This window comes from Haladaptatus litoreus, assembly GCF_900156425.1.
In the GTDB taxonomy this organism is placed as follows: domain Archaea; phylum Halobacteriota; class Halobacteria; order Halobacteriales; family Haladaptataceae; genus Haladaptatus; species Haladaptatus litoreus.
This window is the reverse complement of record NZ_FTNO01000001.1, coordinates 1837024-1891228: the sequence shown is the minus strand read 5'-3', so window position 1 is coordinate 1891228 and position 54205 is coordinate 1837024. Positions and strand designations below refer to the sequence as shown.

64 protein-coding genes and 1 tRNA gene (2 of these 65 running past the window's edge) are annotated in these 54205 nt (G+C 59.0%); 29 read left to right on the top strand and 36 right to left on the bottom strand.

The genetic code is table 11. The features are described 5' to 3' along the window. The 5 genes from BW974_RS09970 to BW974_RS09950 all read left to right on the top strand — a co-directional run. A protein-coding gene (locus BW974_RS09970) for an RNA-guided pseudouridylation complex pseudouridine synthase subunit Cbf5 (protein ID WP_076429977.1) crosses the window boundary here: on the top strand, nucleotides 1-734 show its 3' portion. It extends 139 nt beyond the left edge of the window; 734 of the gene's 873 nt are visible here — the last part of the coding sequence; the start codon falls outside the window, past its left edge; its stop codon occupies nucleotides 732-734. 168 nt (nucleotides 735-902) lie between these two features. Further along, the gene (locus BW974_RS09965) at nucleotides 903-1463 is read left to right on the top strand and encodes a hypothetical protein (RefSeq protein ID WP_076429976.1); all 561 of its coding nucleotides are present in this window, start codon (nucleotides 903-905) and stop codon (nucleotides 1461-1463) included. A 124-nt stretch (nucleotides 1464-1587) separates the two neighbouring features. After that, nucleotides 1588-2646 (top strand): succinylglutamate desuccinylase/aspartoacylase family protein, encoded by a 1059-nt coding sequence (locus BW974_RS09960; RefSeq protein WP_076429975.1) that lies wholly within the window; start codon nucleotides 1588-1590, stop codon nucleotides 2644-2646. A 44-nt stretch (nucleotides 2647-2690) separates the two neighbouring features. After that, nucleotides 2691-2761: transfer RNA gene (locus BW974_RS09955), tRNA-Pro, on the top strand. A gap of 292 nt (nucleotides 2762-3053) precedes the next feature. After that, nucleotides 3054-4118 carry a 3-keto-5-aminohexanoate cleavage protein gene (locus BW974_RS09950; protein WP_076429974.1) on the top strand — a complete coding sequence of 355 codons (1065 nt, stop codon included), beginning with the start codon at nucleotides 3054-3056 and terminating at the stop codon, nucleotides 4116-4118. A gap of 43 nt (nucleotides 4119-4161) precedes the next feature. Here BW974_RS09950 and BW974_RS09945 read toward each other — a convergent pair whose 3' ends face one another. From BW974_RS09945 to BW974_RS09930, 4 genes are all read right to left on the bottom strand, one after another. Next, complete coding sequence (locus tag BW974_RS09945) at nucleotides 4162-4998, bottom strand: RAD55 family ATPase (protein WP_076429973.1); 837 nt, start codon at nucleotides 4996-4998, stop codon at nucleotides 4162-4164. Between the two features lie 17 nt (nucleotides 4999-5015). Beyond that, nucleotides 5016-5987: a beta-ribofuranosylaminobenzene 5'-phosphate synthase family protein gene (locus BW974_RS09940; RefSeq protein ID WP_076429972.1), complete on the bottom strand. Its 972-nt coding sequence runs from the start codon at nucleotides 5985-5987 to the stop codon at nucleotides 5016-5018. 47 nt (nucleotides 5988-6034) lie between these two features. Beyond that, a complete protein-coding gene (locus BW974_RS09935) occupies nucleotides 6035-7015 on the bottom strand; it encodes a glycosyltransferase (protein ID WP_076429971.1) in 981 nt (326 codons plus the stop codon). Between the two features lie 131 nt (nucleotides 7016-7146). After that, nucleotides 7147-7878 carry a hypothetical protein gene (locus tag BW974_RS09930; RefSeq protein ID WP_076429970.1) on the bottom strand — a complete coding sequence of 244 codons (732 nt, stop codon included), beginning with the start codon at nucleotides 7876-7878 and terminating at the stop codon, nucleotides 7147-7149. A gap of 205 nt (nucleotides 7879-8083) precedes the next feature. On the opposite strand from BW974_RS09930, the gene BW974_RS09925 reads away from it, so the two are divergent. Next, nucleotides 8084-8605 (top strand): hypothetical protein, encoded by a 522-nt coding sequence (locus BW974_RS09925; RefSeq protein WP_076429969.1) that lies wholly within the window; start codon nucleotides 8084-8086, stop codon nucleotides 8603-8605. A gap of 75 nt (nucleotides 8606-8680) precedes the next feature. Here BW974_RS09925 and BW974_RS09920 read toward each other — a convergent pair whose 3' ends face one another. Both BW974_RS09920 and BW974_RS09915 read right to left on the bottom strand, forming a co-directional pair. After that, nucleotides 8681-9361, bottom strand: coding sequence for a YqjF family protein (locus tag BW974_RS09920; RefSeq protein WP_076429968.1), 681 nt, complete (start codon nucleotides 9359-9361; stop codon nucleotides 8681-8683). 4 nt (nucleotides 9362-9365) lie between these two features. Next, a complete protein-coding gene (locus tag BW974_RS09915; RefSeq protein ID WP_076429967.1) occupies nucleotides 9366-9617 on the bottom strand; it encodes a hypothetical protein in 252 nt (83 codons plus the stop codon). 84 nt (nucleotides 9618-9701) lie between these two features. Here BW974_RS09915 and BW974_RS09910 point away from each other — a divergent pair, with 84 nt between their 5' ends. Both BW974_RS09910 and BW974_RS09905 read left to right on the top strand, forming a co-directional pair. Continuing rightward, a complete protein-coding gene (locus tag BW974_RS09910) occupies nucleotides 9702-10532 on the top strand; it encodes a ZIP family metal transporter (RefSeq protein WP_076429966.1) in 831 nt (276 codons plus the stop codon). A gap of 141 nt (nucleotides 10533-10673) precedes the next feature. Next, nucleotides 10674-10862 carry a hypothetical protein gene (locus BW974_RS09905; RefSeq protein WP_076429965.1) on the top strand — a complete coding sequence of 63 codons (189 nt, stop codon included), beginning with the start codon at nucleotides 10674-10676 and terminating at the stop codon, nucleotides 10860-10862. Between the two features lie 26 nt (nucleotides 10863-10888). Here BW974_RS09905 and BW974_RS09900 read toward each other — a convergent pair whose 3' ends face one another. The 3 genes from BW974_RS09900 to BW974_RS09890 all read right to left on the bottom strand — a co-directional run bounded on the left by BW974_RS09900 (nucleotide 10889) and on the right by BW974_RS09890 (nucleotide 14949). Then, nucleotides 10889-11398 (bottom strand): hypothetical protein, encoded by a 510-nt coding sequence (locus BW974_RS09900; protein WP_076429964.1) that lies wholly within the window; start codon nucleotides 11396-11398, stop codon nucleotides 10889-10891. Between the two features lie 450 nt (nucleotides 11399-11848). Next, nucleotides 11849-14533, bottom strand: coding sequence for a phosphoenolpyruvate carboxylase (ppc, locus tag BW974_RS09895; RefSeq protein WP_076429963.1), 2685 nt, complete (start codon nucleotides 14531-14533; stop codon nucleotides 11849-11851). An 86-nt stretch (nucleotides 14534-14619) separates the two neighbouring features. Further along, a complete protein-coding gene (locus BW974_RS09890) occupies nucleotides 14620-14949 on the bottom strand; it encodes a transcription factor S (RefSeq protein WP_076429962.1) in 330 nt (109 codons plus the stop codon). A gap of 87 nt (nucleotides 14950-15036) precedes the next feature. Between BW974_RS09890 and BW974_RS09885 the strand changes: the two genes are divergently transcribed. Continuing rightward, complete coding sequence (locus BW974_RS09885) at nucleotides 15037-15489, top strand: hypothetical protein (protein ID WP_076429961.1); 453 nt, start codon at nucleotides 15037-15039, stop codon at nucleotides 15487-15489. Here the strand turns inward: BW974_RS09885 and BW974_RS09880 are convergent. The 5 genes from BW974_RS09880 to BW974_RS09865 form a co-directional block, all read right to left on the bottom strand. After that, a complete protein-coding gene (locus tag BW974_RS09880) occupies nucleotides 15486-15998 on the bottom strand; it encodes a DedA family protein (protein WP_076429960.1) in 513 nt (170 codons plus the stop codon). The two genes, BW974_RS09885 and BW974_RS09880, sit on opposite strands and share 4 nt — an antisense overlap. After that, nucleotides 15995-16432, bottom strand: coding sequence for a DUF8135 domain-containing protein (locus tag BW974_RS09875; protein WP_076429959.1), 438 nt, complete (start codon nucleotides 16430-16432; stop codon nucleotides 15995-15997). The genes BW974_RS09880 and BW974_RS09875 overlap by 4 nt, the downstream gene beginning before the upstream one ends. After that, a complete protein-coding gene (locus BW974_RS25590) occupies nucleotides 16429-16584 on the bottom strand; it encodes a hypothetical protein (protein WP_175609661.1) in 156 nt (51 codons plus the stop codon). The genes BW974_RS09875 and BW974_RS25590 overlap by 4 nt, the downstream gene beginning before the upstream one ends. Before the next feature lie 41 nt (nucleotides 16585-16625). Continuing rightward, entirely contained in the window at nucleotides 16626-17231 is a 606-nt protein-coding gene (locus BW974_RS09870) for a magnesium transporter CorA family protein (RefSeq protein WP_076429958.1), read from the bottom strand. Nucleotides 17232-17583: 352 nt separating this feature from the next. Next, nucleotides 17584-18273 carry an SDR family NAD(P)-dependent oxidoreductase gene (locus BW974_RS09865; RefSeq protein WP_076429957.1) on the bottom strand — a complete coding sequence of 230 codons (690 nt, stop codon included), beginning with the start codon at nucleotides 18271-18273 and terminating at the stop codon, nucleotides 17584-17586. Between the two features lie 72 nt (nucleotides 18274-18345). Here BW974_RS09865 and BW974_RS09860 point away from each other — a divergent pair, with 72 nt between their 5' ends. Beyond that, nucleotides 18346-18840, top strand: coding sequence for a metal-dependent hydrolase (locus tag BW974_RS09860; RefSeq protein WP_076429956.1), 495 nt, complete (start codon nucleotides 18346-18348; stop codon nucleotides 18838-18840). A 28-nt stretch (nucleotides 18841-18868) separates the two neighbouring features. Here BW974_RS09860 and BW974_RS09855 read toward each other — a convergent pair whose 3' ends face one another. From BW974_RS09855 to BW974_RS25585, 3 genes are all read right to left on the bottom strand, one after another. Continuing rightward, on the bottom strand, nucleotides 18869-19258 hold the full coding sequence (locus tag BW974_RS09855) for a DUF7344 domain-containing protein (protein WP_076429955.1): 390 nt from the start codon (nucleotides 19256-19258) through the stop codon (nucleotides 18869-18871). Between the two features lie 74 nt (nucleotides 19259-19332). Next, nucleotides 19333-20280, bottom strand: coding sequence for an alpha/beta hydrolase (locus tag BW974_RS09850; protein WP_076429954.1), 948 nt, complete (start codon nucleotides 20278-20280; stop codon nucleotides 19333-19335). Nucleotides 20281-20361: 81 nt separating this feature from the next. Then, complete coding sequence (locus BW974_RS25585) at nucleotides 20362-20505, bottom strand: hypothetical protein (RefSeq protein WP_175609660.1); 144 nt, start codon at nucleotides 20503-20505, stop codon at nucleotides 20362-20364. 119 nt (nucleotides 20506-20624) lie between these two features. Between BW974_RS25585 and BW974_RS09845 the strand changes: the two genes are divergently transcribed. From BW974_RS09845 to BW974_RS09835, 3 genes are all read left to right on the top strand, one after another. After that, a complete protein-coding gene (locus BW974_RS09845; protein WP_076429953.1) occupies nucleotides 20625-21419 on the top strand; it encodes a ZIP family metal transporter in 795 nt (264 codons plus the stop codon). Between the two features lie 170 nt (nucleotides 21420-21589). Beyond that, nucleotides 21590-22183: a hypothetical protein gene (locus BW974_RS09840; protein ID WP_076429952.1), complete on the top strand. Its 594-nt coding sequence runs from the start codon at nucleotides 21590-21592 to the stop codon at nucleotides 22181-22183. Next, nucleotides 22180-22845, top strand: a complete 666-nt coding sequence (locus BW974_RS09835; RefSeq protein WP_076429951.1) for a DUF2238 domain-containing protein — start codon at nucleotides 22180-22182, stop codon at nucleotides 22843-22845. Before BW974_RS09840 ends, BW974_RS09835 begins: the two co-directional genes overlap by 4 nt. A gap of 6 nt (nucleotides 22846-22851) precedes the next feature. On the opposite strand, the gene BW974_RS09830 is transcribed toward BW974_RS09835, so the two are convergent. Together BW974_RS09830 and BW974_RS09825 are read right to left on the bottom strand one after the other, a co-directional pair. Next, nucleotides 22852-24495, bottom strand: coding sequence for a Na+/H+ antiporter NhaC family protein (locus tag BW974_RS09830; protein WP_076429950.1), 1644 nt, complete (start codon nucleotides 24493-24495; stop codon nucleotides 22852-22854). Between the two features lie 205 nt (nucleotides 24496-24700). Then, entirely contained in the window at nucleotides 24701-25684 is a 984-nt protein-coding gene (locus BW974_RS09825; protein WP_076429949.1) for a hypothetical protein, read from the bottom strand. A gap of 122 nt (nucleotides 25685-25806) precedes the next feature. Here BW974_RS09825 and BW974_RS09820 point away from each other — a divergent pair, with 122 nt between their 5' ends. The 7 genes from BW974_RS09820 to BW974_RS09790 all read left to right on the top strand — a co-directional run bounded on the left by BW974_RS09820 (nucleotide 25807) and on the right by BW974_RS09790 (nucleotide 31058). After that, nucleotides 25807-26865, top strand: coding sequence for a PAS domain-containing sensor histidine kinase (locus tag BW974_RS09820; protein ID WP_076430332.1), 1059 nt, complete (start codon nucleotides 25807-25809; stop codon nucleotides 26863-26865). 101 nt (nucleotides 26866-26966) lie between these two features. Next, a complete protein-coding gene (locus BW974_RS09815; protein WP_076429948.1) occupies nucleotides 26967-28055 on the top strand; it encodes an outer membrane protein assembly factor BamB family protein in 1089 nt (362 codons plus the stop codon). 53 nt (nucleotides 28056-28108) lie between these two features. Then, nucleotides 28109-28414: a nucleoside triphosphate pyrophosphohydrolase gene (locus BW974_RS09810; protein WP_076429947.1), complete on the top strand. Its 306-nt coding sequence runs from the start codon at nucleotides 28109-28111 to the stop codon at nucleotides 28412-28414. Nucleotides 28415-28471: 57 nt separating this feature from the next. Next, the gene (locus BW974_RS09805; RefSeq protein WP_076429946.1) at nucleotides 28472-28783 is read left to right on the top strand and encodes a hypothetical protein; all 312 of its coding nucleotides are present in this window, start codon (nucleotides 28472-28474) and stop codon (nucleotides 28781-28783) included. A gap of 70 nt (nucleotides 28784-28853) precedes the next feature. Next, a complete protein-coding gene (locus BW974_RS09800; protein ID WP_076430331.1) occupies nucleotides 28854-29510 on the top strand; it encodes an HAD family hydrolase in 657 nt (218 codons plus the stop codon). A gap of 238 nt (nucleotides 29511-29748) precedes the next feature. Then, nucleotides 29749-29967 (top strand): DUF8015 family protein, encoded by a 219-nt coding sequence (locus BW974_RS09795; protein ID WP_076429945.1) that lies wholly within the window; start codon nucleotides 29749-29751, stop codon nucleotides 29965-29967. Between the two features lie 137 nt (nucleotides 29968-30104). Next, nucleotides 30105-31058 carry a D-2-hydroxyacid dehydrogenase gene (locus BW974_RS09790; protein WP_076429944.1) on the top strand — a complete coding sequence of 318 codons (954 nt, stop codon included), beginning with the start codon at nucleotides 30105-30107 and terminating at the stop codon, nucleotides 31056-31058. A gap of 13 nt (nucleotides 31059-31071) precedes the next feature. On the opposite strand, the gene BW974_RS09785 is transcribed toward BW974_RS09790, so the two are convergent. Continuing rightward, complete coding sequence (locus BW974_RS09785) at nucleotides 31072-31605, bottom strand: P-loop NTPase family protein (RefSeq protein WP_139328849.1); 534 nt, start codon at nucleotides 31603-31605, stop codon at nucleotides 31072-31074. A gap of 140 nt (nucleotides 31606-31745) precedes the next feature. Here BW974_RS09785 and BW974_RS09780 point away from each other — a divergent pair, with 140 nt between their 5' ends. After that, nucleotides 31746-32198 carry an ester cyclase gene (locus tag BW974_RS09780; protein ID WP_076429942.1) on the top strand — a complete coding sequence of 151 codons (453 nt, stop codon included), beginning with the start codon at nucleotides 31746-31748 and terminating at the stop codon, nucleotides 32196-32198. Between the two features lie 59 nt (nucleotides 32199-32257). On the opposite strand, the gene BW974_RS09775 is transcribed toward BW974_RS09780, so the two are convergent. Beyond that, nucleotides 32258-33475 carry an alpha/beta hydrolase gene (locus BW974_RS09775; protein ID WP_076429941.1) on the bottom strand — a complete coding sequence of 406 codons (1218 nt, stop codon included), beginning with the start codon at nucleotides 33473-33475 and terminating at the stop codon, nucleotides 32258-32260. 202 nt (nucleotides 33476-33677) lie between these two features. Here BW974_RS09775 and BW974_RS09770 point away from each other — a divergent pair, with 202 nt between their 5' ends. After that, nucleotides 33678-34199, top strand: coding sequence for a VOC family protein (locus tag BW974_RS09770; protein WP_139328848.1), 522 nt, complete (start codon nucleotides 33678-33680; stop codon nucleotides 34197-34199). A gap of 99 nt (nucleotides 34200-34298) precedes the next feature. Here BW974_RS09770 and BW974_RS09765 read toward each other — a convergent pair whose 3' ends face one another. After that, nucleotides 34299-35813 (bottom strand): phosphoenolpyruvate carboxykinase (ATP), encoded by a 1515-nt coding sequence (locus BW974_RS09765; protein WP_076429939.1) that lies wholly within the window; start codon nucleotides 35811-35813, stop codon nucleotides 34299-34301. Nucleotides 35814-36207: 394 nt separating this feature from the next. Between BW974_RS09765 and BW974_RS09760 the strand changes: the two genes are divergently transcribed. Then, on the top strand, nucleotides 36208-38055 hold the full coding sequence (locus tag BW974_RS09760) for a hybrid sensor histidine kinase/response regulator (protein WP_076429938.1): 1848 nt from the start codon (nucleotides 36208-36210) through the stop codon (nucleotides 38053-38055). A 105-nt stretch (nucleotides 38056-38160) separates the two neighbouring features. Here BW974_RS09760 and BW974_RS09755 read toward each other — a convergent pair whose 3' ends face one another. From BW974_RS09755 to BW974_RS09735, 5 genes are all read right to left on the bottom strand, one after another. Further along, nucleotides 38161-38355, bottom strand: coding sequence for a cold-shock protein (locus BW974_RS09755; RefSeq protein WP_076429937.1), 195 nt, complete (start codon nucleotides 38353-38355; stop codon nucleotides 38161-38163). Nucleotides 38356-38757: 402 nt separating this feature from the next. Further along, on the bottom strand, nucleotides 38758-39435 hold the full coding sequence (locus BW974_RS09750; protein WP_076429936.1) for a DUF7847 domain-containing protein: 678 nt from the start codon (nucleotides 39433-39435) through the stop codon (nucleotides 38758-38760). 73 nt (nucleotides 39436-39508) lie between these two features. After that, nucleotides 39509-40582, bottom strand: a complete 1074-nt coding sequence (locus BW974_RS09745) for a deoxyhypusine synthase (RefSeq protein WP_076429935.1) — start codon at nucleotides 40580-40582, stop codon at nucleotides 39509-39511. 38 nt (nucleotides 40583-40620) lie between these two features. Continuing rightward, nucleotides 40621-40887, bottom strand: coding sequence for a HalOD1 output domain-containing protein (locus BW974_RS09740; RefSeq protein ID WP_245799984.1), 267 nt, complete (start codon nucleotides 40885-40887; stop codon nucleotides 40621-40623). Between the two features lie 54 nt (nucleotides 40888-40941). Next, nucleotides 40942-41607: a bacterio-opsin activator domain-containing protein gene (locus BW974_RS09735; RefSeq protein ID WP_076429934.1), complete on the bottom strand. Its 666-nt coding sequence runs from the start codon at nucleotides 41605-41607 to the stop codon at nucleotides 40942-40944. A 115-nt stretch (nucleotides 41608-41722) separates the two neighbouring features. Here BW974_RS09735 and BW974_RS25580 point away from each other — a divergent pair, with 115 nt between their 5' ends. Continuing rightward, a complete protein-coding gene (locus BW974_RS25580) occupies nucleotides 41723-41863 on the top strand; it encodes a hypothetical protein (RefSeq protein ID WP_158413660.1) in 141 nt (46 codons plus the stop codon). A gap of 252 nt (nucleotides 41864-42115) precedes the next feature. On the opposite strand, the gene BW974_RS09730 is transcribed toward BW974_RS25580, so the two are convergent. From BW974_RS09730 to BW974_RS09720, 3 genes are all read right to left on the bottom strand, one after another. Then, the gene (locus BW974_RS09730) at nucleotides 42116-42877 is read right to left on the bottom strand and encodes a Nif3-like dinuclear metal center hexameric protein (protein WP_076429933.1); all 762 of its coding nucleotides are present in this window, start codon (nucleotides 42875-42877) and stop codon (nucleotides 42116-42118) included. Nucleotides 42878-43575: 698 nt separating this feature from the next. Beyond that, entirely contained in the window at nucleotides 43576-44382 is an 807-nt protein-coding gene (gene speB / locus BW974_RS09725; protein WP_076429932.1) for an agmatinase, read from the bottom strand. Continuing rightward, nucleotides 44383-44763 (bottom strand): translation initiation factor IF-5A, encoded by a 381-nt coding sequence (locus BW974_RS09720; protein WP_076429931.1) that lies wholly within the window; start codon nucleotides 44761-44763, stop codon nucleotides 44383-44385. Nucleotides 44764-45217: 454 nt separating this feature from the next. Between BW974_RS09720 and BW974_RS09715 the strand changes: the two genes are divergently transcribed. Continuing rightward, nucleotides 45218-45847 carry an RNA ligase partner protein gene (locus BW974_RS09715; RefSeq protein ID WP_076429930.1) on the top strand — a complete coding sequence of 210 codons (630 nt, stop codon included), beginning with the start codon at nucleotides 45218-45220 and terminating at the stop codon, nucleotides 45845-45847. Between the two features lie 368 nt (nucleotides 45848-46215). Here BW974_RS09715 and BW974_RS09710 read toward each other — a convergent pair whose 3' ends face one another. From BW974_RS09710 to BW974_RS09690, 5 genes are all read right to left on the bottom strand, one after another. After that, on the bottom strand, nucleotides 46216-47301 hold the full coding sequence (locus BW974_RS09710; RefSeq protein ID WP_076429929.1) for an aminotransferase class I/II-fold pyridoxal phosphate-dependent enzyme: 1086 nt from the start codon (nucleotides 47299-47301) through the stop codon (nucleotides 46216-46218). A gap of 65 nt (nucleotides 47302-47366) precedes the next feature. Then, on the bottom strand, nucleotides 47367-47732 hold the full coding sequence (locus BW974_RS09705; protein WP_076429928.1) for a hypothetical protein: 366 nt from the start codon (nucleotides 47730-47732) through the stop codon (nucleotides 47367-47369). An 85-nt stretch (nucleotides 47733-47817) separates the two neighbouring features. Next, nucleotides 47818-49491 (bottom strand): ABC1 kinase family protein, encoded by a 1674-nt coding sequence (locus tag BW974_RS09700; RefSeq protein ID WP_076429927.1) that lies wholly within the window; start codon nucleotides 49489-49491, stop codon nucleotides 47818-47820. Nucleotides 49492-49497: 6 nt separating this feature from the next. Then, entirely contained in the window at nucleotides 49498-49854 is a 357-nt protein-coding gene (locus BW974_RS09695; protein ID WP_076429926.1) for an Hsp20/alpha crystallin family protein, read from the bottom strand. A 210-nt stretch (nucleotides 49855-50064) separates the two neighbouring features. Then, complete coding sequence (locus BW974_RS09690; RefSeq protein WP_076429925.1) at nucleotides 50065-50271, bottom strand: hypothetical protein; 207 nt, start codon at nucleotides 50269-50271, stop codon at nucleotides 50065-50067. Nucleotides 50272-50339: 68 nt separating this feature from the next. Here BW974_RS09690 and BW974_RS09685 point away from each other — a divergent pair, with 68 nt between their 5' ends. Continuing rightward, complete coding sequence (locus BW974_RS09685) at nucleotides 50340-50543, top strand: hypothetical protein (RefSeq protein WP_076429924.1); 204 nt, start codon at nucleotides 50340-50342, stop codon at nucleotides 50541-50543. A 66-nt stretch (nucleotides 50544-50609) separates the two neighbouring features. Further along, complete coding sequence (locus BW974_RS25575; RefSeq protein WP_175609659.1) at nucleotides 50610-50783, top strand: hypothetical protein; 174 nt, start codon at nucleotides 50610-50612, stop codon at nucleotides 50781-50783. Between the two features lie 12 nt (nucleotides 50784-50795). On the opposite strand, the gene BW974_RS09680 is transcribed toward BW974_RS25575, so the two are convergent. Then, complete coding sequence (locus tag BW974_RS09680) at nucleotides 50796-51578, bottom strand: GIDE domain-containing protein (RefSeq protein WP_076430329.1); 783 nt, start codon at nucleotides 51576-51578, stop codon at nucleotides 50796-50798. A 72-nt stretch (nucleotides 51579-51650) separates the two neighbouring features. On the opposite strand from BW974_RS09680, the gene BW974_RS09675 reads away from it, so the two are divergent. Together BW974_RS09675 and BW974_RS09670 are read left to right on the top strand one after the other, a co-directional pair. Continuing rightward, nucleotides 51651-52862, top strand: coding sequence for a molybdopterin molybdotransferase MoeA (locus BW974_RS09675; RefSeq protein ID WP_076429923.1), 1212 nt, complete (start codon nucleotides 51651-51653; stop codon nucleotides 52860-52862). Further along, nucleotides 52859-54205 carry the 5' portion of a molybdopterin biosynthesis protein gene (locus BW974_RS09670; RefSeq protein WP_076429922.1) on the top strand. It continues 576 nt past the right edge of the window, so the window shows 1347 of its 1923 coding nt (coding positions 1-1347); the start codon lies at nucleotides 52859-52861; the stop codon falls past the right edge of the window. The genes BW974_RS09675 and BW974_RS09670 overlap by 4 nt, the downstream gene beginning before the upstream one ends.

Genomic DNA, 54205 nt, shown 5'->3' with positions numbered 1-54205 from the left:
CGGCCCACGCGGGAACTCTCGACCCGAAAGTCACTGGCTGTCTGCCGACGCTGACCGGCACGGCCACCCGCCTCTCACAGGTGTTCCTCGAAGGGTCGAAGGAGTACGTCTCCGTATTGGAACTCCACGACGAACCGCCGGAAGACATCGAAGCAATCGTCTCCGAGTTCGAAGCGCCGTTGTACCAGAAACCGCCGCGAAAGAGCGCGGTTTCGCGCCGCCTTCGCGTCCGTGAGATTTACGAGTTGGACGTGCTCGAAGTTCGGGACAGGCAGGCGCTCCTGCGGATTCGCTGTGAGAGCGGTACCTACATCAGAAAGCTCTGTCACGACCTCGGACTCGCGCTGGGAACTGGCGCGCACATGGGGCATCTCCGCAGAACCGGAACCGACCCCTTCGACGACACCGACCTCGTGACGCTCCACGACCTCTCGGACGCCCTCGGGAGATGGCGCGACGAAGAAAGCGACGACTGGTTGCGCGAAGTCGTCCATCCGGCGGAACGCGCATTGACACACCTTCCGAAGGTCACTATCGCCCCGAACGCGGCGGAACAGGTTGCAAACGGTGCGCCGGTGTACGCGCCGGGCGTCATCGACGCTGAGGATGCAGAGAAAAACCAACTCGTCGCCTGTTTCACACCGAACGGGTCGGCGGCCTGTCTCGGGAAGATGGTCGGCGATGCGGATGCGGAAACTGGCAAAGTCGTCTCGTTGGAACGTGTATTAGTCTGATTTCAGGATTCGACTCGTTCACAATCAACCTTTCTTCGTGGTACGAGTTCTCTTCTTATCACAGCCACTTTTGCAGTGTTGTCCATCGTTTTGATTGGCAAATTTCTGTCACAGGATGATGTACTACACTGATAAACGCTGTCTCACTCCTGCAAAAGGGGTTTATCTATGTATATTATTTGTGGTAATATAAATCGTCGAACATTCCTCGCCGGGCTCCCCGCCGTGGTGACGACGATTGTTGGCTGTTTTAGCGTCGGTGCCCTCACTGCGGCGACCACCGACCACCACACCCCGCCGATTGCCAGAGGGGACCTCGGAACGTACGACCCGGGAATGGCGCTTCAACCCGTCAAAATCGGACGATTCGACGCCGATTCTCCGCCTCACACAGTGAGTATTTGGAACGCGGGAATCCGGTTTCGAACCGCCGTGGTCGTGGTCACTGACCGCGAAACCGACGAAATGGTGCTCGATAGGACGTTCGAGTTTCCGACCGATTCGGTGGTGGACATCGCGTTTTACGAACCGTCCACATACGACGTGTCGATTCGAGTGTGGGATACGGGTGCGGAGGATTCACTTTCGGTTCCGTCGCGACTGTTCAACTGTAACCAGTCTCGAACGCAAATCGGTATGTTCGATTACGGAGCGATTCGGTCGAGTCTTTCGACGACATCGGTGTCGTGTACCGATTCCACGACGGAATCGGGGATGGACACTCCGTAGAGACTCACCCTTCGAAATCCATACTGTCGAACTCGTGGTTCGATTCGCTTCGAATCGTGGCGAGCTGGCTTCGACACATTGCTGATACACGCGAGTTTTTACCACCTGCCGAACACCTCCCGGTATGAAACTCGGCACCGCGGAATCCGCCCCCGGCGAACTCGCCACCGGGTGGTTCGACGTAACCGACCTCCCGACTGGCACCCCGGAACGGCTCCCCGTCCTCATCGCGGAAGGCGACAAAGACGGCCCGACACTCTGGATCACGGCCTCGATTCACGGCAACGAGGTCACCGCCCTCGCCACCGCACAGGACGTGATGCAGGAGAACCTCGAATCAAAAATTCGGGGAACCGTCGTCTGTCTTCCTAATCTGAACCCCGCCGGTCTGCGCCAAACATCTCGAACCTCGTACTACCACGGCGACGACCCAAACCGGTACTTCCCCGACCCGGACGCAGATGGGTCGCGCCCGCCGCGCGTGCAGGAACTCATCGACGGACGGATTTACGACGCCTTCGAGGACTCCGCAGACGCGCTCGTAGACCTCCACACCGCACAGGTTGGGTCGATTCCGTTCGTGATTCGGGACAGGGTGCTCTACGGAAGCGAGCGAAACGAGGCGGAAGCCAACGAACTCGCGGACGAACTCGAACGAGTAGTCGATGCCTACGATTTCCCGGTTATCAACGAGTACGCCGCTGAGGAGTACGTCGAACAGAACCTCCAGCGTTCGACTGCCGGTTCTGCGCTTAACAACGCCGGAATCCCCGCGTTCACGGTCGAACTCGGCGGCTTCGAAGTCGTCGAGGAGGATACCCGCGCAAAGGGCGTCGTCGGCCTCCTGAACGTCATGCGCGAACTCGATATGCTCCCCGGCGACCCCAAACCGACCGGCCTCTCCGCGCCCGTCGATTTCCCGGTCAAACGCGCGGTTCACCCGCACACCGACACGGCGGGAATCGTCCGACACCGCGTCGAAGCAGGCGACACCTTCGAGGAAGGTGACGTTCTCGCGGATATCGTGACGCCGCACGGCGAGTCGAAGGCGACCGTCGAGAGCGACCATGACGGCTACGTGGTCGGACGCTATCACGGCGTTTCGGCCTACGAAAACGACCCGCTGGCCAGTCTCGCAGTGCGGGACGACGGCGACCTCGTCGTCCCGCGAGAACAGAAGTGAAACGAAGGGCTTAACTCACGCACTCGCCTTTTCGGAGATGTAGCGGGACCGTGGGGTAGTGGTATCCTCTGCGGATGGGGTCCGTAGGACTCGAGTTCGACTCTCGGCGGTCCCACTTTTGTGAAGTAAAATGGAGCACGAAAAGCGAGCGGAGCGAGTCTTTCGGTAGTCCCACTTTTACGAAATAGAAATGGACGACGGACATGAGGAGAAAAATCAGTCGTGCGCCGAGCGTGGCAAAACCCGGTGAGAATTACACACCTGTGGATAAAATCGCGCTATAGTGTACGACTCTGTTGAATACAATTCACAAGTAATTCGTTAACCTTCATGTTTTGTGTGGGCAGATATTCAAAAGTTATAATTTAAAGAAAAGGTTGAAGTAATGGTTCTCTATTTTATTATTCATGTCTGGAAATAAAACTGCGCAGACGGCCGAAAACGCCGGTCGGCGCGACGCTCTCCATCAGAATCTCTACGACGACCTCGCGTTCAACGAGCTGGAATCCTCCTCCACGTTCACGCCGGAAATGGCAAAGGAGTTCTTCCTGGTTCACCGCGAGGATTCCATCGATACGATGGACAGTCCGGTCATCATCGAATGTGCCTATCCCGGGTGGCAGGCAGGTGGCGACCACTATCCGGCGGTGCCGGACACCAAAGAAGAACAGAGTTTGGAACTCATAGAAAGCGTGGAAGCAGGTGCCGCGGCGGTTCACGTCCACCCACGAAATGAACAACGACGCCCGCAGTGGGAAGACCCGGAACTCCTCGCCGAGATTTTAGACCCCGTGGAGGTGGAGTGCGGCGAAGTCGTCACGACGAGTCAGACGTGGACGACCGGGCCGCACGCCGACTACGTCACTGCGACGGAGAAACTGCTCCGATTGGGTGAGGATAACAAATTCTGCCAAGGGTCGGTCGTCCTTCCGATGGGACTGTTCGGCGCAGGCACCTACCACTCCCCATCGTCCATCAAGGAGGGGGTTAGATTCTTCGGGGAGAACGGTATCAAACCCGTTTTCCAACTGTACGACACGCACGTCCTCTACGATTTGAAACACCGACTGTTCGACAAGGAAGACCTGAACGAGGAGTCACACCTGTTGAACCTCTACCTCGGCGCGCATCACTCCCAGACGACGAACAACGACCCGTGGTCGTATCTCAATGTCATCTCCTCTATCTACAACACCCGCGAAACCGTGGACGACTCCATCGTCGGTGTCAACCCCGGTGGACGAAACTGGCTCCCGACGCTCATCCTCGGTCTGCTCGCCGGCGCAAACGTGGTTCGTGTCGGTATCGAGGACGCATACTGGAAATATCCGCACCGCGACGAAGTGATTCAGAAGAACTCCGAAGTTATCGAACTCGCCGTGGAGTTCGCGGAGATGCTCAGCCGGCGAGTCATCACCGACCCCGACGAGGCGCGGGAGTTCCTCGGCATGGAGTACACGTCGCCGCGCTGAGGTCGAATCTACAATAGCGAATCCCGTCATCCACGCCGGAACACTACCTGATTTTTCGGACGTTGCTGATGTCCAACCCATCGCCCTGAATCTCGATTTCGAAGCGGATGATGTTCTCGTCTTCGATGCGTGAGAGGACACCCCGGAACTCTCGGACGAACATGGTTCGGGCGCGTTCGTTGCCACCGCGCTCCCACTCGAAACTGATGGTGCCGTCCGTTGCACCCATCAGTTCGCCCATCTGAGTGTTCGTGATGCTCTCTTGGTCTACGAGGACGAGAATCAGCCCGCCCCACGATTGAGATGCTTTTTTCATCCCTTTCAACAACATCGATATTTCGTGCCAGTCTGCTTGTTTGTCTGGCAGGGGGATGAGGTCGGTGAGCGAGTCGATGACGACGAGATTGCCCGAGGCGTGGTCGGTGAGGTACTCTCCGAGGGCTTCGAGGATATCCCGACGACTGTGACTCTGCCCGAGGTCGGTGATGGTTCTGCGCTTTTCGACGTACCAGTCGTGGGGAATCGGACTCAACTGAAAGTATTCGGTCGAGAGGTCTTCGAACTCCATCAGTTCCGATGCTGGCGACACCAGTTCCTCGTCGATGGCGTGCGTGATTTCGGCGTGGATTTCTGGAGCGCTGGCGGTGAACGACACGTAATGAATCTCCTCGGGAAGGCTCGCACGGGAATCCACTTCGCCGTAGTGTAGGTCGAACTGGTCGGTGTCGGCGTGGCCGAGAGCGTTTATCGTCGCGCTGGTGTACGCGAACTCGCGCGCACCCGCCCCGGCGTCGCCTGCCAGCAGGACGACACTTCCCGGCGGGGAGCCGCCACCGATAAGGGAATCGAACTGGGAGACGCCGAACGGGATTCTGTTCATGTCGGTGACACTCAAGCCTACTGCTTACCATTTACGCTCGCCCCCGTGTTTCTCGGTTGAGCAACCAACACATCGCCGCCGACGCCCGCGGAATCGAGCGCCATTTCCGCCGCCTCAACCGCGCTATCTGCCTCTTTTCGCGTCGTTACGCCGTACACCGCAGGCCCCCACGAGGATTGTCCCGCACCGAAAATAGCAGGCGATTCTTCCATCTCGGTCACGAGTTCGCCGACAGGCGGTCGATAGACGCCTCCCTGCTCGTCGGCGTACCACGCGCCGTTTAGTCGCCCGATTTCGGCGACTCCGTCCCCGAACGTCTCCGGGTCGTCTCCCGCGATTGCCGGAAGCACCTGGCGAAGGAGTATCGCGGAGATGTCGTCCGCGATGGTGGGGTCTGCTCGTTCGACCACCGTTCGCATACTTTCGTCCTCGTTGTCGCCACTCCGACCGGGTTCCGCCTCTGGAAGCACGACCACGAAGCGCCACGCCTCGGGAATCGTGTGCTGGGCCGCGACGGGCGGAACCGACCACTCGCCGCGGGACGGGCGGTCGGTAGTGAACCGTTCGGTAGGGTGTCCTGCATCGACCACGAATCCGCCCCGCTCGAACGTCGAAACGCCGACGCCGCTTCTCCCGCCGCGGTCGAGCGCGGGCGCGTTGTTGCGAATTTCGGGTCGGCAATCGTATGCTCGCGCAGTTGCGGCGAGAACGGTGAGCGCGAGTTGCGTTCCGCTTCCGAGTCCGACGTGACCCGGGAGCGTTTTGTGAACCTGCAGGTCAATGCCCGGAACGTCCAAAATATCCGTTGCACAGCGTGCGTACTCTCGCGCACGAGAGTCGTCGCATCGTATTTCGTCCGCGGGCAGGGCTTCGACCGAGACGGTCGGTGATTCGAGTGCGACTCCAAGCCCGCCGTACAATCGCTCGTAGGCGAGCGAGAGGTTCTGAAACCCGAAGTGGAGTCGCGCGCCGACCGTCACCTGTGCCATACGTACAGGTCAGCGGAGGGAAAAAAGCCGATTTCGGCAGTGGCAAATTACCGCGGTATCGGGACCGTTTCTCGTTTCATATGGTCGAGGACGAACTCCGCGGCCCGCTTCGCACCGTTTTCGTGGCTGGGCGATTCCGGCGGGTGGCGTACCGCGCGGACGACGTGCGGAATCGAGTGTTCTACTTGGAACCCGCGAAGCCCTCTTCGTTCGATGACCCGCGAAACGCCGTGCTGTTCGTCCGTGAAGGGGTAGATGATGCACGGCGTACCTCCCACGGCGGCCTCCATCACGGTGGAGTAGCCCGAACAGACGACTACGTCGGCCGACCGAATCCACGGCAGGAGCGACGCGGCACACTCCCAGTCGTCGTCGCCGACGAGTGTGACGGTGTGGCCTTCCGCCCGAAGCATTCGCGCGAGTTCGTCGAAGTTCGTGGAGTACGTGCTAGGGACGACGAGGACACCAACGTCGTCCGGTGCCTCCGCGCCGTTCGGTTCGAGCGCGATGGGAGGGATGTGGACGACGCCCGGCGGGTCGCCCCTGTCTGGCGGCCAGACGGCGGGATAGAGGAATGCGTGGGCCACCGACAGTTGATAGCGATTGAGCAACCACGTAAACGCCTGTTCGACCGCGGCGTCGTAGTAGGACGCGGCGTTGTGGGTGAGTACGTACAGTGGCGTGTCGGTCAGTTGGGCAGCCATCGCGGCGAACATGTCGTCCGTGATGAGCGCGGCGGGGTCTTCTTGTCGGAGCCATCGAGCGAAATCGAACACCCGTTTCGCGCTGTTCGGAACGCTCCGCGTGAGAACGTCGAAAAGAGAGCCACCTTGATAGTCTCCGATGTAATCGACTGTCGCGGGGTGGTATGCCTCGTAGCCGTTGTATTCGATGAACTGCGACCCGGGACCCCCACCAGCAAGGACGACATCTGTTTCCGGCCCTTCCAGTGCTTGTGCCACGGCCAGCATTCGGGTCGCGTGACCAGCACCCTCCGGATAATGCGCGACGGCGACGGTCCGACTCATGGATGACTGTCTACGGTGCCGCGGCAAGTATATTTGGATTTTATGCGTGATGTGGATAAATAGTAGACAATAGAATGGCGTTCGGAGGCAGGCGCGTCAACGGGAACCGGTCGAAAGACGAGTAACTGAACTCAAGCGCAGTCGATGACGAGGATGTCGCTTGCTCCGCGCTGGAACTCGAACGGGACGGATTCGATTTCGACGCCATGACCGTCTTCTGCCAGTGCTTCGAGAATCTCGTCCAGTCGTGGATACGGCGTGCCTTCGAAGTCAGCGAGCGGGTAGACGCGGACTTCGTTCTCGGTGACGCGGGCGAGTTCGCACAGTGATTCGACGTGGAACTCGTGGCTGAGTCGGTCGGCGTACAGAAATAGTAAGTGCGCCGAAAGCGTGAGGGTGAACTCGTCGTCCTCGAAGGGGAGATTCGGGAGTTTCGCGGGGACGTACCGACCGGAGGAAAGCCCCACGGAGTAATCACCGAGGAACGTTTCGTAGGCGTTCGTCCAGTGTTCTCGAACGCCGTCTACGTCGCCGTAGAACTCCCATTCGAACAGATCTTCGACGCCGTCGAAGCCGTCGAGCGCCATTTCGATGTCCACCTCGCCGCGTTCGTTGAGGTCGCCGTAGTCGGACTGATACATCACGTCCGCGCCGACCGCGGAAATGCCGAGTTTGGTCGCCTCGGCGACGAACGCACAGGCACCCGACGGGCAGTCGAGAATCGCGGCGTCATCGAGTTCCGCTAAGTCGAGGTCGAACATACGCACGTACTCTTCGAGTGTGCGGCCGATGAAAGCCACATCCTCGATTTCGTAGGTTTCGTGCGTCGTTTCGAGTTTGGAAGAATAGTCTTCGACGCTCATATTTAGATACAATAGTTTGAAAATAATAAACTTATGGGTGTTATCATAAGACACACTTTACCAGTGGCTAATCAAATCGGTTTGCGTGTATAAGACGGTGCTGTCGTCTATCTCTGGTATTTCTCCTCTACTCTATTAACTTCCCCCCAAATTATTTAAATTGATAATAGTAACCTATTTAATATGTGTACGAGAGTGGCTTTTTATGGCTCAGATGGCAACAGCAGGTGCAGAGGTAAAAGGCGATTCACTCTCATCCCTCGTTGAGGGCGTCTCACGACTGTCGGACGCGTATCGAAAGCGCGTTATCGACGTGCTCGACAGTCACGGGATTCCGGAACCACAACCGGGCGAGTGGTACTCCCTCGAAGGCGCCATCAACGCACTCGACGAACTCGTCGACGTGATTGGCCCGCGAACCGTGAAAACGATCGGCAAGGAGATTCCGGAAACCGTCGAATGGCCGCCAGCAATCGACAACGTCGAAGCCGCCTTGACGGCGCTGGACGATGTGTATCAGATGCACCACCGAGGCGATGTCGGCTATTACGAGTTCGAGAAAACCGGCGAAACCAGCGGCCGAATGGTGTGCGAAACGCCATACCCAGCGTCGATGGACCAAGGAATCGTCGAAGGAATCGTCAAAAAGTTCAACAACAGCGGCGCGTTCGTCCAAGTCGAAGAGGACGAGGCGGCGGCCGAGCGAACGTTCGAAGTTTCTTGGTAAAAAGGGCGGATTCAGTCGAAGACGACTTTTAAAAACGTTTTGACACTGTATCCCGAACCCGATTTTCACTCCAATCTACTTCTCGATTCGCGTGGGTGTCTGTACCTGAAATTCCATTCGCGGGCAGTACCGAACTCGTGGTTCTCGGTGCGGCGTGGATAGTCCAACTGCTTCGAACAGCGATTCCGCGCTCACGTCGGCAGTCGCGGGATATAGATTCCACGGGTCGTGCTCGATTCTGGTCGTGAGTCCCGCTTGCGGGACGAACAGGCGATAGCGTTCCGAAAGGAACGCGGAGAGCGTCCCTGATTCCGGCGTCTTTGCAGTCCCCTCCGGTTCGTAGGTCGCTTCGAACTCGGCCGGGGGCGCATCGCGATGCATGCGCCGACTCCGAACTCGGTGGCGTGACCCGGAATCCACGACGATGTCTGCGTAGTAGTACGGCAGTCGGTAGAGTGACCGGGCGACGCGAACCGCGAGGCGACTGCTGGTGTCGAGGCTCAGAAAATAGACGCCCGTAGTGTGGCCGAGGCGAACGTAGGTTCGGAAGTTGACCTGTGGGAACGTCATTCCGAATTTCACTGGTACTCCCGGCGGTCTGGCGTTTTCGACGGTGGAAGCGAGAGCGCTGACCCACGCCTGTCCCTCGTCGGTATCGAGCGCTAGAGAATCCGGGACGACGGTTCGAAGCGCGTCGCGTTCGACCGGCCAGTGGACGAACAGGCAATCCTGCCACGTGAACTGGAGCGCACGCATAACCTTACGACCGCACGACGCGCCAGCAGGCGAAACAGCAGAGCGCGACACTGGCGGACATTCCCCCGACGAACAGCAGTTGGAACGCCTGATGCAAGCCGGTGCTGGTCACGGAGAAACCGAGGCGCGAGAGCGTTCCGGAGACGACTGCGTCTGCGAAGGGCATCGTCGCCGCGAACAGTGCGACCATTACGAGCACCTGCACTGCACGACCGGCGGGAAGGGGAAGGGCGTTTCGAACCGTCTTCGTCTGCATTACTCGTGCCGAGTATGTCACAATAAATTAGTGTTGTGGCCGAAAACCGACGGTGTAATAAGATTCAGTCGAAGATTAATAACCATGTCACGGCTGTCTCGAATCGGACTTCTTGGATTTCTCGCCCTCGTCGTGCTGTCGGGCTTTGCGATGTCCGCGGAGTTGGACAAAGTGCTCGCAATCGCGTGGGTCGCGTTCGCCGCGATGGCGGGGGCCGCCGCGCTCGGGTCGCGTTCGGGCGAGTCCACGCACGCGAGAAAACTCGTCTGGGCGTTCGGGCTGGCGAGTGGCGCGATGATAACCAGCGCCGCGGTGTTTCTCGTCCCGAACGCAATCGGTCATCATCCCCAATTCGGCGGGTTCGGTATCGCCTTCGGTATTCTAACCGGCTTCGGCGCGCACACCATCGGCCATCGACTGATGCACTTGGACGTTCCCTTCGACCACGCTGCGCTCGAACTGACTGCCCATTCGCTCACCGCAGGAGCCATCATCGGACTCGTGTACGGCAACATGCCCGAACTCGGCCTCCTGCTCGGACTCGCCATCGTCTCGCACAAAGGCCCGGCGGGCTACGTCGCGGCCCATCGCCTCCAGCGCGCGGGCAAACCCGTCTCGGTTCTCCTCCTTCCCGCGGCGGGCGTCGGCATCACCGCAATCCTCTCCGCACTTCTCAACGTTCCGTCCAGCGACGCGATCAACGGCATCGTCTTCGGATTCGCCGCGGGCGTCTTCCTCCACGTCGCGATGGACTTCCTCCCGCGCTGTGAACTCGGCGGCGAGGTGTACGAGGTCGCACAGCTCTCCGACGACGCACACCACCTGCTCGACAAACTTCGTACCCACGCCGTCGCCAGCACGACGCTCGGCGGCGTGGTCGTCTTCATTTTCTGGCTGACCATCGCACAGCCGTAGGACGAATCTACTTTGTCTCCCCGATTTTAACGTCGCGGTCGATGGTTCCGTTCTCCCACACGAGAACCAGTTTTTCGGCATAGTGACGATAGTCGTCCTGCCACGTTCGGAATCGACTCGCCGACGGTTCGACTGAACGATTTGGAAATCGTCGTCGTTTCTGTCTCCTTCGTTGTCTTCGTTACCGTATTCGATTTGGTGGTCGTGTTCGTCGTCCGTGTGGTTCTCGTGGCTTTCCTGTCGGTAGACAGACTGGCGCAACCGGCGAGTGTGATGCGGAAACGGAGAGCAGACGACGGCGTTTCATACGTCGTTTCGCGCGCCATCTGATAAATACTTTCAGGGAAGCGACTCTTTCACCCCGCACCTTCCTCGTTGCCGGAAGGCGTCTCGATTCGAATCCCCGGTATCTGTCCCGCTTCCACACCGACAAGCCCGTCCGGACATCGAACGACGTTGTTGATGACGAACGGCGTGCCGATTTCGACTGGCGTTTCCCGGCGTTCGACGTAGAGATCGCGTTGGACGAGCTTTTCGGCTCGTACCCGTCTATCCGTCCCGAACAATCTGGCCGTGTCCCGGTTTCGCCATTCGACCACGAGCCCCTGAAATACGTCTACCCCTTCGGGTGGCCACGGTTGGTCGAATCCACACCCGCCGACGGACGGGATGCCGGTGTCGGGTTCCGACTTGTCCGTGACGAGGACGATACGGTTCAAATACGAATCCGACAGCACGTCGGGGTCTTCGAACACCATTCTACGATTGAACCGAAACGCCCCTTGGGTCGCTCCGTGTGCAGTGCCAGCGAGTCCGACCGTCCCTGCCGCCAGTTCGAGAAATCGTCGCCTGTTGACTCCGTCCATACTTTCCCGAACCAGCACACAGCACGAACATCCCTAATGTTTGTCCCTGAAATTTCCACTGTCGAAAAAATAGTAATTTAAAGGCGTTAAACCGAATTTCGAACACGGACGATACGGACGAGATATTCGGAAATCGGAACTCGGCGCGCAGGTGGACATGGACGCACAACTCGCCGAAATGGGCATCGACGCGGCGGAAATTGACCGGCGAAAATCGTTTCTGGATTTCGATAGCGAGGATTGATAGCCGGTGCCTCAGAGACGGCGACTTGCGTGTCGAACGAGGTGTCGTCCATCGCGGGAACGAACGAGGAACTGGACGAAATCGTCACCCACCTCGGCGAAGGCGGGAGTAGTATCAACCGAATCTGAAACTGTGACTCAATTCGGCGGGTCGGGTGCGTGCACCCGTCTCACCGATTCTCCTCGGTTTCTCTCTCTCTTTTCGGTTTATCCCGTGTTTTTCATCCCTGCCGCAACCCCGGTTACCGTGAGACGGAGCGCCCGGCGCTCCGTCTCGGTGAGATGGGTTTGACGAAGGAGATTCACCTGAAGCAAGTTGAGCGGGTCAACGTATGGATTTCTCCGCCTGAGGCTGTTCTGGAGCCATTCTCGTTCGAGCAGTTCGTCACGACCCGTGATTTCCGTGACGAGTTCGACACAACGCTCGTGTTCCGCTTCCAACCGCGGGAAGAACTCCTCGCGCAAATCGTCCTCTGCGAGGGTCGCGTACTCTGCCGAAATTTCGAGGTCGGTGCGGGCCAGCGCCAAGGTCGCGTTGTCTAAGGTCGTACGGAAGAAGGGCCACTCCTCGTACATCTCCTGAAGCGTATCCATCTTCCCATCTTCGATGACGGCGTCCAGTCCGACCGCGAGGGCGTACCACCCCGGCAGAATGCAGCGCGATTGCGTCCACGAGAACACCCACGGAATCGCCCGGAGGTCTTCCACGGTTCGCTCGCCGGAACGGGAGGCGGGGCGCGACCCCAGATTGAGGTCTTCGATGACTTGAATCGGTGTCGCCTGCTCGAAGTAGGAGACGAACCCGTCCGATTCGAGCAGGTCGCGGTAGGCGTCGCGGGCCGTATCCGCCGCGATATCCATCGTCTCCGTCCATTCGTCGGGGAGCGATTCGGGGCCTTCGTCTATCGCGTCGTAGCGTGCGCGAATCTGGGCGTCCAGCATCTGTTCGACGTTTCGCTCGGCAATCGCGGGATTGGCGTACTTCTCGGCGATGGCCTCGCCCTGTTCGGTGAACTTCACCTGTCCGGAGACGGTTTCCCGTGGAAGCGCGAGTAGGGCCTCGTTCATCGGCCCGCCACCGCGGGAAATCGACCCGCCGCGTCCGTGGAACAGACGGAGGGTCACGTCGTACTCCTCGGCGATTTCGGCGAGTCGCTTCTGGTTCTTGTAGAGGCTCCAGTTCGCCGCCAAAAAGCCGTTTTCCTTGTTCGAATCGGAGTAGCCGAGCATGATTTCCTGACTACCGCCGCGTGCCTCCAGCGCTGCAGCGTAGGCTTCGTTTTCGAACAGCGTCCCGATGATGCGCCGGGCACCCGAGAGGGCGTACTCGGTTTCGAGCAGGGGAACCACGTCCAGTCCGGAGTACCCCGGCAAATCAACGATTCCGGCTTGGTCTGCCAGAAACAGCACTTCGAGGACGTGGCTCGCCTCCTCGGTCATGCTGATGCAGTAGGTGTCGATTGCCGTCTGGCCGTATTCTTTCTGCCAATTCGCGGTTTCCGAAAACAGCGTCAGCACCCGGCCAGCCGTCTCCGAAAGCCCCTCTGGGTCGAGGCTGATAATCGGTTCGTCCTGCAAAATCGCGTCCGTGAGCAGTGAAACGCGCTCGTCCTCGTTCATCGAATCGTAGTCGAACCCCTCGCGGGCCAGCGCCTCCGCAATCGCCGTCGTGTGGTTTTCCTGATGGTCGCGCAAATCCAGCGAGGCGAGGGAGAAACCGAAGGTTTCGACCTGCCGCAGGAGCGGGTCAACTTCCGTTTCCACGACCGCCTCCCCGCCGTTTTCGCGGAGGCTGTCCGCGATGACGGTTACGTCGGCCAGCAGTTCCTCGGCGTCGGCGTACCCGCCGGGTCGCACGTCGCCCACGCGGTCGATTCGAACCCGCATCAGCGCGAGTTTCTGGCGGTAGGGTTCGTCGGGATAGCGGTCGGTCGCCCGCTCGGCGATGGCGGGAAACCGCTCTCGGTCGCTTTCGAGGCTATCAGTGAACGCACTGCTCGTCCGAACCCTGTCGCCGTCCTGACTCAGCACGCCGGAGAGCCGTTTCAGCTCGTCGCGGTAGCGTTCCAACACGACTTCGCGCTGGTTGGCAAGCGTCTCCGCTGTGATTTCCGGCGTGACGTAGGGGTTGCCGTCGCGGTCGCTCCCGGCCCACGAGCGAAACGAAAATAGCTCCGGAACGTCAGTGTCGAACTCCGCGCCGACCGTGCGGTCGAGTTCGTCGTACACCTCGCCGACGATGTCGAACAGGACGTTCTCTAAGTACCAGAGGACGTTCCGCGCTTCGTCGGTCACGTCCGGTCTGCGCTTTCTCACTTGGCGGGTTTCCCACAGCCCGGTCACCTCGCTCTCCAACTGTCGCTCCAGTTTCGCCTGCTCCCTGTCGGTCAGTCTGCGCTCGTCCAACTCGGCCAGCAGAGCCGCGACCGACCGCAGTTTCGCCTTCACCGTCTTCCGACGCGCTTCCGTCGGATGGGCCGTAAACGTCGGCACCACGGAAACATCCTCAAGCACCCGCTGGACGGTTTCCCGGTCGGCATCCTTCTCGGCCAGCGTTTCGGCGGTCGCCCGAAGGCTATCGTCGAGCGTCCCTTCCTGCGTTCCCTCCCGAATCGCGCGGACTCGCTGGCGCTCCTCCGCGAGGTTGATGAGTTCGAAGTAGGTCGCAAAGGAGCGGGCGACGTGGCCCGACAGTTCCGGCGATAGACCCCTGATTTCGTCCCGAACCGCATCACGGGAGTCGGTTTCCCCGCGCCGGTAGTCGATTGATTCGGTTCGCAGGGTTTCGACCGACTCGAACGCCTTTTCCGAGCCAAGCCGAGAAAGCACGTCGCCGAGCAGGCCGCCGAGTTCGCGTACGTCTTGGCTAACGTCGCGGGTATGTAATCGCATACCACATCATCGTCGTGGCAATACCTAAAACGTCGGTCTGGAGTCAAAAACTGCGACCGCGGTCAAGGGTCGATGTGAACTCCGTCTCAGTTGTACTCCCGCCAGCGATAGCCACAGTCCTTACATTTGAAAAACCGCGTCGGCGGTTCGTCGGCGGAGGCGGTCTGTTTGATGGTGTACCATGCTTCGCCGTGGCCGCATTTGTCGCAGGTGATGTCCGTGGCGGTCGGTTTCCCCTCGAAGTCCGCGCCCTCCTCGGTTTCGATGATTTCCGAATCGCCCTGTTCTTCCGTGGAGACGAACTCCTTCGCGCGCTCTTCGTCCTTTGCGGTGGTCGCCTGACAGTCGCCGTTCGTACAGACCATCTTCGACCCCATGGACTTCATCATGGAACCGCAGTCGTCGCAGAATTGCATACCCCTGCGTAGCGTGCGAGGGTTCAAAAGCGCCACGTACTACTGCTCGGCAACATTTATATCTGCAATCTGAATAGTTGCGGTCGTATGTCCTCCATTTCCAGACGCGAATTGCTCTCCGCTGGAGTCGCCCTCGCTACCACCGCAGTCGCTGGCTGTGCAGGTGCGTCGTCCGAATCGTCGAGCGCGGACTGCGAGTCCAGCGCGGTCAAGCACGGCGATCCCGACGTAATTCAGTCGGCAATGGTCGTTCCTGAGGACGACGACGCGCTTCTCAAAATCTATCTTGTTGGCGATGCGCCGAAATCGGTAGAGCGCCTTCGCGTGTTCGACTCGTCCGGCGAACTCAAACACGAAATTCCGACCGACGATCGCCGAAGTTACTTTCAACACCTCGGGCCGCGCCCGACGCACGGACAGTTTCGAATCGTCTCGTACCGCAATGGCGCGGAAACGGACGAGTTGGTCATCGATTTCAACTGCTGGATAGAATCGGACTCCGGTTGGGCTACGGAGACGACTCGGACGAAAAGCAACTAAAGCAGGTGGAGGAGGTCGTCCCGACCGACGTACACCAATCCTGTGACCAGCAAATTGAATGCGAGCGCGCCGACTGTCGTGTAGACGACGAACTTCCGAACGTCCATCTCCGCAAATCCGGCGGGAATCGAGATGATGGAACGCAGGACGGGCAAAAGTCGTCCCCACATGACGGAGTGTTCGCCCCACCTGCGGAACCAGTGACTCGCGCGGTCGGTTTCGTCCGGCGAAACGCGGAGGTAGCGACCGTACCTGTCCATCGCGTCGTGACCCTCGTGGCCGACGAAGTACGGCAACAGACTGCCGACTGTCGTTCCGACGGTCATGGCGATGACGAACAGGGCGAACGAAACTGGGTCACGGACGAGCAGTCCTGCGGCCGTCGGAACGACGAGTTCGCTCGGAAGGAGCGGGAACAGCATCGATGATTCTAAAAACGCGAACACGAAGACGGCGAGGAAGCCGTACTGCTGGATGAGCGATAGGGCCGTTTCGGTGAGTCCACTCATTTGGAGAGTGGGGGTTCTTCGTCCACGACCATGGGACAGTCGGCCACGCGGAACTGTTCTGTATCGACCATCGTGAGGATGTTCGTCCCCTCGTGCGTGCAGTGGACGCTCGGCGGGTCGCCGAAATGGGGACAACCGTGACAGGTGGACTTCGGAATCGTACGAACGTCGCGGTCGTCTTCACTCTCTTCTTGCGGCGCGGAAACGACGAGGTCGCCGCTGTCCTCGGCTTCTAAGTCGGCCCAGATGTCGTCTACGTCAACGTCGCCGACGCTCTCTTGGGTGAACGCGTCGTCCAACTCGCCGCGGTCGCAACCCGGATTTCGGTTCCGGCGCGACTCCACTCGTTCGACGAGGGCAGAGAGTGGTTCATCCCTTTCGGCCCTCTCGCGTCTTCCTCTTCGCTCGCTTTCTGCCGTCTCCTCTCCTGTCATTCGTCGCTCTCCTCGCTTATTTCTTCCCCGTTCATTGCCTCAACTTCATCCACCAACTCGTCCACGTCGGAATCGAGCGCGTCCCCTTCGATTGCAGGCGGCCGACCGACGACGAGTCGGTTCGACCCGAAAAAGCCCTGCTTCGGTTCCACGTCCTCGAACGTCGCGCTACAGTGCGGACAGGAGGGTTCGGTTAAAAGCGAGATTGTGACGCCCGTCCCACACTCGCCGCATTTGGCGCTCGTGATGCCGTTTCGGTTGGCCGTGCGAGCGAGTTCTGCGGTCGCGGCCCGCGTCGCGTTTCGCGTGGCGAGCGTGCGCGTCTGGTCGCGGACGGAGACGAGCGAGCGAGCACGTCGAGACGGTTTTCCAACTCGTCGGTCGTCTCGGTGAGGTACTCCAACACCGATTCGTAGTTCTCGAACCCGTCGTCCATGCGCTCGCGGTTCTCCGCGATGCGCTCACGCAGGGCGTCGAGTTCCTCGGCCGCGCGCTGAATGTCGGCCAGTTCGTTTCGCAGATCGGGATGGTCGTGGTCGGCGGATGCTTTCCCGTCGGTTTCACGTTTGACCTGCACGACGCGCTCTCGCACGTCGGTCAGTTTCGACATGAACTCCTCGCGGAGGTCGTCGAGTTCGCCGTCAGTATCGTCCTCGTCCAGCGCGCGATGTGCCGTGAGCAGTTCCGAGAGCAGTTGCTGGCGCGAAATATCGAGTTCGTCGGCTTTCTCGTCCAGCCACCGAGTTACCGAATCGGGCAACTCCGGCGTGTGCGTCTGCCCCACATCTTCACTCGCCATCAGGTAGACACCATTTCTCATACTGCTGACTTAACGTTTCGGCTCTGGATGATGTGACCGAATGCAAATTTGGTAATTAATTTGTTAATTATTTGGTCGTCATGGGGCACCCATGAACGACTGTGTCGATAATTCGGTGCAGAGGTGGGCTTGCTACTGTACCGACTACTGATGCTAGGCGCAGGCCACGCCTGCGAAAGACGAAGTCGTTCGCGGTACCGGAAAACCAGCGGTTTTCGGTCGCTCGAAAACACGGTGGTTTGCTCACCCGAAAAATCGAAGATTTCCCCGCCCTTCGTTCAGTTAGTCACTCGCACCAAAGCCGCTCGTTCCCTCGTTCGCTCGCTTTTTCCTATCTCGTCGCCTGTCGCCACTGTTTCAGCCCGACGATTTCGCCGTTCACGTCCTCCGCGTCCGTCACTGCCCAAACGAACATATCCGTGATTTCTTCGGGGTCGCGGCCCTCCCCATTCATCATTTCCGTGGCGACCACGCCGGGGTCGAGTCCCATGACTGGCCGGTCGATTTCTGCGGAAAACCCGCGAACAACTGCCTCTGCCCCGGCTTTCGAGACAGCGTAAGAACCGTATCCAGCCTTCGTCTTGTGACCGATTCCGCCGGTCGGAACGACGATTCTCGCGTTTTCGGTGAGATGGGGGAGCGATTCCCGAATCGTGGTGAACACGCCTCGGCAGTTCGTCCGGAACGTGTCGTCGAACGCGGCGTAGGGTTCCGCGGTGAGCGGCGTTTCGCCCGGCGCTCCGTGGTAAATTCCGGCGTTCGCCACGACGATGTCGATGCCGTCGTTTTCGAATCTGGCCGCGGTTTCCATCAGTCGCTCTACGTCAAACTCGTCGCGCACGTCGGCCCGGAGGCCGACGGCGCTCCCACCCGCGTCTTCGATGTCGGCGACGGTTTCGTCCACCGCATCCGCGTCGCGTCCACAGAGGGCGACGTTCGTACCCTCTTCCGCAAAGGCGCGTGCTACCTGCCGTCCGATTCCTCGCGTCCCGCCCGTGACGACCGCCGTCAATCCGTCCATGCTGGGTCTGACGAGTGGGTTCGTGAAACCGGTTTCCGTCGGAGTTAACCTCGCTCGGCACCTTCGAAAACCATGTACCAGCCGGGTCATTTCGGCGTCGCGCTCGCGCTCTACGCGCCGATTGGCGGTGCCCTCGTCGCCGCCGGACTGCCAGACCTCGCGTTTTTGGGTGCCTGCCTCTCCCTCTCGCTGGCGATGCTTCCCGACCTCGATTCGAAGACGAGCAGACTCCAACATCGCGGCCCCACACATTCGATTCCGTTCGCGCTCCTCGTCGGACTACTTTCGGGTGCTGTGGCGGGCGTTCTCGCTGGAATCGAAGGCGGCCTTTCTGCCGGACTGTGGTTTGCCGGATTCGGACTGCTGGTCGGGACGCTAACCATCGTTTCCCACCTTCTCGCGGACGTGCTGACGCCGATGGGGATTCGCCCCTTTTGGCCGGTTTCGGACAGGCATTTCACACTCGACATCACGTTAGCCAGCGACACGAAGGCGAACTACCTGCTGTTCGCTGGCGGAACTATCATCATTGCAGGTGCGTGGTTCCTCGGCCACTTCCTCGCTTAGAAACAGCCGATTTCGTCCGCCGGCTCGGCTACGCGGTCGCGTCTTCGGAACACACGCCGAGTTCGTCCTCCGCGGTGAACCGAAGATAGCGTTTGAGTCGCAGTGGCAGTCGATTTATCTCGACGGAGTTCGAATCGCAGTCGTACTGTACGAGGGAGAACTGTTCGAGTTTTGGCAGGTGGACGTGGCGGAGGGAAGTGATGAGTCGTTCCGGAGTGTCCCGTGCATTGCCGATTTGTACCGACGCGACATCTTCGCTCAACTCTTCTACGGCCATCGGTTTCTGGCGTCTACACAGGACGTACAGTACCGCCCGTCGCTCCGGTGCGGTGAGCACTTCGAAGACGTCCTCGACTGAGATGATTCGATTTCGATTGTCTGATGTCCCACGGTGATTCAGATCGTTAGATGATTGCATGGCTGGATATTATCCAAGAATACATCACGTGATATAAACCTAGTTCCCCTTCTCCAAGATAGTCGATCTCGTTGTCATCTCCGAAGATGCTGGTCGAAAAACGCCATCTCGTAGCCGAGAACCTCCTCTAACGCCGAATCGTACACGTCGAAATGACCGATTGGGAGTTCGATGTAGGTCGCGTCGGCTTTCTCTGCGGCTTCCTGTACCGACGACGCGGAGACGACTTCGTCGTCGCGCCCCGCCAGCAAGAACAGCGGACACGGTACGTCGGAAACGACCGAAATCGGCCGGTAGCGCGGAATGTCGAGGAACACTCGCGCCGGAACCTCGTTGTCCCACACCGGTGGGTCGGGGACGAGGTCCATGTATCCCGCTTTCGCGCCCGGAGCATTTATCACGGCAAACTCGTCGGGGCCGCCGACGACCGGGACGGTTCGTGGACTTCGAAACGTGTACTTCCGGACGAGGTCGCGCACTCCCGAAATCGTCCCCGAAAGCGACTTCTTGATTTCTGCCGACCGCGTCACTGCTCGCCCGTCAAGGAAAGGGGTTTGCGCGACGACGGCGGAAATTCGGTGGTCGTCCGCCGCCGCTTCGATAACGTGGCCGCCGCTGTAGGAGGTGCCCCACAGTGCGATTTTCCGCCGGTCGATGGCGTCGAGTCCCCGGACGTGGTCGATAGCCGCTTCCCAGTCTGCGACGTGCCGGGAGGAGTTGACGAGGTTTCTCGGTTCACCGTCGCTGTCGCCGAAATTTCGGTAGTCGAACAGAAAGACCGCAAATCCGCGGGCGACGAACCGTTTTGCGATTTCTGGCAAGCCGAACGTTCGTTCCGCACCAAATCCGGGGGCCATCAGGATAACCGGCGGTTTCGTCTCACCTTCCGGTGTGTACAGCCATCCGGCACAGCACGTTCCCTCGCTCTCGAAATCGGCGTCGTTCTTTGCGTACCGCAACCGCGACAGTTCGGGTTCCTCCGGCGACTCCTCGAACGGCCTGCGTGCCCGTGTGCTCGTCATTGCGTTTCACCACGGTGACGAACGACATAAAACTCGGCTTACGGAAGTGGAGGAGAAAGCGCCTCCTTCGCGGGGAGGATGTCAACAGTCCATGAACGACAGTTCCTCCTTCTTGCCGGTGACGGCTCGCATCATACAGCCCCGACACACCCACAACTCTCCGGTTCGCCCCACCAACTGCGTCCCCTTCGATTTGCGTTTCTCGCAGATGTCACAAAACTCCATACACGCCCGTCAACCTCGGTGAATTTCAATCCCCCTGCCTGTTCGAACTGTCGGGGGTGCCGCATTTTGAGCGCGGCTTTTTGTTTCCTCGATTCCTCTGACAGGACGAGTTGCGTGCCATGCTGGAAGAGTTGTTCGTTCGAATCCTCGGACAAAACCGTGTCCTGTGGGGACTCGCTGGTGGTTTCATCATTGCGGCGCTCAACACGTTCGGCGCACTACTCGTTCTGGTCTGGCGAAATCCTTCGGAACGCTCGCTGGATTCGGCGCTCGGATTCGCGGCGGGCGTCATGCTTTCTGCCAGTTTTACGAGTCTCATCCTCCCCGGAATCGAGGTAGGTGGAGTGTTTCCAGTCGTCGTCGGCTTCGCGCTCGGCGTCCTCGTTTTAGACCAAGCCGACCAGTGGGTTCCACACGTCCACGTCGTCATCACGGGTGATGTTCGAGAAAACGGTACCAGCGACCCGCGAACCGCCTCGGTTCTCCTGTTTATCGTCGCTATCACGCTTCACAACATGCCCGAAGGGCTCGCCGTCGGCGTCGGATTCGGTGCCGGAAATCTCGGTGATGCACTGGCGCTGGCGCTCGCAATCGGAATTCAGAACGTTCCGGAGGGGTTGGCCGTCGCCGTCGCCGCCCGAAACGCCGGATTCGGTTCGCTCTTTTACGCCGCAATCGCGGGCATTCGGGCCGGACTGGTCGAAATCCCGCTGGCCGTTTTGGGTGCCTTCGCGGTGCAGGTCGCCACGCCGATTCTTCCCTACGCGATGGGGTTCGCCGCGGGTGGCATGCTGTTCGTCATCAGCGACGAAATCGTCCCCGAAACGCACGCTCGCGGAAACGAGCGTGCGGCCACCCTCGGGATGATGTTCGGAGTCGTGGTGATGCTGTATCTCGACGTGACGTTGGGGTAGTTACACGCTCTTGGTCGTCGTCTCCGTCTCTTTTCGCCGCATACACGGAATATGGCATCCGAGCAACCTCACTAATCGAGTGAAATTCGATTTATACGTCCACTCGTCGTGTTTCTCCGGAAGGGTACAGAATCCGCCGAGCGGTGCAACTATCCTTGTTTGGGGGAAAAATGACACAATTGGAGAATTGGTTTGTCCGGGATACGGCAACGAACGCCGCGCTGGCGTGGTTACTGTTGGGAATCGTCGTTTCGTTTGCCATCACGAGCATCGTGTTTAGTCAACTGGTCGCGGCGGGAGTCGCAATCGCGGTTGTTGGGGTCGGAATCGCACCGATACTTTCGGGCGGGTCATGGCGGGAAATGCTTCCGTTTCCGTTTCTACTCGTCGCCGCGCTTCCGCTCGCGGTCAGCGTCTTCCAACCGGATTTCGCCACGGAGTTCGTCTCCGCGCTGTCCATCGCAACGCTTGCTCTGCTCGTCGTGGTTGACCTGCATCTGCTCACCGCAGTTCGAATGACACCGTGGTTCGCGGTGTTTTTCGTCGTCATCACGACGATGGCAGTCGCGGGATTCTGGGCCGTCGGTGCAGGATTCGCCCACGACATGTGGGGTACGCCGTTCGTCCGAACGAATACGCAGTTGATGTACGTCTTCATCGCCGCGACTGCGGGCGGACTCGTCGCTGGTGGGGTTTTCCGCTGGTACTTCCGACGGCGCGAGCGTGCAGATGCCCAATTCTTGGAGGAGGTGAAGTACGCATGAAAATCCGCGACCACCTGCGTCTCTCGAAGAAACGGCAAGGCGAACTGGTTCGCGTGATGCAGGTTGGACTCGTCGGCATCCTCATCGCTGGACTCTGGGAGGGAAACACCGGAATCATCGTCAACGCATTCGTCGGGCTAGTGGTCACGCAACTGCCCGCCCTGCTCAAGCGCGACTACGACATCACGATGGACGTTGGTCTCGTCCTCTGGATTACCACGGCGATGTTCCTCCACGCATTCGGAACGCTCCAGATACCCGGAATCATCGACCTGAGTGCATACAAATCGGTCTGGTGGTGGGACCATATGACACACGCCATGTCGTCCTCGCTCGTCGCGGCGACTGCCTACGCCACGGCCAGAGCAATCGACGAATACACCGAGGGACTGAACCTGACGCCGCGATTCATGTTCGTGTACCTGCTGCTCTTCGTCATGGCGTTCGGCGTCGTCTGGGAACTCATCGAGTTCTTCGTCGGTGAAATCGGGCGTCTGCTCGCTACTGGCAAAATCCTCACGCAGTACGGACTGGACGACACCGTCCTCGATTTGTTCTACAACACGATGGGGGCGCTCGTCGTCGCTATCTGGGGTACGGCGTACCTCTCAGGAGTGAGCAAACAACTTTCGGAAAAACTGTCGCTCCGCACTGCGGAGTGAACCAGCTTAGTCGTCGCTGGTCACGTCCGGCCTCGACTGTCTTTTTGCGGCCGGTTTCGACGGGACGTTCTTGCGCTTTGCGTCCCACTCCGAAAACACGTAGACCAGCGCGACCAGCACTACGACGCCGAGTGGAAGCAGGATGAACGGATTGATGTTCGTGAGTCCGTACAGCAGGTACATGACCGCCGTTGCGATGAGGACGGTTCCCGCGTAGTACATCTGGGTACGAACGTGGTCGATGTGGTCTGACCCGGAGAACGTCGATGCGAGAACCGTGGTGTCGGAGATGGGCGAGCAGTTGTCGCCGAAGATAGCGCCGCTGAACATCGCACCCACGGCAATAGCGATGAGTTGCGACGACTCGCCGCCGATGCTCCACGCCATCGGAACCACGATTGGCGTCATTATCGACATCGTTCCCCACGACGTACCGATTGCGAGGGAGATGAACGCGGAGATGAGGAAGATGACGACGGGAAGCATGAGCGGCGAGACGACTCCTTCCGCGTATGCCGTGACGTACGCGCCGGTTTCCAGTGCGGTGGCGACGGAACCAATCGACCACGCCAACACGAGGATACTGACTGCCGGGAGCATCGTCCCGAATCCGTCGAGAACGGTTTCCATCGTCTCGTCTAAACTCATCGCGCCGTGAACCTGCGACAGGACGATGCCCGTCGCAACCATGGCGAACGAACCCCAGACGAGTGCGCCAGCAACGTCGGTGTTTTCGAACATCTCAACCGGTGTCCGTCCGGGGGCGTACCCCGTTATCACGGCTCCGGAGATGACGACGCTGACGAGTGCGAAAACCGGCAAAACGAACATCCTGAGGGGTGCGTTTTCGAGTGCGGGTTCGCCCAAATCCTCCTTGATGCTTTGTAGTGGCTGAGCGTCTTCGCGAATGACGTTTCCGGTTTGCTGAGCACGGTTTTCGGCGGTGAGCATCTCGCCGAAATCGCGCTGCGTGATGACGATGATGCCGACCATCGCCAGCGCGAGAATCGCGTACATGTTGAAGGGAATGCTCTGAAGGAACGTCGTGGCCGCGGTGGGTGTCTCTCCCTGAATGCCGAGTTCCTCGTACTGGGTGTGTATCAGCCCGATTTCGAACGCGACCCAACTGGAAAGCCCGATGGTCGCCATCGGCGCGGCAGTAGAGTCGAGAATGTACGCCAGTTTCTCGCGGGACATCTTCATCTCGTCCGCGATGTCCTTCATCGAACTGCCGACGATGGCGTTGTTGGCGTAATCGTCGAAATTCCAAAGAAGGCCGAGGAGCCATGTGGTGACTCCCGCCCTGCGATGTGAGTTGATTCCTCGTGTGGCGAATCGTGTGATGGCAAACGCACCACCCAATCGCCAAATGAGTGCAATCCCGGCCCCTATCAGCAGGGTGAAGACGAGAATTTTCGCATTGAACGTGCTGTTGCCTATCGAATTGATAATCCAATCGAACATCTGTGCGACCCCGGGACTTTTGGGTTCGAAATGGAAACCACCGACGAAGCTGATTTCGTTGACGATGATGATGGCGCCGACCCAGATGCCGATGAACAGCGACAGCATCGCTCGGCGCGTGACGACGGCCAGTACGATGGCCAGTAGCGGCGGTACCAGCGACAGTGCTCCAAATTCCGATGCCATGCCAACTGGGTACACAGACCATGTTAAAAACGATTATCCATGCTAAACTTACCAATTTTATTCAACAAATTGAAATGACGAGCAAATCTACACGCAGTGAAAAAGAGAGTTCAGTAAATGATAATCAAATATGTCTAAGACGAAACTGGTATCATACGGGACAACATTTTCGCCGTAAACCACCGGGATAGACGCACGAACTACTTTACTTTCGGCCGCGCGCCGCGAGTTGGTACGCCAGCACCGTCCGCATTCCATCGACGAACGCATCGAGGTCGATGCTGTTTGCCTGTTCCTGTCTCTCCCTCACTGCCTCGTATCGCCGTTCCCACTCGTTGATGAATCGGTCTTCGATGTCGTGTGACCGAATCTGTTCGGTCACTCGTTCGATGGCGTCGTCGTCGGTGGCGTCTAAATCTTCCAACGAGATGAAACCCTCTTGCAGGCTGTAGATGACCGGCCCGGCCGTGTAATCTCCCTCGCCGAGTTCGCGCTCCCACGTCGTCGTCCAGTTGCCGATTCGAGCCATCCGCTGTAATTCCCAGATAACCGACCGCAGTGTGGAAAGGTCGCTCGCGTCGAACGACGGCGAGAACATCAAATCGACGTCAGCATACGGAAACATCAACATGTTGTGTGGGTCGTAATGCTCTATTCCCGCCATGTTTGCGATTTCGACGTGGTCGTTCAACACGCGAGAGTAGTCGATGGCGGTCAGCGTCTGGCGGAGGTCGCAGTCGAAAATATCTCTGTACTTGTCATGTTCCGGGGCTGTTTCGATACCGTCTTCGAACGCCGCCCAAACTCGTTTGATGAACCGCAACTGCTCCGTTTTCACCCTCTCTCTGTCGGCGTTCACAGTTTCGGGACGATACGGAATCTGACACGCCTCTTCGAAGGTTTCCCGGTCGTTACCCTTCTCCGCGAGGTCGTCCAGTAGGGTCACGAACATCGTGAGAATCGTCTTCTGCGTCCGGGCCGTCTCCGCGTACTCCGCCGGAACGGACGAAAGGGTAAACGATGGAAACAGCGAGTATATCCACTGCCAGAGGAACTCGTCTCGGTCGCCAACGATAGTGTCGTACTCGTCCGAGAGCGCTGCAATCGGCTCGGGAAGCGTCACCGCCGCAATCTCTGTCAGATGGTTTGAAGGAATTGGTAGCTCGTCGATGAGCTGTTGGCGGGGCATTCTCGTGTCTTCTTTACTGTATGGATAATAAAAACACTTCTGCTACATTTTCGAAAAATTGTCTAAAAGATGCCTACTCTCGGTACAAATATATGGTCAGCCTCTCGACTGCTTATCGAGACATGGTGTCCTCCGACCCAGCTATCTACAAGACCGCGTTTCGGGAGACGAAAAATCCCGCCGTCATCACCGACGCGAGCTTCGTCATACAGGATGTAAATGAGGCCTGCGTCGATTTTACCGGCTACAGCAGGGACGAACTCGTCGGGGACACGCCGATGAATCTGTTCAGCGAACCAGCCGTGTACGAAGCAATGATTGAATCGTTGTCGAAGGGCGAACCGTGGGTTGGCGGGTTCGAGACGACGATGAAGGACGGACGGATGATTTACGGTCGAGGGTCGTGCGTCCCGATTCGTACCGGCGGTGAGCTGCGTGGATACGCGGGATTCTTCACAGACCTCACCGAGCGCCGCCAGTACGAACAGAGTTTGCGAATCCTGAACCGCGTCCTCCGGCACAACCTACGAAACGACGCGAACGTCGTCCTCGGACACGTGGATATAGTGGCCGACGAACTGGAGGACGAGAAGTTAGTGAAGTCCCTTTCGACCGCCCGCAAGCGTATCGACTCCATCGTCAAGTACGCGGAAACCGCCCGAAATCTGGACGAACTGCTCTCCGAGCGAACCGACCCGTCGCTCACACCCGTTCGCCTCGACGAACTCCTCCGAATCGAACTCGATGCCGCACGGAAACTGTATCCGGAGGCCGAGTTTACTGCCGAACTCGGCTCTGCCCCCGTTCTCGTCGCCGCCGATGACGCCATCGGAACCGCAATCAAGGCCGTGTTCGAAAACGCCGTCGAACATAACAATTCGGCGGCACCAACCGTCACTGTCCATCTCGACGGCGACGATTCGGTCGCTACACTGACCGTTGCTGACGACGGCCCGGGTATTTCTCCGGACGACCACGACTTGATCTTCGGCCGGGAGGAAATTAGCCCACTTCACCACGGACAGGGTCTCGACCTCTTTTTCGTTGACCGCCTGCTGGAGAAGTACGGCGGCGACATCTGGGTCGAAGACAGCGACGACGGCGCGGTGTTCAAACTTCAGTTCAGAATGCTTGCCGCGGACGATGTCGAAGCGGAGTCCGAGTGCTCGAACGCCGAATAACCTACTTAACTGCCAACCAACCGGTTTAATTGCCGTATAATCTACGCTTTGGTACACGATAATAAGGTAGTCAGGAGTCGAATCAATTTTTAGTTGATACAATGTCTCATAATACACAAAAACCATTTCTCGACACTGTCGGCGTCGCCGGTATCTCGGAAGTCGTCTCTCCGTCTCGTTCGACACTCTCCGCACCGACGTGGTGCTTCGACACGGGCAGTCCGGTTACTGCCGCACCCACAGTCGGAACCGACGGTGTGGTGTACGCCGCGAACGAGGACGGACGAATTTCCGCGTTCTACGACGGACAACTCCGCTGGCGGTATCACGCAGACGGAACCGTTACGGAAGACCTTGTTTTCCGAAACGACCTGTACGTCGTCAGCGACGACCGAGTGTTCGCGCTCGATTCGGAGACCGGAGAACGACGCTGGGAAACCGCACTCGACAGTTCCACGACGACCAGTCCGACAATCGTCGGTGAAACGGCCTACATTGGCACGGAAACAGGTTTGGTCGCCCTCGACAGCGCGTCCGGCGACGAACGCTGGCGGTTCCACGGCCCGGCCTGCTCGACCGTCGTGGCCAGCGAACTGCGGGCCTACGCCGCTGGCGACGGCCGGGTGTGGGCACTCGACGGCGAATCGGGCCACCTCGAATGGTCGTTCGACCCCGGTCGCGGCGTCGAATCGCTCGCGTTCGAAACTGGTCGTCTGTACGTCGGCAGTGGCACCGAATCCGCCTGCGCCGGGTACAACCTCCACGCTCTCGGTATGGACGGAAGCGTCCTCTGGCAAACCCGAACGCGCGGCGACGAAGCGGTCGTGAGTCTCACCGTGACGAACGCCTCGCTCTACGCCGTCTGCGACACTCGGTACGGCCACCCCGAAACCCGTGGCCAGCGACTCAGAAAGCTGTCGCCGTGGGATGGAACGATGGAATGGGTGTTCCAACCGGATGCGTTCACCGCCGAGACGGAAAGCCTGCTCACGCAACCGACGGCCGTCGTCGGAACGGTGTACGTCGGTGCGAGCGACGGCCGCGTCTACCTGCTGGATTCGACGCACGGAACGGAACGAAGCCGCTTCGAGACGATGGCGGCAGTGAGAACACGTCCAGCCGCGAGTCACGAGCGCGTCTACACCGGTAGTGACGACGGCAGTCTCTACGCCTTCGAACCGCAGCGATAGCAGGGCCGACAGGTGATAGCTGAACTTTTCATTCTTCGCTTGGAGGTTTTCACATGAACTACGACAAACTCGTCCGCGACCGAATCCCCGAAATAATCGAGAAAAACGGTGACACGCCGAAAACGCACGTTGCGGACGACGCTGAATACGAGCGCCGACTCGGAGAAAAGTTGGACGAAGAAGTCGCGGAGTTCCACGAATCAGGTGACCCGGAGGAACTGGCAGACGTACTCGAAGTGGTGTACGCGCTGGCCGACTGTACGGATGTTACATCCGACCAACTGGAACGACTTCGGGCCGAGAAAGCCGACGAGCGCGGCGGGTTTTCCGACGGAATCGTCCTCGAACGAGTGGAATAAAAACGACCTGCGAATGCAACCCCGACGCGGATAGACGACTGCACGAAAGCAGTTCGTATGTCACGAACGACCTACACGCTCGTCATTCGGGAAACTGAACCAGCCGAGGGAATCGTCGCGGAGGTCAGAAGCGACGGCACAATCGAGGAATCGACCAGCGTCGCATACGCCGATTACGGACTGGCCGCGGTGCGCGACGATTGGGTTCCGGACGAACGGCGAACCGAAGTCACGGCCGACGTGACGACAACCCGACTCCAAACCGAACGGGACGGAGAAGGGTTTTCGTTCCGCCTGCTCGGTGACGGCGAAACGCTCGCAGATCAACGCCTGACCGACGACGAGTGGAACGTCGTCTCGGTCGAATAGGGTACAATTGCCGTCGTGGCGAATGGCGAAACCGCCAGCGATAACTTTTCTCCGTGCGACCACTTCGAAAATGAGCTACGATGCGGTGTTGTTCGACAACGACGGTGTGTTGGTAAAACCGCCGAACGGAACCGCCCTTCGCGAGGCCGCGTTGTCCGCGTTTGCCGAGTTCGGTGTCGAACCTGACGACGACCATCTGGCCGCCGTCTCGCGCAGTGTTACCCCCGACGACCTGAAACGAGTGTGTGACGCCTACGATTTCGACCCGGCCGAGTTCTGGGAGGCCCGCGACACCGCGGCCTCCGACGCTCAACTGCGCGAACTCAAGGCGGGCCGTACCACGACCTACGACGACGTAGACGCGCTGGAGTCGTTCGCCCGCCCGATGGGAATCGTCAGTTCGAACCAGCACGCGACTATCGAGTTCATGCTCGACCACTTCGACCTCGGTCGGCATTTCGAAACGTACTACGGCAGACCGCCGACGCTGGACGCCTTCCACCGGAAAAAGCCCGAACCGTATTTTTTGGAACAAGCCCTCGCCGACCTCGGCGTGGACTCCGCCCTCTTCGTGGGCGACAGCGAAAGCGACGTAGTCGCCGCCCACAACGCCGACCTCGATTCGGTGTTCATCCGCAGACCGCATCGCGCCGAGTACGACCTTTCGGTTGACCCGACTTACGAGGTTGAGGGACTTCGGGAAATTCGGGAACTGCTTCGGGACTGATTGCGGTTCGCTCTGAAATGTATCCGTCCCTCTATCACTCATCCAACGCCAAGACGTTTACCGCGGCCGTGGTGGGAATCGAGAGTGAGCCGGTCGATTCGCCGGAAACGGTTCACTGAGAAGTGCGAGTTCGGTGAGCGACCGCCGTCGGTCGGGCGTAATCCTCGCTACTCACCCGTATTCGTTCATCGGCAGTCTCACCCCCAGCTTTTCGTGGCTGGACGAACAACAGTATCGTATGGCATACGACTGGCAGTACTACGACCTCGTCCTGTTCGGTATCGCCCTCAGTATGTCCGTCGGCGCAGGTGTCGGATACCTGACCTCGATTTCGCTCTCGGTGGCAATCATCTCGGCAGGTCTGGTCGCGTGCGCCATCATCGGCCACGGCCTGTTCATCAACGGCCCCGTCGATGAACCGCAGGATTTGACGAACGAGGTGGAGGCACTGAACTGAAGCGAATAGAACCACCGCGAATTCGCCCAATTTCCACCCATTCTCAACAAAAATCCGGTTACGACCCTCATAACGGTCGCTTTATCCGGACTTCCGCGAGGTAAAACACTACCACGTGGGCTTCCGTCGTGAGCAGTATGTCCACACCGACGCTCCTACTAACGCATCGTCTCACACCCGACATCGCGTCCGACCTCCACGCCGAACTCGCCAACCACCTTCCCGACGGTGCCCTCGCTCGGGCGCGAACACCGGAAGAAACGTTCGAACTGCTTCCCGAAGCCGATGGAATCGTCACGGCGGGACTCTCCGAAGACCTGCTCGACTCGGCAACCAGCCTTCGCTGGGTGCAGGTGCTCAGTGCCGGGGTTGACCAATACGACCAAGACGCGCTGGAAGCGCGAGACATTGCCCTGACGAACGCCTCTGGCGTTCACGCAGAACCTATCGCGGAACAAGTGCTGTGGTTTTTGCTGACGTTCGAACGCCGACTTCACGTCGGCGTTCGCCAGCAGTCCCGCGGCGTCTGGGAACGATTCGAGGGCGGCGAACTCCGCGGAAAGACGCTCGGAATCATCGGTGTCGGCGCAATCGGAACCCGTGTCGCGGAGTTGGGTTCCGGACTCGGAATGACGGTTCTCGGCACCAAGCGAACCGTCGAAACTGCTCCGACGGTTCTCGACGACTGTTTCGCTGCGGACGACCACCACGAGGTGCTTCGCCGAGCGGACTACGTCGTCCTCGCCTGTCCGCTAACGGACGAAACCGAGGGTCTCCTCGGGTCGGAGGAGTTCCGACTCATGCCGAGCGATGCTGTCCTCGTCAACATCGCCCGCGGTGACGTGGTTGACGAGGACGCCCTGATACGCGCGCTCCAGTACCGCTTGATTCGCGGTGCCGGACTCGACGTGTTTTCGACGGAACCGCTTCCGTCGGATTCGCCGCTGTGGAACCTCTCGAACGCGGTACTCACCCCACATATGGCCGGTTCGACGCCGCACAAAGCGGAACGCTGGCAAGACATCATCGTGGAAAACTACGAGGTTCTTGCGTCGGACAAGGTGGACGAGATGGTCAATCGAATCGTGTAACCGTCGTTTCAGTTCATCTCTTGCTGAGTCGCGCGAAAAACGCATCTCGTTGCGCATTCGAATCCAGTCTGATTACCGTCGTGTCCTCGTCCAATCCCGCGAACTTTCGTTCTATCGCCGGAATTTTTTCCGTGGGAAAGTTCCAGATGTAGCGGAGAAACTCCAGATCGACTTTCTCCTCGCAACCCTCGGCCATGTCGGGGCGCGTCTGACCGTGATTTGTGAGCCATCGTTTGAGAACCCGATACAGGCAGATATACCGCGAGACGGACAGCAAAATCACGGTATCCGCGGCGTCGAGTCGCGCGTCGATGGTGCTTCCGTAATTGCCGTCGATAATCCAGTTCGGTCGCTCGATGAGGGTTCGGTGTGTCTCCTCCCAGTCGTCACTATCCGGTTTTTCCCATCCGGGTTCCCAGAAATGGGCGTCGAGGTGCGTAACCGGCCACTCCAGTGTTTTGCCTAATCGCACAGCGAACGTGGATTTTCCCGCACCCGGCGGGCCGAGAACCATGATTCTGTCCATCGTGTTTGCTGTATCTGTCATCTTTGAACGGGAGCGCGAACTTATTCGACCACTGAGAAGAACGTTTCGGTCGCGCGACCTGTATGGCCGCCGAACCCGTGCCCGGTGTGCATCGGCCCGACGTTTGATTAGACTGCCCGTCGATTCTGGAAGGGGATAGAATGACCATGGAATCGAACACGGAACTCGTTCGGCGCGACGCTGAGGAAATCTGGTCGGAGGGGAACATCGAAGTCATCAACGAGATATTCCATGAGGATTTCGTCCTTCACGACCCGTCGTCACCGGACGAAGAAGGGGGACGGGATGACTACCGTGAGTACGTCGAAACGTACCGTCGGGCCTTTCCCGACGCCGAGTACACGGTCGAAAAGGAGGTTGCCGAAGACGACTTCGTATCGGTTCGGTACACGGCTCGCGGCACTCACGAGGGCGAACTCATGGATATCGAACCGACCGGCGAGCAGGTAACCGTCTCCGGAATGGAGATGTATCGCGTTGAGGACGGGAAAATCGCCGAAATGTGGACGAACTACGATACGGTTGGCCTGTTACAGCAACTCGACGTGTTGCCGCCGCTCGACGCACTTGTTCGGGAGGCGAACGCCGACTGACGGTCGTCCCCCATCGGTTTGTGGACCCCTCCCGAAATGGGGTCTGCATGTGAGTGGCGCTACACGTCGGAAAAACGCTCGTCCAACCAATCGTAGATTTCCCCGTGAGCTAACGAAAGGTTCCCGAGTTGACAGTGCTCACCTGCGCCTTCTTCCGCCGTGAATACGCGAAGCGTCGTCGGCCCGCTCACAGCGTCAACGAACTCGTAAACGAGTGGCAGCGGAATCAGGTGGTCGTCCTCGCCTGCCAGCGCGAGCGTCGGACAAGTAATCCGGTCTGCAACGTCGCGGAGCGAATACTCCCGAAGTGTCCGACGGAGGCTTGCGGCGTCGGTGCCGAACACCCAACTGGAGTTCTGCAACTGCCAGCGTGCGCCGGGGTCGAACCGCGCGCCGAGTTCGGCTAATGCGTTCACGACCACGCCGGGGGCGTAGTCGATGAGCTCGGCGATTCGCTCCTGTCCGTGGGCCGACGCAGACCACAGGTCGAAGCAGTGGTCGAACGCGATACAGGCCGACACCCTCTCGTCGAACGCCGCGGCCCGGGGTGCGTAGTACCCGCCCATGCTCGCGCCGAGGAGAGCGATTCGGGTTTCGTCCACGGCGGATTTCCCTTCGAGAAAATCGAGGACGGGGCCGACGACCGCTTCCCAGTCCGGACGTGCCCGAAGTCCCGCGACCCGAAGCGGCGCGCCCTGTCCCGGCCCGTCGAAGACGAGGCAGGAATAGCCGCGGGAGAGCGCCGACGGGACGCCACAGAGGAAGTACAGTTCCTCGGCAATCGAGTCGAACCCGCCGAGGCAGACGACGGTCGGACACGATTGTTCGGAAGAGTCATCACCGTCGTCACCGCCCGTTTCGGGCGAGAACCAGTATCCCGGCAGGGTGGTATCTTCGTAGGGTATTTCGACCTGCTCGACAGGATTGTCGAGCAGGTCGAGCGCACTCCTGAACGTCTCCCTGCTTCGCTCGTACGTCGGACGTCGTCTCGGGTCGTCCGAATCGAGGAAGAACTCCGCTGTTCGATAGTAGTTGTGTGCCCGAAAGAACGCTCCTCGCGCGGTTTCGTGGTGTTCTCCGTCGAGTGCATCACGGGCCGTTTCGGCGACCCGGTCGGCGGTTCGTCGCCATTCGGTGAACCACTCTTCGAAATTTCCCTCACCGATGTTTTCGACCGTGGTCAGACATTCGCCCGGTTCGGCCCCGCCGTAGGTGGCGTAACTCATCGCCCTGAGCGTCTGGTAGTCGAAGGTCGTGTCCTCGAAGTGGACGTTCATATGCCATAGACGGGGTGGAAGACAATAGTCGATTCTCGGATGGTCAGTCATCCGGCAAAACAGTTAAATACGATATTTTCCGTACACACCGGTACCATGGCGATTTAACGCCGTCTCTTTCGTTTCCGTTCGCTCTGCACCGAGTACGCCACTCGGTGTGGGTCGAGCCACTGCTTTCGGAACTGCTCCTACGCATTGCGTAGTGACGACGCTCCACAATTCACAACAGATGCCGACACCAAACGACGAACCGACGGATACAGAATCGCAATCGAACGACATTGACATCTACCCGATGCCAATGTTCGCCCGAATGGAGGTGACCGACATGGAGGATTCGACCGATTGGTATCGAGAAGTCGCCGGATTCCGAGAAGTCGCACCACTGCCGGGCATCGCTCACCTCCGCTATCGTAAGTACGCGGACGTGATGCTCGTTCCCGCCGACGAATCCGAACGTCCGGAGCAGGCTGCACAAGCGACGTCCGAACTGGCCGGGAACGGACTGTCGCTCACCCTCAACGTAGAAAACGAGACGGTGGACGACGTGTTCGAACGGACGCAATCGCACGATGCAACCGTCGTGAGTGGCCCCGAAGCAACGCCGTGGAACACGCGGCAAATAACGCTCGCAGACCCCGACGGATACCGACTCGTCTTCACGGAACCCGTGGACACCGAGTTGGATTTCGAGACGGCGATGGACAGTCTCGATTCGGAATAGCAGGTCTGCTCGGACAAGCGACTACCGTTCTTTCGCTTCTTTTATTCGCAAAACAATCCAAAAGACCGATTTTACCGCAAAAATCTGCGAACGGGCAGTTCAGTAAACCGAGTCTCTGATGTCTTCGTCCAAGTCGTCGAACGTGTCGAGATGTACCTGCCGTTCGGTGCGGAGGTTCTCCAGTTCGGCCTCGTAGTCAGTGACGTTGTCGGCGACGCCGAACTCCTCGATGTCGATGCCGGGCACCGAACTCGGAACCGTGAGTCCCGTCGCGTCGTCCGTCGTCCACTCGACGGTGTCACGGGCGATTTCTCGGAGAAGTGTCACCGACTCCGTAACGCCGATGTCCTTGCCGCCCAGATGGCCCGTGTTGAGGACGAAACAGTCCACACCGAGGTCGTCGATGAGTTCGCGGAAGCGGTTTCCTTCCTCGCCTTTCGACCCGACGATGAATGGGTTGGTGCCGACCACGCGGATGGATTCGCCAGCCTTCGACGGGTCGCCAGCACTGGTTTCGATGGACTCGCCGAGCATGAACGCCACGGCGGCCTCTTCCGAAGTGAGTTTGGCGACCGGCGGCATGACGGGATTGCGGGTGATGAAGAACACTTGGTCAACCCTATCGAGGTCGATGTCCTCACCTGAAGACGAGAGATAGTCGCGGAGGATAATTGCCCGACCGTTTGCGGTGTGGCGGTCGCTGTCGAAGTCCACGGTGCCATCGTCTGCCACATCCACGTTTTCGAGGACGGCGGAGTCGTGGGTCACGGCGTCGTACATGGCTGGCTGTTCGTCAGCGTCCAGTCCGATGGTTTTGACGTACAGACCGTTGCCTTCACTCCCCGCGATGGAGCCGTCCGGGAGGAGGGCGCACACGTCGTCTTGGAGCATCGTCGCCGTCTCGCCCTCGTCTTCGTCAAGCCAGAGGCCGTGGGCGGTCAGCGTCGATTTGCCGGTCGCGGAGAGTCCGAGGAACGCCTGCCCGACGTTTTGGAGGTTATCGTCGTCGTCGCGGAGCGTGACGCGCTTACTCCCCGCGTGGAGGCCGAGGCCGCCCTTTCGCTTGGCGTGGAACATGAACAAGCGGAGGAACGACTTCTTGGCTTCACCGGTGTAGTCGCTTCCGAGAACCGCAGTGAGGCCTTCTTCGGGAAGGATTCGAACCGCGATTTCGTCCCAGTCGGGAATCTGCACGGTGACGAAATCCGGTTCGCCCTCACCCTCGACGGGTTCGAACAATTTCGCCCACGCGAGGGCGATGCGACCGTACTCCTTCGGGACGTACAATCTGCATCGGTAGGAGTGCTCGGCGTGGCGGCCCATCTGCCGGTCGATACAGAGGATTTCTTCTTCCTGTGCGTAGTCGAGTGCGTCTTGTATGTGTCCGTAATCCTCCGGGCCAAATGCGTGGTCTATCGCGTTTTTCGTTTTATCCGAATTGCGTGAGCGTTCTCTGCTCACGTAGGACGGGGAACCGAACTCCGCCGTGGTCTCGAGCTCGCGCGAAAATTCGCGTAGCTCTTCGAGTGACGGATTGTAGAGTACATTGTCTGCCTCTACCGGATTAGGGAGCGTCTCTTTCAGGGGTCGGACTGCCTGCCCACTGTCTGACATCGTACTAATGAGGCCGACATAGACGACTATAATTATGCACGGTTTATCTCCGCCTTAGTGGTGTCATAACACACTTTTTAGCGGATTTTGGATTTCGGAAGTGAGTAAACATTTGTGGATTTTTGCCGCACGGACGCAATCATATCGACTCGGTTTCACGATTTTCACGCCCCAGAAGGCCCTGCCTGATTTGCCTCCGAAACCGGGTTGTCACCCGCCTCCAGCACTGATTTCAGTTCTCGGAGTTCTTTCCGAAGTTGTCGCGCCATCAGCCACTGCATAACCGACTCGAAAACGACTGAAACTTCTCGGAGCTATCTCCACCCTCATCGAACTCCGCCCCGAATTCGGATTATATACCTAGTCTTTTTGCTCTCGAATTATTTGTTAGTTTATGGCTGACCAACGGGGACTGTCGAAAGAGCCGAGTTCCGGTGTAACCTCGGCCGAGGTCGAGCGGAGGGCTATTCGCGTGCTGTTCGTAACCGGCAGTGGAGATGATTCTGAGATGGCCACTGCTCTTGGGAACCACCACCAGTTCTGCGTGACGACGGTGAGCGCCGACGACGGTCTCGACCGAGTCGGCGCAAACACCGTCGATTGTTTCGTTAGCGAATACCGACTTGACCACGGTGACGGACTCGAAGTTCTCGCCAGCATCAAGCGTACGTCTCCGGCACTCCCTTTCATCCTCGTTTCCGATCAGACGGTCGAAGGACTCGCCGAGAAAGCACTCTCTGCGGGCGCGACCGACTATGTCCACCATCCCTCCGGCGACGGCATCGGCCTTCTCGCCCACCGGATTCGGGCGGCGGTCGACCACCAAAGGAACGGACGAACCGGGCGTCTATCACGACAGAACGAGTTCCACCGCATCTACCGCGCGCTGGAAACGGCACAGGAAGGAATCGCTCTGCTCGACGACGACGGCGAGTTCATCTACGTCAACCAAGCGTACGCCGACCTTCACGACTACGACTCCGACGAGATGCTCGGAATGACGTGGATGCAAAAGTACGCAGACCACGAGGTGGAGCGGGTGCAAGACGACGTTCTTCCGCTTCTCTACGAAGAAGGGACGTGGTCGGGCAAAACCGAGGGACTGCGCCGGGACGGTAGCACGTTCCTCGAAAACCACTCGCTTTCGACGACGGCGGATGGCGGTCTCGTCTGTACTATCAGAGATATCACGGAACGAAAGGAGCGAAAGGAGTTGGTCGAATACTACCGTTCGGTCGTGGAGGACGTTTTCGGGGAATCCGAGGTCGGTGTCTTCATCCTCGATTCGTCGTTCGACATCGCGTGGATCAATCAGGCGACCGAACGCTACTTCGGACTCGAAGATATCGCCGTCGAGGGACGAGGCATGACCGAACTCGTCGGCGAGGTTCTAAAATACCGACTCGCGGAACCGGAGACGTTCGCGGAACAGACCAGCGACGCGTACGAAGGCAACGAATCCGTCGGGGAGTTTCAGGTACACGTATTGCCGGACAAGGGTCGTGACGAACGGTATCTTCAGCACCGAAGTCAGCCAATCGAATCCGGAAAGTACGCCGGTGGCCGCCTCGAACTGTACTTCGACATCACGGAGCGAAAGGAGCGCGAGGAGAAATTAGAGCAGTTCGCGGACATCGTCTCCCACGACCTCCGAAATCCGCTCGGAATCGCACAAATGTATCTCGGAGAGGTTCGCCGGAACGGTGTCGAGGGGAATCTCGACGAGGTCGAGCAGGCGCACGACCGAATGGAGACGATGATACAGAATCTGCTCTCGATAGCTCGGGGGGGTCAGCCCTGCAACGACCGGACGCCGATATCGCTCGAAACGGTCGGAACTCGGGCGTGGGGACAGACCGAGACGGCCGACGCGACCTTTCAAATCGAGGACGGGGAGGCTGTGATTTCGGCCGACGAAGACCGACTGCAAGCCGCGTTCGAGAACCTGTTTCGCAACGCAATCGAACACGGCGGCACCGATGTTCGCGTCCGTATCGGAACGCTCGAAGACGGCTTTTACGTTGCAGACTCCGGTTCCGGCATCGACCCGGAGCACCGGGCGGACGCCTTCGAACGCGGCTATTCCAACGGCAATGGAACCGGATTCGGACTCGCAATCGTTCACGAAATCATCGACGCACACGGTTGGAACCTAACCATTACCGAATCGTCCGACGGTGGTGCCAGATTCGAGGTAGGCGGCGTCGAGTTCGACGCCGCCCACGCACGAACCGACGGCTAACTACGGATTACGGAATTTCGTTGCGAAGCGAATGCTCTCGGAGACGTAGTACGCTGAAAGAAACGAGGTTACGCTATATCGCCTTCTGGCGACTGTGAGAAATTTTTAGCTACGAACGACGTTCGTCGCGCGTGGTCCTTTTGGTGCCTGTTCGATGTCGAATTCGATTTCCGTACCTTCCGTAAGATCTTCACCGCCAACGTCTTCCATGTGGAAGAACACGTCGTCGTCAGCATCCTCAGTCGAAATGAAACCGTAGCCGCCTGTGTCGTTGAAGAAATCAACGTTACCGTTTGCCATTACAACTAAATACAAATGGGGGACACGGTTAAGGGTTCCGCATTCGTCCTCAAAATTCGATTCTTACTGTACAAATGTACTGATTGTAGGTGGTTAGATGGCCATTCGGTTATTGATGGGCAGTTTTACGTTGATATACTGCTCTATTTGCACAACGAGCGGAGACTTCCGTAGTATCTACAGCTTTTATCTCGGTACTGTGCCATGTTCTTGCTTCTCACTCCCGACCAGTTTCGAAACGGTAGCCTCGTGCTTTCGTAATCGATTGGCCTCGGCACTCATAGGGTTCGTCACCACCAGCCGCCAGACTAGCTCGGAACACCTGTTTTCGTCATCGGCCACGTTCAACTACAGTACTGCTCCTAAAAAACGATTGTCTCTGTCCGCGCCAACGTGACGAACTCAGACGTGCATCGAGTCCGTTTCGTTCGTGTCTCCTTCCTCTTCCATCGGTTTGTTTTCGAGATAGACACGCGCATACGCCAGTTGAATCGCGGGGTGGAGAAACGTCGTGAGCAGAACCGAAAGCCCGATGATGGTGAGTTCGAGGTCGCCACCGCCGATAATGCCCACAATTCCGACACCGAATCCGATGATGACTGCCAACAGCGAGATACCGAAGAGTTTTAGCAGGTTTCCGGGCGCGACTTCCCAACTGGTTTCGAGACTTTCGGTGAGATTTTTGTCGTCAATGACGCAGGCTGGAAACGCGAGCGACAGTCGGAGCGCCAAGTAGATGCCCGGAATGATGAGGAAGATGAAACCAATCACGACGATGATGCTGTAGACGATACTCATCACGAACAGAGTGAGATACTTGCTCCCGACTCGTGAGGCGGCATCGCCGAAATCGGTTCGCTCGTCGTACGCTTCGTTCTCCGCGAAGACGTGCGCGACACCATCGACGAAGATACCGAACAGCGTCCCGACGAGCGAGAGTATGAGAAACATCTCTCCGAAACCGCTCAGAAGTCCGAGGACGAATCCGAGGACGATCAAAATCGGATTGCTGGCGAGCCATCCGAACGCCTGACTGAGCGTCCCGATAGCACCACGACGGGTCAGTTGTGCATATGCCATATTTTAAATAATTTAATAGAAATATGAAAAGTGTTGGGATTGCGGCCAACGTGCTACCCCACGATTTTCATTTTCACTCAATCCGCTCGCGCGCCGCCGCCACCACCAACGGAAGCGTAATCGTCGCGTCCGCATATACGGAGACGTTCCGAGCCGCCTTCTCCAGTTTGCCCCACGAGCGCGCTTCGTCCAGTGTAGCTCCCGAGAGGCCGCCGGTCTGTGGCGGATCCATCGTCAACTGAACGCCGTAATCGTAGGCAGAGGGCGAGACGAGCATGGTCTGGAGAACGTAGTTTTTCGGTACGCCCCCGCCGACGACCATCGCGCCGGATTTGTCGGCCTCGAACGCGAGGTCGGTGAGGTGGGTCATGTCCTTCAACGCGTCCAGCGTGAAATCGGTGGTCTGGGAGTACATCCACGCCTGTAAGCCGAGCACCGAGTCCTGCACTGCGGGGCAGTAGATTGGAACGTCGTTTTCGTAGGCCGCCGCCGCGATTCCGGCGTCCTCTTCGATTCCTTCGCGTTCGTTCACCTCGCTGTTCGCACGACCCAGTTCTTCGGTCATGCGTTGGATGCTGACCGTCTCCTCGATGTTCGGGAAGACTTCCGAGCGCAGGTGAGACTCGAACAGAGCGAAATGCTCCTGTGGAAGATAGACGTTGTAGATTCGGTCTACCTCCTCGTCGCGCAGTTGCTCGTCGTGCTCGCGCATGGACTTGTCGTCCCGCTCGTCCCTTCCATGATGGTGTTTCCCGCCGATACCCTCGATGGCGTCGTGGGTGAGGTTCGCGCCGGTCGTCACCAGCGCGTCGATGTGACCGTCGCGGATGAGGTCGGACACGATTTTGCGCATTCCGGTCGGAACCATCGCGCCAGCGAGGCCGAAAAAGTTTGTTACGTCGTCGCCCAGCATCTCGGCGTAGATGTCCACGGCTTTGTGGATGTTCGCCGCGCCGACGCCTGCGGAACCGTACTCGTCGGCGAGTTCACCGACGGTCATCCCGGCCCGAACTTCCGCGTGGGCGATGGGGTCGTGGTGAAACTCCTCGCGGTGAACGTGATGTTCTCCGTGGCTATCGTGGTTCCCGTTCTCTTCGTGACCGGTATGGTCGCCGTGTTCGTCGTCCCGCTCGTCGTGGTCGCTCATGTCCCTCCCTGTGTGAGCTATCGGCTTGAACGCCGCGATTATTCCACGACGACGCGCCCGTCGCGCTCTACGGTCACGTCGTGACCGAGATAGCCGAACACCACCCGTTTCGGCGGCGATTTTCCCATCAGTAGCGAATCGAGGGCGTCCGGGTCGAGCGCCTCGTACAACGGTGGCTGGAGGTTCCACGGTTCCGTTTCTTCGACTTCCGCAATCGCTTCGATGACGGCTTCCGAAGGTCGGTACGCCCCCTCGAACTGGCTGATAACTGCGTCGCTCTTTTTCAGGTTGGGTTGGTCGCTCACATCGGTCCTTAGTGTGTGTCCGGTTGGTCGGTTTGGGTTGCTGAGTTCGGGGATTTATTTCCCCGATGCAGAATCATCACCGATTTCGTACAGCGTGCTGTCGAGCAGTGAATCCAACCCGCGCCGATACCGGGCCGACAGCGCCTGTGGGGTGATGTCGAGTTCCTGTGCGACCTCCGCCAACGTCGATTGACGCGGTGTTCTAAAGAAACCCGCTTGATGCGTCGAAACCAGCGCGTCGTACTGTTCTGTGGTCAGGTCGTACTGTCGTTCGCGCATCTCCTGTACCGAGTAGACGCGCATCACTTCGAAGGGAATCGACCGCGCCGAAAGTTCCTCGCGCAACCGACTCGCGGCGACGTGGGTAGTAAACCGGAACTGGAAATACCAGCCGTCCGACGACCCACTTCCGCCGAGGAGCGTCGTCTGTCCGTCCACGATGATGTCCTGTAATCCGGGTTGGTCGCGGTTCCACGTCATTCGACAGAGTAGCGCATCGCCAGTATCGTCGAGGACGGAGACGGATTCGAGTGCGGGTTCTTCCTCCTCGGTTTCGACGATTTCGCCTGCACTGACGTTCCGAATCCAGAAAAACGGGAGCAAGCCGTCGTCCGCGGGAACGAGCTGTTCGAGTTCGATATGTGCGTCCGGATACCGTTGGACGAGTTCCCCTAACGGAAATGCATCCACTGGGATTTCGATTTCGACGATAAAACTCATTTGAATGCGTCACTGCGTCGTCCCGCAGCATCCCTGTTCCGGTCGCTGTGCTGATGGTTCTCATACCGTCATCTGATTGGAGAAACTGTGTTGCCGACTGCCACGAAGGGCGCGCGTGACGCGGAGTCAGACGCCAGAGACGCTTCGATTAGCCGCAACCCGAAGGCTCGGCTGTCGGGGCCGGTCGGCGGCGGCCCGTCTCCTGCAAGACCGGGACGTGACTCCGATAGTCCCGGCGGTTCTCTCGAACCGTTGAAACCCGCAGGACACGTCCAAATTCTCGTCGTCCCCCCTTTTAATACCATCTGTTTCCACGAAATCGTATGACGATTTCGGAAAAATCAGGATGAAAAATCAGGTAGTTCAGTTAACATTGTACAGTAGTTCAGTCGCCATCATCCCGTAGTTCAGTCACGATTTTGTGGTAGTCATTCTATGGTTCCGTGGTAGTCGTTGTAGGGAAGTCATTCTGCGGTAGTGCAGTGGTGATACTTCGGCCGATTAGCAGTTACAGTCCCGTCGGCTCGTCGATGAACGTCGTTTTTAGTCCCCACTCTTCCGCGAGCGACTGGAGCGACTGCACGCCGAACGTCTCGGTTGCGTAGTGCCCCGCGAGGAGGACGTTGATTTCGGCCTCCCGTGCCTCGTGGTACACCTTCTGTTTTCCTTCGCCAGTAATCAGCGCGTCAGCCCCCGCGTCGATGGCTTCGTCCAGCCAATCCACGCCGCTTCCGGTGACGATGGCTACATCCTCGACTGTTTCGGGGCCGAAGTCGAACACTCGTATCTCCCGTCCCCCGGTGTCGAGTTCGTCGGCCAACTCGTCGCGGATTTCTTCGACCGTCAGTTCGCCGCGCCCGCGCTGGCCGATGTGTTCCGGTCCTATGCTCCCGAACGGTTCTCTGGAATCGAGTTCGAGGAGGTCGGCGATTCCTGCCGCATTGCCCAGTTCCGGATGCGAATCCAGTGGGAGATGCGAAACGTACAGCGCCACGTCGTTTTCGATGAGCGGTGCGATTCGGTTGTAGTCGCGCCCCGTCACGCGTTCGATGCCGCCCCACGATAGGCCGTGGTGGACGACCAGCGCGTCTGCGTCCCACTCCACAGCGTCCTCGATGGTCTTCTCTGCGGCGTCCACGGCGAAGGCAACGCGCTCTACTTCCTTTTCGTCCGGGCCGACTTGTAGCCCGTTCGCGCTCGCGTCCACGTCCGCGAAGTCGCTCGTTCGGAGTCGGGCGTCGTACTCCTCGGTGAGTTCGGCGAGGTTCATACCACATCATCCACGCGCCGTCGGTTTGTATGTCCCGGCTTTCGTGCCATCAGCCATCACGGTTAAGACCGTTCGCGACCTATTTTTACTCCCCTCTATGGGGACGAGCGGTAACCGAGGTGTTTGACCATGGGCAAGTTCCGTAAAGCAATGTTTACGTGGCGACGCCTGCCACGACGGTTCAGGCGACGTATCGTGAGCAAACTTCGGCGCGTGTTCAGGGGTTAACCCTGTTCCGCTCGGTTTCGCGGACTACCTGACACCTGATTCGAATTTTTCAGAGCAATGCGAAACGGGCGACCGGTGAGTTACGAGTATTTGGACTAACTCGTGGCGCGTGCTGGCGAGACCTCGAGGACACGGTCGTCCGAAGAGCCGAGGCATAGCCGCGCGAGGTCTTCGTGAGCGACGGAGGAGCGAGCGAATCGGTTGGGGAGGATGTGGCTGTCGCAGTGCGGAGGCGGTTGTTTGGAGTCGTGATTTGTTCAACAAAATCAAGCGGACGTGAGCAAATCACGACTCCAATGGAAACCGAACCACACCCTCCCCAGCCGATTCCTTCGTTCGTTTCACTCACTCAGTCATCCCTCGCGTGATACTCAGCAGGGCTTCGGAATCCTCAGCCCTGCTAACGCACGCGCCGTGAGGAAAGTCAGCATTCTGAAACAATTGAGAATCGAGTTCAGCAACGTTTCGAATCACTCGCCTTGCGCACGTGAAAACACAAACTCGCGCAGTAATTTCCCACCGAGCGAAGCCGATTGTCCGTCGTCGCGGTCGTTGACTTCGACAACGTCGAATCCGACAACGTCGGTTTCTTCAGCTACGTCCCGAACCACGTCGCGCATCTCCCGGGGGGAAAGACCGAAGGGTTCCATAGTTCCGGTGCCGGGGGCGAATCCGGGGTCTGCGCCGTCGATGTCCACGCTGAGGTAGGTGGAACCCTCAAAGTCGGGTTCCCAGTCGGCGACCTCCTCGGGTGGGACGACCGTCACGTCGGATTCGGCGGCGCGGTTCCACTCCTCCTCGCTTCCGGTTCGGGCACCGAGAATGACGGCGCGGTCGGCGACGTCGAGAACGTGCCGGGTGACGGTCGCGTGGCTCAGGGGGTTGCCGTCGTAGGCTTCTCGTAAATCTAAGTGGGCGTCGAGACAGACGAAGGTGTCCGGTTCGGTCGCCCGCACTCCAGCCAGTGTGACGGTGTGTTCGCCGCCGAGGAGGAGGGGGCAGGCGTCGTCCCAGACGATGTCGGTGAGGACGCCTTCGACGTATTCGAGGTACTCTTCGGCGTCGTCCCATGCGTAGACGTCGCCGTGGTCGTGAACTGCAAGGTCTGAAAAGAACTGCCCGGTGCGATGGTCGTAGTCGTCGAACGTCCGGGCGAATCGTCGGATTCGTTCGGGACCGAATCGCGTTCCGGGCTGAAACGTGGTGGACACGTCGAGCGGCGCACCCACCACCACGAAGTCCGCTTGTCCGCGGTCAGTGGACGCACCGGGAAACATTTAGCGTTCGATTTTGCGTTGGTCGTCCATTTCGAGGTACTCGATTTCGTCGTCGGGCGAGAGGCCCATTCCCTCGGGCGTCTTGATGGTGATTGTCTCGTAGGTTTCGAGGTCCATGACCTGTGCGACGGTTTCGCTCTCGACGCTGACGACTTGGCCCTGTTTCCGGTTGATAATCGGAACCCAAATCTTCGCGTCAACCGGCTGGCTGAGGCTGCGCTTTTTCTCGTCGAAAACGCCTTTACCCTCGATTCGGGCTTTCGCGCTGCCGTGTTTGCCGGGCTTTGCGGTGCTGTAGGACTTGATGACACATGCGGCACCGTCCATCATGACGTAGTTTCCTTCTTGGAGTTCGCGGACTTCCTTTTGCTCTTTCGCCATACCGCGGGATTGCGTTCGCTCCGGTATAAACCGTTTGGAACTGTCGCGCTGTCGCTCAGCAGGTAGTGTAACGAGAAAGCACGAGAACCGCGATTAGAACCCGGACGAGAGACGTTTTCCACGACTCGTACGACCCTGCTGGCTTCCACCAGTTTCACGAACGCCGTTTTCACGCCGTCCGTTACTTGGTCTTCACAATCGTCCGCGTGGACGATTTTTGAGTCGCTTCGGTTCTCCGTCGGAGCGTTGACCTCGGTGTCGTGTTACCGACCACTTGGTTTTTGCTCCGCGTCTACGTTCAATCGAACGAAGACCATCCGGTTTGTTCTCCCGGTTCCCGCGACAGTTACTACTTGGCCATCAATCATTATAAATATTTTTCAGCGTTTCAGTCATGACATTCGTGAGCGAATACCATGCGAGAGCTTTTACTCTCGCGCGCGAATCGCCACGTATGCCGGAACATCCGCTGAAACAGCGGTTCGTCCTCGATACGTCGGTTTTCCTCACGGAGGAGATTCGGAACGAAGACGAGGCGCTGGAGTCGGCCATCGACCGTCTACTCGATGCGATTGCCCGGGCGAAACTCTCGCTCAACATCTCCTGTTACATCCCGCCCTCGGTTCACAACGAACTCACCGTCATTCTGCAAGAGCGCAACATCTCCGAATCCACCCTCTCGAAACTGGAAACGTGGGTCATCAAGAAAAACCCCGCCCGCTTCGAGGTGATGATTCCCGCCGAACTCGTCTACCGGTTCATCGACGAGATGAGCGGGCGAGTCGATAGGGGCCTACGCGTCTCCGAAAACGCGGTGCGGGAAGCTTTCGACGACGGCGAGGCGAACGTCGGCGAGGTCATTTCCGACCTGCGAAGCGAGTATCGCTCGACCCTCCGACGCGGCGTTCTCGACTCCCGCGAGGATTTCGACCTACTCATCCTCGCCCGCGAACTCGATGCAGGCGTCGTCACCGAGGACACCGGCATCATCAACTGGGCCGAGGATTTCGGCCTGCGGTATCTGCGCGGACGGGATTTTCCGTCGTTGCTCGAAGAGTATCTTGACGCTCTCGAGGAGGAGTGACCGACCAACTTCCCGGTTGCATTCGTCTGGCGCGCGAGTAACGCGCGAGGGACGACTGAGTGACCGAAGGGAGCGAAGGAGTCGGTTGGGGAGGGCGTGGTGCGGTTGCTGTGCGATAGCGGTTTCATTGTTGTCGTGATTTGCCCCAACACAGCCTAATCAAACGAGACTATGCAAATCACGACAACAAACGAAGCCTGCGAAAGAGCGCTGCTCTTTCGCGGCACCTGAAAACCGACGGTTTTCCGTGACTCGCAAACGCTTCGCGTTTGCTCACCCGAGGAAATCGGAGATTTCCCCCGGCCCTCAGTCGCTTCTTCGTCGCTCAGTCATCCCTCGCGCGCCTGATTCCATTGGAAATTTTCAGTTTACGTTTGCCGGTTGAGGAACGATTCGACACGACCTAATCCCTCCTCCAACTCTTTGGTGGGGAGCCCAAATCCAATCCGGAAATACTCCTCATACCCGAACAAATCCCCCGGAGCGAGAACCACACTCTCGGTTTCAACGACCTCTCGACAAAACTCAGTCCCGTTTTCGAACCCGTCCGGAATCGAGACGAATCCGTTCACGCCGACTGGGTCGTACCAGTTGAGTCCGTACTCCTCCACGAATTCACGAACCCGATTTCGATTTTTCTCGGCCAACTCGCGGTTTTCCGCCAAAATCTCGTCTTCCTGCTCACCCAGTGCTTGCCGAGCGACGTGCTGGTCGATGATTCCCGGCGAGATGGTCGTGTAATCCTTCCACTCCCACGCACCCTCTACGACCTCCTCAGAACCGACGAGCCACCCGAATCGCAGGCCCGCCAGCCCGTAGGCTTTCGTGAGACTCGTCGTGCTAATGCCGTGTTCGCCCATGCTAGCGACAGGTGGCAGTGGGTCGTCCGCGAGCAGGCGATACACCTCGTCGCAGAGCAGGTACGCCCCGGCGTCTTCCGCGAGGTCGTACAGGGCTTCGACTTTCTCCTGCGGGTGATACCGTCCGGTCGGGTTGTTCGGGTTGTTCAACACGATGACTCGGGTGTCATCCCGAATCGCGTCGGCCACCGCATCAACGTCCAGTTCCCATTCCGGCGGTTCGAGTGACACCCGAGTTACCTCTCCCAATGAGTCAGGCACGGCGTGGAGTGCTTGATAGGTCGGTGTGACGACGACCGCGTGGCCATTCCCTTCTTCGTTTCCCTTGCCTAACAGGCTCAAAAACGCCAGAAAGTTCGCTTCCTGCGTTCCGCAGGTGAACAGCACTTCGTCGGCGGTTCGGTCGTAGCGCTCGCCGACTTCCGCGCGAAACTTAGGACTGCCGTTCGTCGGAATGACGTAGCCCAACTCGCCGGGATTCGTGTCGAAGCGGTCTGCATCGAGGCTTCGGATACCGCTCTCGGCCAACATGATGTCCGCCTCGTGTTCGTATTCCGCGAACCAGCGTTCCAGTTTGAACGGTTCGATTTGCATACCGACTCTTGTTCGCGGGCGGTGGAAAAGCTACGGAATGGGGCAGTTGAGGGAGCAGTCGAAAATCACGGCACGCCGACGTACTTGTGCCGCCGGAACAGATACAACAGGGCGAGCGGAATGCCGATACCGAACCACATGGCGATTCCGAGTAGGATGTACTCGGAACGCGGTTTCCACGCCGACACCGACGCGACGTACTTGCGGTCGAAATGAATCCCGATTGCGACGAGGGCGGGCGCGGTGAGAACTGCGGCACCGAAGACGAACTTGATTGGTGCCGGAACCGTCGAAGTCAGTGTCGGCGACACACCGAATACGGCAGACGTAACTGCTGTAATCAGGGTCGCTACTAATCCAGGCAGAACTAGTAACCACCAGTGACTCCCTTTCTGGGTTGTCGTGGTGGACGACTGAACGCTGGAGGACATATTCGAAATATATTATTCAAACTTTAAGATATTTTTAAAAATGTCTGATAATTTCCCCTCGGGAGTGACTGGATTGGCCACGACGTTACTTCCCGCCGCGCCGATCCCGAAGATTCTGCCGCGTAAACTGTGGCGTCGTCCGAATCCCCTTTCGTTTGCGGAACGAGCGATAGAGCAGTCCGACAACGAACAGCGAAATTGCGCCCGAAATCCCGGCAGCGGGAACCGCCTCCGCCGCGTACAACACTGCCGTCGTCAGGCCGCCGAAGGCGAGCAGAATACCGTAGATGAGGCGTTTCGCCAGCAAATCGAACACGTCGTTGTCGTCCTCGATGCTGACACGGGCGTAGAAATCGTCGCGGTCGATTCTATCCAGCGTTCGCTCCAGTTTCGGCGGCGTTCTGATTATCGACTGGGCCGAGGCTTGCAGTTGGTCGCCCGTCTCGGAAACGTACTGTTTGATGGATTCTTCGCGGTAGCCTTCTTCGGTCAGGTACTCCGTCGCCACGGAGATGAAGTCGAACTCGGGGTCTAGGGTGACACAGACGCCCTCAACGACCGTCGCTACGCGCAGGACGAGCGCGAGATTCGACGGGAGACGAAGCGGAAACTCGTAAATCGTATCCTCGACTTGTTCCACGATTTGCTGAACGCGGTAGGTTTCGATGTCCTCCCCGCGAGCGTCCTCGATTGCGAGTTCCATCACTTTCCCCATCGTCGCCCGGTCTGCTTCCGGACTGAGGGTACCCATCTCGATGAGCGCGTCGAGAATCCCGTCGATGTCCTGATTCGCCACCGCGATGTAGAAATCCACGATTTTGCGCTGGATGAACTCGTCCGCCCGACCGCTCATTCCGAAGTCGTAGAAGACGATGGTGCCGTCGTCCTTGACTGCCAGATTGCCGGGATGCGGGTCGGCGTGGAAAACGCCGTCCTCGATTATCATCTGGAGGTAGGCCCGTTGGAGGGTGACTGCGAGTTCGTGGCGGTCGATGTTTTTGTCGTCCAGTTCATCGACGCGGTTGATTTTCGTCCCGCCGATGTACTTCATCGTGAGAACGCGCGACCCGGAGTGACTGTCGATAACTCGTGGAATGGCGATGCCGTCTTCGTCCTCGAAGTTAGAGCGAATTTCTCGGAGCATCGACGCCTCCCGACCGTAATCCATCTCTTCCCGAATCGTCCGGGCGAACTCGTCGGCGAGGTTTTCGAGCGAGAACGCCCGCCCTTGGCCGATGAAGCGCATCAGGATGGGAAGCGACCAGCGAATCACCCGCAGGTCGGCCTCGACCAAGTCCTCGATGCCGGGGCGGCGAACTTTCACGGCGACTTTCTCGCCGTTGATTTGCGCGGCATACACTTGCCCGAGGCTGGCACCGCTTATCGCCTCGGTGTCGAACTCGGCGAACTTCTCTTCTACCGGCCCGATTTCCGATTCGAGCACTTTCCGTGCTCGCTCCCACTCTGCGGGCGGAACCTCGTCCTGTAGTTTCGAGAGTTCCTCAACGTACTCTGGCGGGAGGATGTCCGGGCGGGTCGAAAGCAGTTGGCCGAGTTTGATGAACGTCGGCCCCAACGTGAGAAGGGATTCGAGGAGCGTGTCCGCCCGCTCGATTCGCGTTTTACTGTCCACCTGCCGGGAGCGACCGAAGATGAAAAACCGATTCCGGTCACGGGCGTAGCTAAGCAGGAGCGGCAGGAAGTGCCATGCGACGACGAAGAACCGACGATACGCGCGAAGAGATGCCAGAAAGACCACCTACCGCTATCGACCTTTGATAGGGATGGATTGGTCTGGCGCCGCCGACCGTTTTGGGAGCGTGATTTCGAGGACGCCCCGCGAGACGGTTGCTTCCGCGCCCGAACCGGTCGAATCCGGCGGCAGCGGCAGTTCGGCGTCGAGAAACAGAGAGCGCTCCTCGCTCAAATAATCGAACTCCATGGGCACGTCTTTCTCGCGCCGCGCTTCGATTTGGAGGCGGCCATCTGTCACGTCGATGTCTATCGTCTCTTCGGTAACGCCGGGCATGTCGATGACGAGGAGATAGGCCTCCTCGCTCTCTAACAAGTCCGCGAACACGGCGTCCGGAAGTTCCCGCAACGCATCACGAAGCGTTGACATACTTCCATCTTGGGAGGCAAAGCCGAAAAAGGGTGCGGTCTACGTGGTTCCGGAGGAACCACGGTGTGAACGGGGAGTGGTGTTCTCGTGAGCGACGTATGGGGTGAACGAGAACGCGGAAGAGCGCGCTCTTCCGCAACGACCCGTGAACTGGGAGATGCACGCCGAGAGTAAGAGAGCACAGAAATCTCACCGGATAGCGATTCGCGTTCATCCTTGTGGTTCCATCTCGCCAAATAGTTCGTCCCGTTTGGTGTGGAGAAGCCAGCCGAAGGCGGCAAAAAAGACGAGTTGGACGAGTCGGAACGAGTGCGCTCCAATCGCGTCTGGAAATCGGAGAAGCGTCACGGCGATGATTCCGGCATTGCAAACCGATGGGAGGATGATATACATCAAAATTGCAGAGTGACGTTCCATACTCGTTTTCTTTCCGGATAGAATATAACTGTGTAATCGTATGTCGTGCTGTGGAGTATCTGTCGAAAATGGCGCTCATCACCGTCGTTTCCTTCGGAGTTACTACCGTCGTCGGGACTGCCTTTCTAACACTGACCGAGTACGACAACACCGCACTGCTCGACCCGGAATTTTTCGTCTGGCTACTGTTCGGATTCGTCGTCGTCATGCTATCCGCGTCGGCACACGAGCGCGATTCGGAGGCCTCCGAATCGCGCTCTCGAAACGACTGAGTTCCATTTTCGAGCAAAAACGTAATTTTCGGAACAACTACTACCTGTTGGAACGATGGATCGACTGTGAGATTCATCACCGCTTTCGCCCTCTGGGCTGCTGTCTCTTACGTCAGTATCGTCGTTCTCGACACGTTTCTCATGGGGGAAACCAGATGGTTGGCCTACATCCCCTCCGCGGTTGGGTCGGGCATCGGTATCTCAATCGCGCAAAAATCGAACTTCCGTCTCTCGTTCTGATTCGAGCGGCGACTACAACGCCCCGACCAACACGAATCCTGCAATCCCCAACAGTACGACGCCTCCGAGGGCATACGGCAGGCCGCCCCACGCGACGCGCCACGCCGCGCCGCGTTCGTCCGCGTCCGAAACGAGGAATCGCGGGGCGTTTTCGCCGTGACCGATGACGATGTTTACCTCTCCTGCCTCGCTTCCCGCCATCGAATCGTAGCGCGCTTCGCCGAGGACGTGAACGGATTCGCCCAAGTCGAGGCGTTTCTCGATGTACTTTCTGTCCTTTCCGGTTTTCAGTTCGAACAGTTTGAGGTCGAGCGTGCGGTCTTCCGAGTCTACATCCTTGTTCGCGGCGATGAACTCTCGAACTCGCTCGGGCGGTTTGTTCCCGCCGCGAACGTCGATCGAACGCTCCGATTTGAATCGAAAATCCGCACCGCGCGGGTCAACCAGCGCACTGGCAGTTTCGTCCTCGATGCGAAACGGCACGTGATTTCGGCCGGAATCGATGGTGCGCCAGTGGCGTCCGTTCTTGCTGTTTCGTTCCTCTTGCACCTCGTATTCGTAGGCGAGACAGTCGGTTCCAGTGAACGGCGATTGGAGAACGCCGCTTTCGGCCTGTGCAGTGCCTTCCACTTCGACGGGAGCGCCGTCGCCGAGCGATTGGACGTCGTTCGGGTCGTTCGTCAGGATTCGGTAGGCGGTTCGGAGGTCTTTGGTTCCATACCAGAACATGACGGTTCCGACGAGGGAACTGATGCAGAAAATCGCCAGCGCGAGCGGATAATCGAGGAGGGACATAGTCGAACTGTTGTCCATCCGATGATAAGTGTTCCCCGCTTCCTTTTTGCCCGGCGACTCGAACGGACGGACATGAGCGACCATCAACCGGACAGAAAGCAGTCCGGCTTCAAGGAGACGACTCGCGTGTCGGCCGCCCGCGAGCGACTCCACGAGTCGGTTTCCGGGCACGACCGCACCGAATCCGTCCCCGTCGATTCGGCAGACGGGCGGATACTCGCCGAGGCAATCGTCGCCCCACGAAGCGTTCCCCACTACCCGCGGGCCGCGATGGATGGCTTCGCGGTGCGAGCGCAGGACACCTTCGGCGCGAGCGGTCGGTCGCCGGAAATCCTCCGTCGAGAAGCGGAAATGGGGCCGAATACCGCTGTTCGCGTCCACACCGGAAGCGAACTTCCCGAGGGCGCTGACGCCGTGGTGATGATAGAACAGACAGAGAAATTCGGCGAGGACGTCGAAATCTTCGACGCCGTCGCGGAGGGTGAAAACGTCGCCCCAATCGGCGAAGACGTGGAAGAAGGCCAATCGCTGTACGGACCCGGCCACCGACTCAGGCCCTCCGACCTCGGGATGCTGAAATCGGTCGGCATCCGCGAACTATCGGTGTACGAGCGCCCACGAGTCGCCGTGATTCCGACCGGAGAAGAACTGGTTCAATCCGACCCGGAACCCGGCGAGGTAGTCGAAACGAACGGATTGACCGTCTCGCGATTCGTCGAGCGTTGGGGTGGAGAGGCGACCTACCACGACGTGGTCACCGACGACGAGGATGCGCTCCGCGAGGCTATCGAATCGAACCTCAACCACGACATTATCGTCACTACCGGTGGTTCCTCGGTCGGTGAGCGCGATTTACTTCCGGAAGTCGTCGCGGAGCTGGGTGAGGTTCTCGTTCACGGTGTCGCCCTCAAACCGGGCCATCCAGTCGCACTCGGCGTCGTGGACGAAACGCCAATCGTCCTGCTTCCGGGCTACCCCGTCGCCTGCATCATCAACGCGGTGCAGTTCCTCCGTCCTGCGATGAAATGGGCGGGTCACCTCCCGGTCGATTCCTTTCCGACGACGACCGCAGAACTCAGCAGGAAAATCCGGAGCGAACCCGGAATCCGGTCGTTCGTCCGCGTCACGATGGAGAACGGCACCGCAACCCCAACGCGGGCCAGCGGTTCCGGCGTGTTGTCCAGCGTCGCGCTGGCTGACGGCTGGGTCGAAGTACCCGAGGAACGCGAGGGAATTCCCGAAGGCGAAACGGTTTCGGTTGCGAACTGGGAGTGGTCTGCATGAGCGAGCGCAAGGAGTTCCGTGACCTCGCGGAACCAGACGCCGCCCGCGAAGCCATCGCGTCACTCGACCTGTCGCCCGAAACCGAGCGCGTTCCACTCGTGGACGCGCGAGGGCGAGTGCTGGCCGAGCGACTGGACGCAGACCGGGACGTGCCCGGATTCGACCGCGCGAGCATGGACGGCTACGCGGTCAAAGCCCGGGACACCTTCGGCGCGGACGAGGCCGACCCCGTAATTCTCGACCTCGTCGGGGAAGTCCACGCAGGAGTGGAACCCACAGTCGAAGTCGGCGAGGGGAAAGCGGTCGAAATTTCCACCGGGGCCGTGATGCCGCTCGGTGCGGACGCGGTGGTGATGGTCGAGCGAACGGATGAACACGAGTCGCCACGCGACTCGGAACGAGCGAGCGGCGAAGCCGCGAGCCGCGTCGAAATCCGTACGTCACTCGCGCCCGGCGACCACGTCATGCTGGCAGGTGCGGACGTTTCTGCGGGACAGCGCGCACTCGGCCCCGGAACGCGACTGACGGCGCGAGAAATCGGCCTGCTGTCCGCGCTCGGCGTGGACGAGGTACCGGTTCGCGGGAAACCCAAAGTCGGCATCATCTCGACGGGAGACGAACTCGTCCGCCCCGGAAATCCGCTGTCCGACCAATCCGGCCAGATTTACGACGTGAACAGCTACACCATCGCCACGGCAGTCGAGGAGGCGGGTGGGAAACCGATTCTGTACCCCCACGCTGGCGACGACTACGACGAAATGGAGCGCCTGCTGTTGGAGGCCGAAGCGGAGTGCGACCTCGTCCTCTCGTCTGGTTCGACCAGCGCGAGCGCAGTAGACGTGATTTACCGCGTCATCGAATCGCAGGGGGAACTCCTGTTGCACGGCGTCGCAGTCAAACCCGGCAAACCGATGCTCATCGGACGGTTTCCGGACTCGGCCTACGTGGGCCTGCCGGGGTATCCCGTCTCCGCGCTGACCATCTTCCGAACCTTTGTCGCGCCAGCGATTCGAAACGCGGCGGGTGTTCCGGAACCGACCACGGCCACCATCGAGGCTCGGATGGCAGTCGAAGAACGCTATGGGGAGGGCAGAATGCGACTCATGCCGACCGGTTTGGTCGAAGACGAAACCGGTCGCGTACTGGCTTATCCGGTCGATAAGGGAAGTGGCGCGACGACCAGCCTCGTGGAAGCAGACGGCGTAGTGACCGTCGAACCAGATACGGCCTACCTCGCGGAAGGCGAGTCGGTCGAAGTGCGCCTGTTTTCACCGGACGTGCGCCCACCGTCAGTTTTCGGCGTCGGCGAGGACGACCCCGCGTTTTCGCGCCTGCTCGACACG

Bases quoted from the DNA above. Each gene is read 5' to 3' on its own strand.
- BW974_RS09850 (WP_076429954.1), bottom strand. From the start codon at position 20,280: ATGACGAGCACACGGGCACGCAGGCCGTTCGAGGAGTCGCCGGAGGAA.
- BW974_RS09935 (WP_076429971.1), bottom strand. From the start codon at position 7,015: ATGAGTCGGACCGTCGCCGTCGCGCATTATCCGGAGGGTGCTGGTCAC.
- BW974_RS09745 (WP_076429935.1), bottom strand. From the start codon at position 40,582: ATGAGCGACCACGACGAGCGGGACGACGAACACGGCGACCATACCGGT.
- BW974_RS09945 (WP_076429973.1), bottom strand. From the start codon at position 4,998: ATGAACAGAATCCCGTTCGGCGTCTCCCAGTTCGATTCCCTTATCGGT.
- BW974_RS09865 (WP_076429957.1), bottom strand. From the start codon at position 18,273: ATGGACGGATTGACGGCGGTCGTCACGGGCGGGACGCGAGGAATCGGA.
- ppc (WP_076429963.1), bottom strand. From the start codon at position 14,533: ATGCGATTACATACCCGCGACGTTAGCCAAGACGTACGCGAACTCGGC.
- BW974_RS09900 (WP_076429964.1), bottom strand. From the start codon at position 11,398: ATGGACGGAGTCAACAGGCGACGATTTCTCGAACTGGCGGCAGGGACG.
- BW974_RS09920 (WP_076429968.1), bottom strand. From the start codon at position 9,361: ATGCGTGCGCTCCAGTTCACGTGGCAGGATTGCCTGTTCGTCCACTGG.
- BW974_RS09805 (WP_076429946.1), top strand. From the start codon at position 28,472: ATGTCACGAACGACCTACACGCTCGTCATTCGGGAAACTGAACCAGCC.
- speB (WP_076429932.1), bottom strand. From the start codon at position 44,382: ATGTTTCCCGGTGCGTCCACTGACCGCGGACAAGCGGACTTCGTGGTG.
- BW974_RS09820 (WP_076430332.1), top strand. From the start codon at position 25,807: ATGGTGTCCTCCGACCCAGCTATCTACAAGACCGCGTTTCGGGAGACG.
- BW974_RS09705 (WP_076429928.1), bottom strand. From the start codon at position 47,732: ATGTCCTCCAGCGTTCAGTCGTCCACCACGACAACCCAGAAAGGGAGT.
- BW974_RS09880 (WP_076429960.1), bottom strand. From the start codon at position 15,998: ATGAGTGGACTCACCGAAACGGCCCTATCGCTCATCCAGCAGTACGGC.
- BW974_RS09885 (WP_076429961.1), top strand. From the start codon at position 15,037: ATGTCCTCCATTTCCAGACGCGAATTGCTCTCCGCTGGAGTCGCCCTC.
- BW974_RS09715 (WP_076429930.1), top strand. From the start codon at position 45,218: ATGCCGGAACATCCGCTGAAACAGCGGTTCGTCCTCGATACGTCGGTT.
- BW974_RS09785 (WP_139328849.1), bottom strand. From the start codon at position 31,605: ATGACAGATACAGCAAACACGATGGACAGAATCATGGTTCTCGGCCCG.
- BW974_RS09760 (WP_076429938.1), top strand. From the start codon at position 36,208: ATGGCTGACCAACGGGGACTGTCGAAAGAGCCGAGTTCCGGTGTAACC.
- BW974_RS09910 (WP_076429966.1), top strand. From the start codon at position 9,702: ATGTCACGGCTGTCTCGAATCGGACTTCTTGGATTTCTCGCCCTCGTC.
- BW974_RS09890 (WP_076429962.1), bottom strand. From the start codon at position 14,949: ATGCAATTCTGCGACGACTGCGGTTCCATGATGAAGTCCATGGGGTCG.
- BW974_RS09810 (WP_076429947.1), top strand. From the start codon at position 28,109: ATGAACTACGACAAACTCGTCCGCGACCGAATCCCCGAAATAATCGAG.
- BW974_RS09695 (WP_076429926.1), bottom strand. From the start codon at position 49,854: ATGTCAACGCTTCGTGATGCGTTGCGGGAACTTCCGGACGCCGTGTTC.
- BW974_RS09710 (WP_076429929.1), bottom strand. From the start codon at position 47,301: ATGCAAATCGAACCGTTCAAACTGGAACGCTGGTTCGCGGAATACGAA.
- BW974_RS09790 (WP_076429944.1), top strand. From the start codon at position 30,105: ATGTCCACACCGACGCTCCTACTAACGCATCGTCTCACACCCGACATC.
- BW974_RS09845 (WP_076429953.1), top strand. From the start codon at position 20,625: ATGCTGGAAGAGTTGTTCGTTCGAATCCTCGGACAAAACCGTGTCCTG.
- BW974_RS09780 (WP_076429942.1), top strand. From the start codon at position 31,746: ATGACCATGGAATCGAACACGGAACTCGTTCGGCGCGACGCTGAGGAA.
- BW974_RS09795 (WP_076429945.1), top strand. From the start codon at position 29,749: ATGGCATACGACTGGCAGTACTACGACCTCGTCCTGTTCGGTATCGCC.
- BW974_RS09855 (WP_076429955.1), bottom strand. From the start codon at position 19,258: ATGCAATCATCTAACGATCTGAATCACCGTGGGACATCAGACAATCGA.
- BW974_RS09940 (WP_076429972.1), bottom strand. From the start codon at position 5,987: ATGGCACAGGTGACGGTCGGCGCGCGACTCCACTTCGGGTTTCAGAAC.
- BW974_RS09735 (WP_076429934.1), bottom strand. From the start codon at position 41,607: ATGAGTTTTATCGTCGAAATCGAAATCCCAGTGGATGCATTTCCGTTA.
- BW974_RS09750 (WP_076429936.1), bottom strand. From the start codon at position 39,435: ATGGCATATGCACAACTGACCCGTCGTGGTGCTATCGGGACGCTCAGT.
- BW974_RS09830 (WP_076429950.1), bottom strand. From the start codon at position 24,495: ATGGCATCGGAATTTGGAGCACTGTCGCTGGTACCGCCGCTACTGGCC.
- BW974_RS09815 (WP_076429948.1), top strand. From the start codon at position 26,967: ATGTCTCATAATACACAAAAACCATTTCTCGACACTGTCGGCGTCGCC.
- BW974_RS09765 (WP_076429939.1), bottom strand. From the start codon at position 35,813: ATGTCAGACAGTGGGCAGGCAGTCCGACCCCTGAAAGAGACGCTCCCT.
- BW974_RS09860 (WP_076429956.1), top strand. From the start codon at position 18,346: ATGTACCAGCCGGGTCATTTCGGCGTCGCGCTCGCGCTCTACGCGCCG.
- BW974_RS09965 (WP_076429976.1), top strand. From the start codon at position 903: ATGTATATTATTTGTGGTAATATAAATCGTCGAACATTCCTCGCCGGG.
- BW974_RS09915 (WP_076429967.1), bottom strand. From the start codon at position 9,617: ATGCAGACGAAGACGGTTCGAAACGCCCTTCCCCTTCCCGCCGGTCGT.
- BW974_RS09835 (WP_076429951.1), top strand. From the start codon at position 22,180: ATGAAAATCCGCGACCACCTGCGTCTCTCGAAGAAACGGCAAGGCGAA.
- BW974_RS09775 (WP_076429941.1), bottom strand. From the start codon at position 33,475: ATGAACGTCCACTTCGAGGACACGACCTTCGACTACCAGACGCTCAGG.
- BW974_RS09930 (WP_076429970.1), bottom strand. From the start codon at position 7,878: ATGAGCGTCGAAGACTATTCTTCCAAACTCGAAACGACGCACGAAACC.
- BW974_RS09870 (WP_076429958.1), bottom strand. From the start codon at position 17,231: ATGGCGAGTGAAGATGTGGGGCAGACGCACACGCCGGAGTTGCCCGAT.
- BW974_RS09730 (WP_076429933.1), bottom strand. From the start codon at position 42,877: ATGAACCTCGCCGAACTCACCGAGGAGTACGACGCCCGACTCCGAACG.
- BW974_RS09720 (WP_076429931.1), bottom strand. From the start codon at position 44,763: ATGGCGAAAGAGCAAAAGGAAGTCCGCGAACTCCAAGAAGGAAACTAC.
- BW974_RS09685 (WP_076429924.1), top strand. From the start codon at position 50,340: ATGGCGCTCATCACCGTCGTTTCCTTCGGAGTTACTACCGTCGTCGGG.
- BW974_RS09755 (WP_076429937.1), bottom strand. From the start codon at position 38,355: ATGGCAAACGGTAACGTTGATTTCTTCAACGACACAGGCGGCTACGGT.
- BW974_RS09825 (WP_076429949.1), bottom strand. From the start codon at position 25,684: ATGCCCCGCCAACAGCTCATCGACGAGCTACCAATTCCTTCAAACCAT.
- BW974_RS09800 (WP_076430331.1), top strand. From the start codon at position 28,854: ATGAGCTACGATGCGGTGTTGTTCGACAACGACGGTGTGTTGGTAAAA.
- BW974_RS25585 (WP_175609660.1), bottom strand. From the start codon at position 20,505: ATGGAGTTTTGTGACATCTGCGAGAAACGCAAATCGAAGGGGACGCAG.
- BW974_RS09875 (WP_076429959.1), bottom strand. From the start codon at position 16,432: ATGACAGGAGAGGAGACGGCAGAAAGCGAGCGAAGAGGAAGACGCGAG.
- BW974_RS09675 (WP_076429923.1), top strand. From the start codon at position 51,651: ATGAGCGACCATCAACCGGACAGAAAGCAGTCCGGCTTCAAGGAGACG.
- BW974_RS09960 (WP_076429975.1), top strand. From the start codon at position 1,588: ATGAAACTCGGCACCGCGGAATCCGCCCCCGGCGAACTCGCCACCGGG.
- BW974_RS09950 (WP_076429974.1), top strand. From the start codon at position 3,054: ATGTCTGGAAATAAAACTGCGCAGACGGCCGAAAACGCCGGTCGGCGC.
- BW974_RS09680 (WP_076430329.1), bottom strand. From the start codon at position 51,578: ATGTCCCTCCTCGATTATCCGCTCGCGCTGGCGATTTTCTGCATCAGT.
- BW974_RS09840 (WP_076429952.1), top strand. From the start codon at position 21,590: ATGACACAATTGGAGAATTGGTTTGTCCGGGATACGGCAACGAACGCC.
- BW974_RS09690 (WP_076429925.1), bottom strand. From the start codon at position 50,271: ATGGAACGTCACTCTGCAATTTTGATGTATATCATCCTCCCATCGGTT.
- BW974_RS09925 (WP_076429969.1), top strand. From the start codon at position 8,084: ATGGCTCAGATGGCAACAGCAGGTGCAGAGGTAAAAGGCGATTCACTC.